Annotated in this window: 44 protein-coding genes, 1 tRNA gene and 1 pseudogene (1 of these 46 running past the window's edge); 18 read left to right on the top strand and 28 right to left on the bottom strand. The window is 44.4% G+C overall.

What is annotated here, in order from left to right:
• The 8 genes from clpX to AC438_RS07630 form a co-directional block, all read right to left on the bottom strand.
• Window positions 1–147, bottom strand: the 5' end (the start) of a protein-coding gene (gene clpX / locus AC438_RS07670; protein ID WP_053980665.1) for an ATP-dependent Clp protease ATP-binding subunit ClpX. Its footprint begins 1,140 nt before the window's first position; the window shows 147 of its 1,287 coding nt (coding positions 1–147); the start codon lies at window positions 145–147; its stop codon lies beyond the left edge, outside the window.
• A gap of 193 nt (window positions 148–340) precedes the next feature.
• Entirely contained in the window at window positions 341–985 is a 645-nt protein-coding gene (gene clpP / locus AC438_RS07665; RefSeq protein WP_053980664.1) for an ATP-dependent Clp endopeptidase proteolytic subunit ClpP, read from the bottom strand.
• Between the two features lie 200 nt (window positions 986–1,185).
• The gene (gene tig, locus AC438_RS07660) at window positions 1,186–2,505 is read right to left on the bottom strand and encodes a trigger factor (RefSeq protein ID WP_053980663.1); all 1,320 of its coding nucleotides are present in this window, start codon (window positions 2,503–2,505) and stop codon (window positions 1,186–1,188) included.
• A gap of 58 nt (window positions 2,506–2,563) precedes the next feature.
• Window positions 2,564–2,648: transfer RNA gene (locus tag AC438_RS07655), tRNA-Leu, on the bottom strand.
• 258 nt (window positions 2,649–2,906) lie between these two features.
• Window positions 2,907–4,085 carry an acetyl-CoA C-acyltransferase FadA gene (gene fadA / locus AC438_RS07645; RefSeq protein ID WP_053980661.1) on the bottom strand — a complete coding sequence of 393 codons (1,179 nt, stop codon included), beginning with the start codon at window positions 4,083–4,085 and terminating at the stop codon, window positions 2,907–2,909.
• A gap of 11 nt (window positions 4,086–4,096) precedes the next feature.
• Window positions 4,097–6,253, bottom strand: a complete 2,157-nt coding sequence (fadB, locus tag AC438_RS07640) for a fatty acid oxidation complex subunit alpha FadB (protein ID WP_053980660.1) — start codon at window positions 6,251–6,253, stop codon at window positions 4,097–4,099.
• 443 nt (window positions 6,254–6,696) lie between these two features.
• On the bottom strand, window positions 6,697–7,275 hold the full coding sequence (locus AC438_RS07635; protein WP_156312450.1) for a helix-turn-helix domain-containing protein: 579 nt from the start codon (window positions 7,273–7,275) through the stop codon (window positions 6,697–6,699).
• Window positions 7,276–7,457: 182 nt separating this feature from the next.
• Window positions 7,458–9,377, bottom strand: coding sequence for a beta-ketoacyl synthase (locus tag AC438_RS07630; protein WP_053980658.1), 1,920 nt, complete (start codon window positions 9,375–9,377; stop codon window positions 7,458–7,460).
• A gap of 153 nt (window positions 9,378–9,530) precedes the next feature.
• Here AC438_RS07630 and AC438_RS07625 point away from each other — a divergent pair, with 153 nt between their 5' ends.
• The 6 genes from AC438_RS07625 to AC438_RS07600 all read left to right on the top strand — a co-directional run bounded on the left by AC438_RS07625 (window position 9,531) and on the right by AC438_RS07600 (window position 16,959).
• Window positions 9,531–10,538 carry a GlxA family transcriptional regulator gene (locus AC438_RS07625; RefSeq protein ID WP_053980657.1) on the top strand — a complete coding sequence of 336 codons (1,008 nt, stop codon included), beginning with the start codon at window positions 9,531–9,533 and terminating at the stop codon, window positions 10,536–10,538.
• A 184-nt stretch (window positions 10,539–10,722) separates the two neighbouring features.
• Window positions 10,723–12,642, top strand: a complete 1,920-nt coding sequence (speA, locus tag AC438_RS07620; protein WP_053980656.1) for a biosynthetic arginine decarboxylase — start codon at window positions 10,723–10,725, stop codon at window positions 12,640–12,642.
• 232 nt (window positions 12,643–12,874) lie between these two features.
• On the top strand, window positions 12,875–14,074 hold the full coding sequence (locus tag AC438_RS07615; protein ID WP_053980655.1) for a saccharopine dehydrogenase family protein: 1,200 nt from the start codon (window positions 12,875–12,877) through the stop codon (window positions 14,072–14,074).
• 75 nt (window positions 14,075–14,149) lie between these two features.
• Entirely contained in the window at window positions 14,150–15,313 is a 1,164-nt protein-coding gene (gene nspC, locus AC438_RS07610; RefSeq protein ID WP_053980654.1) for a carboxynorspermidine decarboxylase, read from the top strand.
• Window positions 15,314–15,400: 87 nt separating this feature from the next.
• The gene (locus tag AC438_RS07605; protein WP_054112943.1) at window positions 15,401–16,054 is read left to right on the top strand and encodes a GGDEF domain-containing protein; all 654 of its coding nucleotides are present in this window, start codon (window positions 15,401–15,403) and stop codon (window positions 16,052–16,054) included.
• Between the two features lie 104 nt (window positions 16,055–16,158).
• A complete protein-coding gene (locus AC438_RS07600) occupies window positions 16,159–16,959 on the top strand; it encodes an alpha/beta fold hydrolase (protein ID WP_053980652.1) in 801 nt (266 codons plus the stop codon).
• Window positions 16,960–17,075: 116 nt separating this feature from the next.
• On the opposite strand, the gene modC is transcribed toward AC438_RS07600, so the two are convergent.
• The 3 genes from modC to modA are packed head-to-tail and all read right to left on the bottom strand — an operon-like array spanning window position 17,076 to window position 19,898.
• Window positions 17,076–18,221 carry a molybdenum ABC transporter ATP-binding protein gene (modC, locus tag AC438_RS07595; RefSeq protein WP_053980651.1) on the bottom strand — a complete coding sequence of 382 codons (1,146 nt, stop codon included), beginning with the start codon at window positions 18,219–18,221 and terminating at the stop codon, window positions 17,076–17,078.
• Window positions 18,222–18,250: 29 nt separating this feature from the next.
• The gene (modB, locus tag AC438_RS07590; protein WP_202904724.1) at window positions 18,251–18,955 is read right to left on the bottom strand and encodes a molybdate ABC transporter permease subunit; all 705 of its coding nucleotides are present in this window, start codon (window positions 18,953–18,955) and stop codon (window positions 18,251–18,253) included.
• Window positions 18,942–19,898, bottom strand: coding sequence for a molybdate ABC transporter substrate-binding protein (gene modA / locus AC438_RS07585; RefSeq protein ID WP_156317030.1), 957 nt, complete (start codon window positions 19,896–19,898; stop codon window positions 18,942–18,944). The genes modB and modA overlap by 14 nt, the downstream gene beginning before the upstream one ends.
• Window positions 19,899–20,270: 372 nt before the next feature.
• On the opposite strand from modA, the gene AC438_RS07580 reads away from it, so the two are divergent.
• Window positions 20,271–21,518: a GAF domain-containing sensor histidine kinase gene (locus AC438_RS07580; RefSeq protein WP_053980649.1), complete on the top strand. Its 1,248-nt coding sequence runs from the start codon at window positions 20,271–20,273 to the stop codon at window positions 21,516–21,518.
• Window positions 21,519–21,528: 10 nt separating this feature from the next.
• On the opposite strand, the gene AC438_RS07575 is transcribed toward AC438_RS07580, so the two are convergent.
• On the bottom strand, window positions 21,529–21,708 hold the full coding sequence (locus tag AC438_RS07575; RefSeq protein ID WP_053980648.1) for a hypothetical protein: 180 nt from the start codon (window positions 21,706–21,708) through the stop codon (window positions 21,529–21,531).
• A 604-nt stretch (window positions 21,709–22,312) separates the two neighbouring features.
• Here AC438_RS07575 and AC438_RS07565 point away from each other — a divergent pair.
• Window positions 22,313–22,603: a hypothetical protein gene (locus AC438_RS07565; protein WP_053980646.1), complete on the top strand. Its 291-nt coding sequence runs from the start codon at window positions 22,313–22,315 to the stop codon at window positions 22,601–22,603.
• Window positions 22,604–22,914: 311 nt separating this feature from the next.
• Here AC438_RS07565 and AC438_RS07560 read toward each other — a convergent pair whose 3' ends face one another.
• From AC438_RS07560 to purU, 4 genes are all read right to left on the bottom strand, one after another.
• Window positions 22,915–24,150, bottom strand: a complete 1,236-nt coding sequence (locus AC438_RS07560) for an MFS transporter (RefSeq protein ID WP_053980645.1) — start codon at window positions 24,148–24,150, stop codon at window positions 22,915–22,917.
• A 286-nt stretch (window positions 24,151–24,436) separates the two neighbouring features.
• A complete protein-coding gene (locus AC438_RS07555; RefSeq protein ID WP_053980644.1) occupies window positions 24,437–24,685 on the bottom strand; it encodes a glutaredoxin family protein in 249 nt (82 codons plus the stop codon).
• A gap of 15 nt (window positions 24,686–24,700) precedes the next feature.
• The gene (locus AC438_RS07550) at window positions 24,701–25,423 is read right to left on the bottom strand and encodes an HAD family hydrolase (RefSeq protein WP_053980643.1); all 723 of its coding nucleotides are present in this window, start codon (window positions 25,421–25,423) and stop codon (window positions 24,701–24,703) included.
• A 191-nt stretch (window positions 25,424–25,614) separates the two neighbouring features.
• Entirely contained in the window at window positions 25,615–26,499 is an 885-nt protein-coding gene (gene purU, locus AC438_RS07545; RefSeq protein WP_053980642.1) for a formyltetrahydrofolate deformylase, read from the bottom strand.
• Between the two features lie 117 nt (window positions 26,500–26,616).
• On the opposite strand from purU, the gene AC438_RS07540 reads away from it, so the two are divergent.
• Window positions 26,617–26,808, top strand: coding sequence for a hypothetical protein (locus tag AC438_RS07540; RefSeq protein ID WP_053980641.1), 192 nt, complete (start codon window positions 26,617–26,619; stop codon window positions 26,806–26,808).
• Between the two features lie 91 nt (window positions 26,809–26,899).
• A complete protein-coding gene (locus AC438_RS07535) occupies window positions 26,900–28,645 on the top strand; it encodes an Ig-like domain-containing protein (RefSeq protein ID WP_053980640.1) in 1,746 nt (581 codons plus the stop codon).
• Between the two features lie 135 nt (window positions 28,646–28,780).
• Here the strand turns inward: AC438_RS07535 and AC438_RS07530 are convergent, their stop codons facing one another.
• Window positions 28,781–29,671, bottom strand: coding sequence for a DMT family transporter (locus tag AC438_RS07530; protein WP_053980639.1), 891 nt, complete (start codon window positions 29,669–29,671; stop codon window positions 28,781–28,783).
• A gap of 345 nt (window positions 29,672–30,016) precedes the next feature.
• Between AC438_RS07530 and AC438_RS07525 the strand changes: the two genes are divergently transcribed.
• The 3 genes from AC438_RS07525 (at window position 30,017) to AC438_RS07515 (ending at window position 34,238) form a co-directional block, all read left to right on the top strand.
• Window positions 30,017–30,685, top strand: a complete 669-nt coding sequence (locus AC438_RS07525) for an alpha/beta hydrolase (RefSeq protein ID WP_053980638.1) — start codon at window positions 30,017–30,019, stop codon at window positions 30,683–30,685.
• 458 nt (window positions 30,686–31,143) lie between these two features.
• Window positions 31,144–32,688 (top strand): RCC1 domain-containing protein, encoded by a 1,545-nt coding sequence (locus AC438_RS07520; protein ID WP_053980637.1) that lies wholly within the window; start codon window positions 31,144–31,146, stop codon window positions 32,686–32,688.
• A 191-nt stretch (window positions 32,689–32,879) separates the two neighbouring features.
• The gene (locus tag AC438_RS07515; protein WP_156317029.1) at window positions 32,880–34,238 is read left to right on the top strand and encodes a di-heme oxidoredictase family protein; all 1,359 of its coding nucleotides are present in this window, start codon (window positions 32,880–32,882) and stop codon (window positions 34,236–34,238) included.
• Between the two features lie 259 nt (window positions 34,239–34,497).
• Here AC438_RS07515 and AC438_RS07510 read toward each other — a convergent pair.
• Window positions 34,498–34,677: pseudogene (locus AC438_RS07510) on the bottom strand (integrase core domain-containing protein); the annotation flags it as partial.
• 811 nt (window positions 34,678–35,488) lie between these two features.
• Here AC438_RS07510 and AC438_RS07505 point away from each other — a divergent pair.
• Complete coding sequence (locus tag AC438_RS07505; RefSeq protein ID WP_162230708.1) at window positions 35,489–35,917, top strand: hypothetical protein; 429 nt, start codon at window positions 35,489–35,491, stop codon at window positions 35,915–35,917.
• Between the two features lie 36 nt (window positions 35,918–35,953).
• Here the strand turns inward: AC438_RS07505 and AC438_RS07500 are convergent, their stop codons facing one another.
• From AC438_RS07500 to AC438_RS07485, 4 genes are all read right to left on the bottom strand, one after another.
• A complete protein-coding gene (locus AC438_RS07500; RefSeq protein ID WP_053980634.1) occupies window positions 35,954–36,178 on the bottom strand; it encodes a hypothetical protein in 225 nt (74 codons plus the stop codon).
• A 6-nt stretch (window positions 36,179–36,184) separates the two neighbouring features.
• On the bottom strand, window positions 36,185–36,442 hold the full coding sequence (locus tag AC438_RS17420; RefSeq protein WP_053980633.1) for an ISAs1 family transposase: 258 nt from the start codon (window positions 36,440–36,442) through the stop codon (window positions 36,185–36,187).
• Window positions 36,443–36,720: 278 nt separating this feature from the next.
• A complete protein-coding gene (locus AC438_RS07490) occupies window positions 36,721–37,182 on the bottom strand; it encodes a hypothetical protein (protein ID WP_053980632.1) in 462 nt (153 codons plus the stop codon).
• 317 nt (window positions 37,183–37,499) lie between these two features.
• Entirely contained in the window at window positions 37,500–38,009 is a 510-nt protein-coding gene (locus AC438_RS07485; protein ID WP_053980697.1) for a hypothetical protein, read from the bottom strand.
• Window positions 38,010–38,210: 201 nt separating this feature from the next.
• On the opposite strand from AC438_RS07485, the gene uvrA reads away from it, so the two are divergent.
• The 4 genes from uvrA (at window position 38,211) to AC438_RS07465 (ending at window position 45,790) form a co-directional block, all read left to right on the top strand.
• Entirely contained in the window at window positions 38,211–41,093 is a 2,883-nt protein-coding gene (gene uvrA / locus AC438_RS07480) for an excinuclease ABC subunit UvrA (RefSeq protein WP_053980631.1), read from the top strand.
• A 101-nt stretch (window positions 41,094–41,194) separates the two neighbouring features.
• Entirely contained in the window at window positions 41,195–41,488 is a 294-nt protein-coding gene (locus AC438_RS07475) for a DUF1244 domain-containing protein (protein ID WP_053980630.1), read from the top strand.
• Window positions 41,489–42,224: 736 nt separating this feature from the next.
• Complete coding sequence (locus AC438_RS07470) at window positions 42,225–44,348, top strand: DUF1588 domain-containing protein (protein ID WP_053980629.1); 2,124 nt, start codon at window positions 42,225–42,227, stop codon at window positions 44,346–44,348.
• 11 nt (window positions 44,349–44,359) lie between these two features.
• The gene (locus AC438_RS07465) at window positions 44,360–45,790 is read left to right on the top strand and encodes a DUF1552 domain-containing protein (protein WP_156312458.1); all 1,431 of its coding nucleotides are present in this window, start codon (window positions 44,360–44,362) and stop codon (window positions 45,788–45,790) included.
• A gap of 176 nt (window positions 45,791–45,966) precedes the next feature.
• Here the strand turns inward: AC438_RS07465 and AC438_RS07460 are convergent, their stop codons facing one another.
• The 6 genes from AC438_RS07460 to AC438_RS17330 all read right to left on the bottom strand — a co-directional run bounded on the left by AC438_RS07460 (window position 45,967) and on the right by AC438_RS17330 (window position 57,023).
• On the bottom strand, window positions 45,967–47,922 hold the full coding sequence (locus AC438_RS07460) for a glycoside hydrolase family 6 protein (RefSeq protein WP_082354023.1): 1,956 nt from the start codon (window positions 47,920–47,922) through the stop codon (window positions 45,967–45,969).
• 616 nt (window positions 47,923–48,538) lie between these two features.
• Window positions 48,539–49,066, bottom strand: coding sequence for a YkgJ family cysteine cluster protein (locus tag AC438_RS07450; protein WP_238376345.1), 528 nt, complete (start codon window positions 49,064–49,066; stop codon window positions 48,539–48,541).
• Window positions 49,067–49,563: 497 nt separating this feature from the next.
• Window positions 49,564–51,612: a flagellar filament capping protein FliD gene (gene fliD, locus AC438_RS07445; RefSeq protein WP_053980625.1), complete on the bottom strand. Its 2,049-nt coding sequence runs from the start codon at window positions 51,610–51,612 to the stop codon at window positions 49,564–49,566.
• A 308-nt stretch (window positions 51,613–51,920) separates the two neighbouring features.
• Window positions 51,921–52,421, bottom strand: coding sequence for a flagellar protein FlaG (locus tag AC438_RS07435; RefSeq protein WP_053980623.1), 501 nt, complete (start codon window positions 52,419–52,421; stop codon window positions 51,921–51,923).
• 92 nt (window positions 52,422–52,513) lie between these two features.
• Window positions 52,514–54,580: a flagellin N-terminal helical domain-containing protein gene (locus tag AC438_RS07430; protein ID WP_053980622.1), complete on the bottom strand. Its 2,067-nt coding sequence runs from the start codon at window positions 54,578–54,580 to the stop codon at window positions 52,514–52,516.
• A gap of 310 nt (window positions 54,581–54,890) precedes the next feature.
• Window positions 54,891–57,023 carry a flagellin N-terminal helical domain-containing protein gene (locus AC438_RS17330; protein WP_053980621.1) on the bottom strand — a complete coding sequence of 711 codons (2,133 nt, stop codon included), beginning with the start codon at window positions 57,021–57,023 and terminating at the stop codon, window positions 54,891–54,893.
• Between the last annotated feature and the right edge of the window lie 648 nt (window positions 57,024–57,671).

Below are 57,671 nucleotides of genomic sequence, written 5' to 3'. Positions count from 1 at the left end.
AATGTCATTACATAAATCAACACACTCATCGCATATAAATACAGAAGGTCCGGCGATTAGCTTTCGCACTTCATGCTGACTTTTTCCACAAAACGAGCAGTAAAGTAATTTACCGCTGTCATCTTGATCTTTAGTGTGGTCGGTCATTAAACCTCTCCGCCATTGTTTCTTTCTAACGGATTCAATCCGTCCTCATTAAGACCCAGCCTTTATTGCTGGGGCACACTCATCATCAGTAAGTGCAAGCGCTATATCTACAAGCTTAGCTGTTACAGTGGGGGCTGCCAAAAGAAATACAATACACTTTTACAACCCTTTTACTCTAAACGGCCAATCTAGATCAGCTCTCAGCCGGCGTGATGCGACTACTAAGAACCTCATCAACTAAACCGAACGCCTTAGACTCTTCGGCACTCATAAAGTTATCGCGCTCTGTGGCTAAAGCAATTTCCTCAACACTTTTACCCGAATGCTCTGCCATCAAACTATTCAATTGCTCACGAATCTTCAAAATTTCTTGCGCTTGAATATGAATATCACTTGCTTGACCTTGGGCGCCACCTGACGGCTGATGAATCATCACACGCGAGTTAGGCAAACAGTAACGCTTACCCTTTTCACCAGCTGATAACAAAAATGCTCCCATACTACAAGCCTGACCAATACACATTGTACTGACATTAGGCTTAATGAACTTCATGGTGTCATAAATAGACAAACCCGCAGTCACCGAACCACCAGGCGAATTAATATATAAATGGATATCTTTATCTGGGTTTTCAGCTTCTAAAAACAACAACTGCGCAACCACAAGGTTGGCCATATGGTCTTCAACCTGCCCCACCAAAAAAATAACTCGTTCTTTAAGTAACCGAGAATATATGTCATACGAGCGCTCACCGCGAGCGGTTTGCTCTACAACCATTGGCACCAAGGCAGCGCTTGGGCTTGCAGGCATAACCCCTTGAATATCAATTTTAGACATAATTTATTATTTTCCTTATTTCAGCAGCTCAATATAATGTGAGCCGAATTGTAAAAAGAAGACTACCGAAGAAGCTTAACCCGAGACTTAAAGATATGCCAGAAAAGAAAGAAACCCCGCTACAGCTTTTACACCATAGCGGGGTTTCTCGTTAAATCAACGCTAATAGGCGCGATTCAAAGTAAGCAACTGTGCAATCTTTAAGCTGCTTCACCTTGCTGCTTACCGATCAACTCTTTGTATGATACTGTTTTTTCAGTTACGTTTGCTGATTCAATAAGTTTTTCAACTACTTGCTCTTCAAGTACAGCGGCTTCAACGCCCGCTAACAATTGCTCATTACCAAAGTAGTAATTCACAACGCTCTGAGGATCTTCGTAAGTTGAAGCTACTTTTTCAACCATCGCTTTAACGCGATCTTTGTCAGCCTTTAGTGCTTCTTTGCTAACAACTTCAGCAACCAACAAGCCCAGATGAGTTCGGCGCTTAGCTTGCTCTTCAAACATAGAGTCTGGGAAGATGGCCTTCAAGTCAATCTTTTCACTTAATTCGCCATACTGTTGAGATGTTTGCTTACGCAGTGCCTCAACTTCGCCAGCGATCAACGCTTTAGGGATTTCTACATCATTAGCCGCCACTAACGCATCAAAAATTTGAGTTTTGACACTGTTTTTAGCCGCTTTATCTTTCTCATTTTCCATGTTTTCTTTAACTTCTTTGCGGAATTGCTCTTCGCCGCCTTCAGTTACACCAAACAACTTGAAAAACTCATCATTGACTTCAGGGAGCTCTTGAATCTCTACCTTTTTAACGGTTACAGCAAACTCAACAGCCGCACCTTTAAGTTCTTCAGCTTGATAGTCATCAGGGAAAGTTAAGCTTAATGTTTTTTCATCGCCAGCCTTAAGGCCCAACAAACCAGACTCAAAGCCTTCGATCATTTGACCTGAACCTAGCACTAGGTTTTGGTTTTCAGCAGTACCACCATCAAAAGCTTCGCCGCCTTTGGTACCTACAAAATCAATGACAACGCGCTGACCATCTTCGGCAGCTGCTTCAGACTCAACCCACTTGGCTTGACTCTTACGCAAGGTTTCAATCATTTCTTCAACGTCGGCCTCAGTGATTTCAGCACTGAGTTTTTCAACTTCGATACCATCAACGCCTTGCAATTCAAACTCAGGGTAAACTTCAATAGTGGCCACAAATTCAACATCTTGGCCAGCCTCTACTTGTTTAGGCTCAATACTTGGCTGGCCAGCAGGGCGTAATTTTTCTTGATTTACCGCTTCAAAATAAGAACGATTAACCACATCACCAAGAACCTCTTGACGAACACCAGCGCCAAAACGCTTCTTAACAACGCTCATAGGCACTTTACCTAAGCGGAAACCATTGATACGCACGGTTTTCGCTGCCTGCTGTAGACGTTTGTTGACTTCTTGATCGACCTGTTCTGCAGGGATACCGACCGTCAAACGACGCTCTAAACCCGACGTAGTCTCAACAGAAACTTGCATGATATGCCTCATAAACCAAAACTGGGGAAATAGGATGAATGCGAGAAAAATTAAACCATGGTGCGGTCGGAGAGACTTGAACTCTCACGCCTTGCGGCACTGGAACCTAAATCCAGCGCGTCTACCAATTTCGCCACGACCGCATGGTTTAAACACTCGTCAATACTTAGATGGGACACAAACCGTTTTTTGGCCTAACTCTTTGATTTATAAAACAAAAAAGAGCTATTTGCGAGCCCGCCTTAGCGAGGGGTGCAAATATTGCCATAGTGATTCCGTCCTTGCAACTTTTTTTTAAAATTTCTTTAAAAAAGTTTTTATTTGTATAAAACACAAACAAAAAGAGCGCATTCACAGCAGTCAATGCGCTCAGGTACTCATTGTAACAAATAAGTAAGGGATTAGTTAAGTCTTTCTATAACCGTACTAATACCCTGACCTAAACCGATACACATGGTCGACAAGCCCAGTGTTGCATCTTTATTTTCCATAACACTCAATAAGGTGCCGGTGATACGTGTGCCCGAGCAACCGAAAGGATGACCCAAGGCAATAGCGCCACCGTAGAGATTAACCTTATCTTCCATTGAATCCAGTAAGTTCAGATCTTTAAGGACAGGCAGCGCTTGCGCCGCAAAGGCTTCATTGAGCTCTACAGCGCCAATATCATCCATTGTTAAGCCTAAGTCTTTTAAGAGCTTTTGGCTGGCAGGCACAGGGCCGTAACCCATAATAGAAGGGTCAACACCTACAACCGATGCACCTAAGACTTTAGCTAAGGGTTTTAAACCTAGGCTTTGGGCGCGCTCGTAAGACATCACTAACATCGATGATGCACCATCAGTAACCTGCGAAGAAGTCCCCGCTGTTACAGTGCCGCCCTTAGGGTTAAAGGCAGGTCTAAGCTTAGCAAGCACTTCTGCGGTGGTATCAGCGCGAATTGTCTCATCTGCCTTAACAAGCATAGGGGCGCCCTGCTCATCAACACCTTCAAAAGGAATAATTTCGCGATCAAAGTCGCCACGCTCAGTTGCAGCTGCCGCTAAGCGATGCGAGCGTGCGCCAAAAGCATCCATTTGCTCACGGGTAATGCCATGCATTAACGACAAGAACTCTGCAGTAATACCCATTGAGCCCGCCGCTTTGGCCACACTCAGGCCCATCAGTGGATTGGGGTCAACAGCAGCATTCATATCGATATGCCCCATATGCTCTACACCACCAACCAAGTACACATCACCGAAGCCTGCACGAATATTGGCCACTGCGGTATGCAGCGCCGACATTGATGAACCACACAAGCGGTTAACTGTTTGTGCTGGCACAGTGTGAGGAAAACCTGCACGCAGCATGCTATTACGCGCTACGTTAAAGCCTTGCTCTTCACGCTGCATAACGCAGCCCCAAATCACATCATCAATTGTGGCGGTATCAACTTGCTCGTTGCGAGCCATCAATGCTTTCATCAATTGCCCGCTCATTTCATCAGCGCGTAAATTTCGAAAACATCCATTTTTTGCACGGCCCATTGGGGTGCGCGCATAGTCAACAATAACAGCATCTCTAGGATTAAGAGCCATGTTTATTTCTCCTAAATCTGTGGGTAAAAGGTAGATTTTTTAGATAATAGCGCCTGCATACTTTGCGGAAGCTCGTACAAAGGGCTCAAACCCTTACAGCTATCGGCCATGGCCGCAAAAGCGTCTATACCTATCTCATCAATCCAACGCAATAAACCACCTCTAAAGGGAGGAAAGCCTAAACCGTAAACTAAAGCCATATCCGCTTCAGCTGCAGAATCAACAATACCTTCATCTAAACAGCGGGCCAATTCGGTCGCCATAGGCACCATTAAGCGCGCAACAATCTCTTCATCGGTAAATTCTTTAGGTTCAGCACAATGAGGCGCCAACAATGCAACTGCCTCAGGATCAGCCTTTTTAACAGGCTTACCTTTTTTATCTTTAGAGTACTGATAAAAGCCTTTGTCATTTTTCTGGCCATAACGCCCAGCTTCAAACAAAATATCGCTACAGGCTTTAAATTGCTTGCTTAGGCGATCAGGAAAGCCTGCAGCCATCACTTCTTCAGCATGTACACCGGTATCGATACCGACAACATCCATTAAGTAAGCAGGGCCCATTGGCCAACCCCAGCGCTCCATAACTTTATCAACTTGCTCAAAGTTAGCACCGTCACGCATCAACATGGCAAAGCCTGCAAAATACGGGAATAAAACACGGTTCACTAAAAACCCTGGGCAGTCGCCAACAACAACAGGCTTTTTACCTAAGGCCTGTGCGTAGGCGACGGTTGCTGCCACGGTGGCTTCACTCGTTTTGGCACCACGAATCACTTCAACTAAGGGCATAGCATGCACAGGGTTAAAAAAGTGCATGCCGCAGAAGTTTTCTGGCTTGGCTAGATCTTCAGCTAATAGGTCAATAGAGATTGTTGAGGTGTTAGAGCACAGAACAGCATCTGGCTTTAAGTGCTTTTCAACTTCGGCCAATACTGCTTTTTTTACTTTCGGATTTTCAACAACCGCCTCAACAACAATATCGATATCGTCAAAGTTACCATAATTGAGCGTAGGCTCAATACGATTAAGCGTAGCAGCCATTTCTGAAGCATCTAAACGACCACGACTCAGTCTTTTGGTCAATAACTTTGCCGCTTCACTCAAGCCCAAATCTAAACCAGCTTGGTTGATATCTTTCATTTTAATAGGGACTTTTTTGAGTGCCGACTGGTAAGCAATACCGCCACCCATAATACCAGCACCCAATACCGCAGCTGTCTTAACATCTAAATCGGCTTTTTTAGCGACAGCTTTGGCTTTTTTGCCAATATACTGATCACTTAAAAATAAACCGGTTAATGCACGAGCAACACTGTTTGAAGCCAGCTTACAAAAAGCGGCTGTTTCAATTTTTAACGCTTCATCGCGACCTAACTTAGCCGCCTCTTGCATCGTTTTAATGGCTTTAACCGGTGCAGGGTAGTTACGCCCTGCTTTACCACCAACAAACGCCTTTGATGACTCAAACGAAAGGAGTGACTCCGTATCGTTGATATCTAAAGGTGAGGTTTTTTGTACCCGTCGTGCTTTGTAGTCAAGCTCACCAGCCATCAGGCGCTCAGCCACCGCAATTGCTGCATCACGCAAGGCTTCTGGTGCCACCACACCATCAACAACACCCGCTTTAAGTGCCGCAGCCGGTCTGTTCTCTGCACCCCCTGCAATCCACTCAACAGCAGTATCAACACCCGCTAAACGCGGCAAACGCACAGTGCCACCCCAACCAGGCAATATGCCTAGCTTGGTTTCAGGCAAACCGATCTTAGCCGCAGTACTCATTACACGGTAATCACAAGCCAAGCACAATTCACAGCCACCGCCTAATGCATAACCATTAATGGCGGCAACACTGGGCAAACCAAAATCTTCTATACGGTTAAATAAATCGCGCGTTCCGGTCACTAAAGCCTCAATAGCCTCTGCACCTTGGTTAAAGGCAGGGCCAAATTCGGTAATATCAGCACCAACAATAAACACAGGCTTACCGCTTGTGACAAGCAAGGCTTTACAAGTGCCATCGCTTTCTATTGCATCGAGTCCTGCTGCTAGCTCCAAAACCGTTTGGTGGTCAAATTTATTGACCGACTCTTTTTTTGCATCAAACTGTAACTCGGCAATACCATTATCGAGCTTGGTAACAGTTATCACTTCCCCTTGAAAAATCATAGCGAACCCTCTTGTTTAGCGTGAGATCCTATCAAATAGAAACCAAAATGTAATATGTAACCCAGCCCCCAAAAACTTATTAGGTTAAAGATTTACATACGAGACAATATCGACTAAGTATGGTTCAGGAACAAAAAGTTGGACAGTGCCATTTTCAGCGCTAATGTGTGGAATTAACGCGCTTGCATATTCTCGGTTAGCCGCTTGTAGCCAATACCATACGCGAAGATAAGGCTTCGCACCCAAGCTCGACGTGAGCTTGGGCGAAATGGCGTCATCTTAATAGCCGTAATTTTAGCGATGCGCAGCTCGATGCGGATCTAACGATCATCAAAACACAATAGTCAGCATATGCCTTTCGCACTTAGCAATGGTAGAAATTCACAGTCTTTATGAATGATATCTCAATAGAGCTAGACGTTACGCCTACGCAAATCGACAAGCTAAACGAGCGATAGCATTAAATTCAGGGCTGTAGGGCCGCCTGATATTAGCTCAATCTCGACGCCAGGCATAACATTTAAGCTATCTCCTTTATTCAAAGAATACTCAATACCCGATGCCACCAACAAACAAAGTCCGTCGTAAACATGGATATTGCAACCACTATCAAGCACTTGGCCGCTCACAGCACTCAAAGACTGCGAAGTCAGCTTTTGGCCCTGAGCAATCTGCAAATGCAACAAAGCAGCATGGCCAGTAAAACGAGAGTATACACATGACCCCACCACGCCTAAATCAATATGGATCGCATCGCCTGCACGTACAACATGACAAGGCAGATAAGGCTCATCAAAGAGCAGCGCCTGCAGTGTAACCCCTAGCGCTTTAGCGACTTTTTGAAGTGTGTGTACCGCTGGACTGCTATGCCCTAGCTCAACCTGTGATAAAGCGCCGTTAGCAATTGCCGCACGGCGAGCCAACTCACGCTGAGACCAACCACGTAACTTGCGCCAGCGGCTAATTTGCTCACCGACGGCAAGTTCTTGAACCCCTGTAATATTGTTAGAGTTATATGGCATAACCTGATGATCGCTTCGCAAGGAATGTTTAGTTAAAAAGGTGGCCCCGCCTGTAACCGCTGCGAATAGCAACTTACTTTACATAAAAACAAACCAGTACCACAACCCTTTCGCGCAACCAGTGGGTTAAATAAGCACTCAATCTTAGCGCGTAACCTTATTACAAAAACCATACGCTAAAACTATGGCGCCAGATCATCAAAGCCGCCGTCGCTATTTAACGCGACAGGATGAGCGAAGCCTGGGATCTGCAGCCCTTCATGGCTCCAACTTAACGCAGTTTCATCTACCAAATGTTCTCCGAAGTTATAAAGAGCCTTTAAATCTCCTTTAAGCGCGTAATCATCATAGTCTTTTGCGGTGGCTTGCACGATTTGGTTGGCATCTTGGTAGGCATTAAAAGCCGCTTTGCCGTGACGCTTTTGCAACCAAGTATGCACTGTATGGGGCGCCACCACAGTAGCGGTTGCATTGTTGCCACCAAAACCTTTCGAATTGAGAAAAGCCACTTGCGCGCCCTTGCAACCGAGCTCGGTATCTTGATTAGAAATCCCCAAACGCTGAGCTAGTACATCGTCAGCAACACTATCAATCGTTTTGATCCCCGGTAGAATACCCTGCGCAAATACTCCCAGTGTATTCGCCATTTGATCACCGCTGGCAGGGCCCAATGAATGCCCAACATAGGACTTAATCGCACCGACAGGCCAGTAGTCAATACCATAATGCTTGGCCACCTCATCAAGAATACGCGACTCAGTGACACGGTTTTGCGGAGTACTCGAGCCGTGCGCTTGCACAAAGCTACTATTGCGTACTACTTCGCTACCCAGTAAATTTTGCGCCAAGCCCACCGCTCGCCCCATCGTTAAATAATTGCCAAGTCCTGGTGCCGATATAGACTTTTTATAGCCGTCAGCATGCACAAACACGCCCGGAACAGCACCGTAAATAGTCGCACCGAGCTCTAGCGCTAAAGCATCATCCATTAGCAAGACATATTGGCCAGATTCGGCAATGGTAAAACCGCAGTTGGCCCCAAAAGGGCGGCTCGCACGACGGTAATCTATCGCGCCATCTGGCAGCAATCCACCCGATAGGCGCGCTATTTCGGCATCTGTCGCTAAAGCGCTCATCGCATGATAGCCATCAATGACCTCGGGTAAGATGGGTGCCTCAGCACTCCCAACCATAACAACGCGTCGGCGACCCGATTTAATATCATCAACTGCTGCGTTTAGGTTGTACAAAAATGTTGCGCATGCACCAACAACACCCGCTGTGGCGCCGACACTACCCAGCACATAAGCATTAATAAAGTCAGCTGGCATAGAGTTAAAGCCCATAGCCAGTTGTTTTGAGGTAACCCTCGCACCTTGACTGCGCGCCTGTAACATACCGCCAAACCCCGTGTCATCGAGCTGACTCATAACACTGGCACTGTAAACGGCAATTTCATCAGGCTTAACACGATGCACAATACTCTGCCAGTCCAACCCTAAACTATTGACTGTATCACTGGCGGCTACAACCGAAAGCTGTAAGCCTCGCGGGTGGTGCAAAGAGCGGTAATGATCGCCAGGGTTAAAGCCTGAAGGCAATTGCCCTGCAGCCTGCACGGGCATCACACTGCCATGCTGTGCATAGGTCGTGATTGACTCGCTAATGGCCAGCGTTACCTCGCGCCCCTCTTGCGCCACGACACGCCAGCCCTGCGGAAGCACCTCTGGCAGATCGCGCTTAGTCATTTTGACAAGGCTTGGCGTATGCTCAGAGCCATCAAGGGTGAGTTTTTTACCTACCAATACCGCATTGACATCAAAATGACTTGGCTCAATCTTGCGCACCAAAGAGCCCGCTTCAACCAACATTTTAAGTCGCGAAAAATCGTGCACAGGATCATACACAACACCATCAATCCAGTAGTAATCCTCATTGCGCCACTGCAGCAACCCCATGATACTCGCCAACGCCGTACAGTTTTGGCGCTGCTGTTGCTGGTTAAGACTAGTAAAAATAGTCCGTTTGTAACTATGGTGAAAAGAGCTGCGGCCAGCGGCATTAAAGCCACCAAAAGCGGTAATAACAGGTAAGCGAGTCATTCAATAGATTCCATTAATCTCGCACCTCAGATGAAGCGCGATAGACACATAACTAATGACCTAAAGTGTAAGCTTGCCGGCTTAAGCCAAGCAGGTCAGAATAGCCAATATACATGCCATAATAGCCAAACTCATTTTACCTTTAGGCTCAGTATGCAACCTGTTATCTTTTTACTTTACCCCAATATGCTGGCCACTAGCGTTACCCTTCCCCTAGAGATGCTCCGTGCCGCTTGGGCTATGCGCAAGGTTGAGCAGCATCATTTACCACCATTGACTATCGAATTTCGTAGCCAAACCAGCGGCACCATCAACACTCACACCGGCCTCCCTTTGCAAAGCAGTTCGCTCGATACTCCCATCCCGCGCGATAGTCTGATATTTTTACCCGCTTTATGGCGTGACCCGATAAAAATATTGAACCAACAACCCGATATTTTAAACTGGCTAAGCACCATTCCCACCGATTGCACGCTAGCGGCAGTCGGGACTAGCGTATGCTTTTTGGCGCAAGCTCAATTACTGCAGCATCAATTTGCCACCACTCACTGGCATTTTTTTGATCGCTTTAGCCGGCGCTACCCTGATGTCAAACTGCAGCGCGATCGCTTTATTACCCAAAGCCACGCTAGCGGTCAGCCTCGCATTTTTTGCACAGCCAGCATTAATGCTCTTGCAGAGCTCACCGCTTTTTTTATTCAGGAGCAATACGGCAGTGCCATTGCGCAAACGGTTGAACGCAATTTTTTTCATGAAATACGCCAGCCCAATACGCAAGCAGGCCTTAGTAATACTCTAACCTCCGACGAACGAGTCGCGCTTGCCGTTGCCAAACTCGATGAGCTACTCACACAACCGGCGAATACACCAAACTACCAGAGTATCGATATCGCCGCTTTAGCGGCATCATTAGGCATTAGCGTGCGCAGCCTCAATAGGCACTTTAAAAACGCCCTTAACCTTTCACCTTTGCAATATGTACAGCGCCATCGAATGACCACGGCAAAAGATATGCTAAAAAGCAGTAACTTAAGCATTGCCGAAATAGCGAACTACACTGGCCTACAAGACCCGCAGCACTTTAGCCGCCTGTTTAAAAAGACTTTTGGCGTACCGCCTAACCAGTACCGCACCACAGTGCGCAGCAAGCTTTTTAGCTAGGCGAATCAAGTATTTTGCACGCCAGCGCCTGGCATCGATTACCCCACTAAAAACAATGTGGTATTAGACGTTAATTGGGTATAGCTATCCCTAAAAAAATCTGCGATAGTTCGCCACTTTTAGCCTGGGTTATTTTAACTACACCTAACTTTTAGCCCATCTACTTTTGAGGTAAGCACAGACATTGAATACAAAATCACACCTTACTTGGTCAACCGATGATGCCGCCGAGCTTTATGCCATTAATGAATGGGGCGCTGGGTACTTTAAAATTGACCACAACGGTGAAGTGGCTGTTACCAGCACAACCGAAAACAATGTGCAAGTACAAGCATCCGTTCTCGATATTGTCCGTCAGGCACGTGAACGCGGCATGGATGCTCCTGTACTCATTCGCTTTGAAGATTTATTAGCGCAACAAATTAAGCGCTTAAATGAAGCCTTTCGCAAAGCCATTAAAGACAGCCATTACCAAGCTGAATACCGTGGCGTATTCCCTGTGAAGGTGAATCAACAATGTCATGTTATCGAAGAGATCGCTCAAGTAGGCGCACCTTACAATCACGGGTTTGAAGCTGGCTCAAAACCCGAGCTCATTATTGCTCTCGCCACACTAGAGAACCGTGAAGCGTGTATTATTTGTAATGGCTATAAAGATGAAGAGTTTATCGACCTAGGTTTGCAAGCGTGCAACATGGGTTATAACGTTTTTTTTGTCATTGAAACGCCTTCAGAGCTACCCATTATACTGAAACGCAGCCGCGCACTTGGCATTAAACCCATGATTGGCGTGCGCGTTAAGTTGGCCTCTATGGTGGGCGGGCACTGGAATGCCACCAGTGGTGACCGCAGTATATTTGGGCTTTCTACGGCACAGGTTATCGAGCTGGTTGACACCTTAAAAGCCGAAGACATGCTCGATTGCTTACAGCTTTTGCATTATCACTTAGGTTCGCAAATCCCCAACATTCGCGATATTCGCACCGGTGTTTTAGAGGCGTGCCAAGTGTACATGGACCTCGTCCGCGAAGGCGCAAACATGGGCTACTTAGACCTTGGCGGCGGCTTGGCGGTTGACTATGACGGCTCTAAATCCAACTACGTACATTCGCGCAACTACTCACTCGATGAATATTGCGCTGATATCGTGGATGTGATTATGAGCACCCTTGATCCATTTAATATTAGCCATCCTATTATTGTGACCGAATCAGGGCGCGCAACCGTTGCCTACTCATCGCTATTAGTTTTTAATGTTTTAGATGTAGCTCACTACGAACCGGGTAAAATTCCGAGTGAGATACCCGCCAGTGAAAACGTCATGGTACACAACTTAAGTGACCTGATTAGCCTGGTCAACGAGCGTAATATTCAAGAGTGTTATAACGATGCGGTTTTTTACCGCGATGAATTGCGTGAAATATTTAAACGCGGACAAATTAACTTGCGCTCGCGCTCACTTGCCGAAAATTTATTTTTAGCTGTCATGCATCGCATCTTAGCCATTGCCGAAGAAATGCCGCGCGGTCTCGATGAAGCCGAAAAACTCAAAGATCAACTCTCTGATATTTTTTACTGCAACTTTAGTTTGTTTCAATCACTGCCTGACATGTGGGCAATTGAGCAAGTATTCCCTGTGATGCCTTTACATCGACTAGATGAAAAACCTATTCGCAATGCCATTATTGCCGATATCACCTGCGATTGCGACGGCAAGATTGATCGCTTTGCCGATCATCGTGGGACACGTAAAACATTGCCATTGCACCAACCTAAAGATGACGAAGAGTATTATATTGGAGCGTTTCTCGTCGGTGCCTACCAAGAAACCCTCGGCGATTTACACAATTTATTTGGCGATACTAATGTGGTCAGCATTCGCTTTAACGACGACGGCAGCTACGACTTTATTCATGAAATTGAAGGCGATAGTATTGCTGATGTTTTAAGCTACGTGGAATACAATCCACAGGAAATGCAAAATCGCTTTCGTCGCACAGCCGAACAGGCCGTACGTGAAGGCCGCATTACACCCGCCGAGCGCCTAAAAATAATGAACGCATTCAGCGACAGCATGCGTGGCTACACCTATTACGAAAAATAACAGTAGCTATTCAGCCAAACTGAAAAAAATCATCTGATAGGGCACTGATGGATTATTTCCTGGGCATTTAAGTGTCGGGAGCGCTTGTATAGCGCCCATGGATGGCTTGAGCGGCCCAGACAATGATTCATCAGTGCCCAATTTCGGTATCTCTGAATAGTTACAAATAACATTCATCTACTTAATTGGCTGTCTATGCAGCCCATAAACCCACACTATTGAGGTTTACATTATGAGCAAGGTTTTAATTATTGGTGCCGGCGGCGTTGGTGGTGTTGTGACCCACAAGTGCGCACAACTACCTGAAGTATTTGGCGAAATTATTTTAGCAAGTCGCACCGAGGCGCGCTGTAAAGCCATTGCGGCACAATTAAAACGCCCTATTCGTACGGCACAAATAGATGCCGATGATGTCCCCGCATTAACCGCATTACTCGAGGCGGAAAAGCCCAGCCTCGTTATTAACGTGGCACTGCCCTATCAGGATTTACACATTATGGATGCCTGTCTCAATGCCGGCATTCACTATATGGATACCGCCAACTATGAGCCACCTGAAGAGGCCAAATTCGAATATAGCTGGCAATGGGCTTACCAAGATAAATTCAAGCAAGCCGGATTGATGGCTTTATTAGGAAGCGGGTTTGATCCGGGTGTGACCAACGTATACACCGCCTACCTCAAAAAACATTATTTTGATGAAATACACGAGCTGGATATTATTGATTGCAATGCTGGCGATCATGGGCAACCGTTTGCTACTAACTTTAACCCTGAAATCAATATTCGCGAAGTCACCGCCAATGGGCGCTACTGGCAAGACGGCCAGTGGGTAGAAACCGCACCATTATCCATCAAAGAGACCTATGACTTCCCTGAAGGCATAGGCACTAAAAACATGTACTTAATGTATCATGAAGAGCTAGAGTCTATCACCAAGCACTTTCCTGAAATTAAGCGCGCCCGCTTTTGGATGACTTTTGGCGATGCCTATTTACAGCATTTAGAAGTATTGCAAAATGTTGGCATGACAGGTATAGAACCCGTTAAGTATAACGGTGTAGAAATTGTACCACTGCAGTTTCTTAAAGCGGTGTTGCCCGATCCGTCAAGCCTAGGCCCGCTAACAAAAGGGCGCACATGCATTGGCTGTGTCGCCAAAGGCATTAAAGATGGCAAGGAACGCATTATGTATATTTATAATATCTGCGACCATGAAGCGTGTTATGCCGAAGTCCAATCACAAGCTATCTCGTACACCACTGGCGTGCCTGCCATGATTGGCGCCAAAATGATGCTCGATGGCCAATGGATGAAAGCTGGGGTGTGGAATATGGAGCAGTTTGATCCTGATCCGTTTATGGAAGATCTCAACCAGTACGGCCTCCCTTGGACCGTTGTGGAGCTCACAAAGACGGGGTTAAGCAACTAACTCCCCTCAGCAAGCCTTTTTAACAAGCCGCTCATTAAAGCGGCTTCTTTTTGTCGACTCTTTTTGGATTACCGCGTGTCTCACTCCCTCGAAAACTTTGATCTTTACAGCGTACCCAGCCCTAGCTATATCATTGATGAGTGTCAGCTAGAAAAAAATTTACAGCTTTTAGCCGATGTGCAACAACGCAGTGGCGCTAAAGTATTACTCGCGTTAAAAGCATTTTCATTTTTTGATGCTGCTCCACTTATTATGAAATACTTAAGCGGTACCTGCGCCAGCGGCCCCTTTGAGGCGCGACTAGGCCGAGAAGAGTACGGCGGTGAAGTACATACCTACGCCGCCGCCTACAGACCGCAAGAAATCGCCGAGGTGCTAGCGCTGTCCAATCATGTCGTGTTCAACTCGTTTAGCCAATGGAAACAACATAAAGCACAAGCTCTAGCAGCACAAAAAAAGCGTCCTGAGCTGTCTTTTGGACTACGCATCAACCCCGAGCACTCTGAAGGCGCAGCCGCTATTTACGATCCGTGCGCTCCTTGTTCGCGCATGGGTATCACTATCGATAAATTTGCAAATGAAGATCTAAGCGGTATTAGCGGCTTACATTTTCATACACTCTGCGAGCAAGATTTCGAGCCACTGGCGCGCACCTTAGACGCGATAGAAGCACGCTTTAGTGAAATATTGCCGCAAGTACAATGGGTAAACTTTGGCGGAGGTCACCATATTACCCGTGAAGACTATCAAGTCGAAGACCTCATCACACGAATCAAAGCATTTAGCCAGCAACATCATGTGCAAGTGTATTTAGAGCCAGGCGAAGCGATTGCGCTCAATGCAGGCATTTTTGTGTGCGAGGTACTCGATACAGTACACAATCAAATGGATTTAGCCATTTTGGATGCATCGGCCACCTGTCATATGCCCGATGTCTTAGAAATGCCTTACCGCCCTCGCATTACCCACGCTGGCGAGCCTAACGCATTAGGCTACACTTACCGCCTAGGTGGGCCCAGCTGCTTATCAGGCGATGTGATTGGTGATTACAGCTTCAGTGAACCACTACAAATAGGCCAGCGATTGATGTTTGAAGATATGGCTATTTACACAATGGTAAAAAATACAACCTTTAATGGTATCCCCTTACCCGCCATTGTCACCACGCACACAAAGACCGGAGAAACACGCATTGTGAAGTCGTTCACCTATAATGATTTTAAAATGCGACTGTCATAAAAATTGTGCACAATAAGAAGTATGCGTATTATTTATACACAATTAAATAAAGCGCCAGCCATTAGTGCATCTGTACAGGATATCCTTATGAGCCAAAACGAGACCGAGCATAGATGCTCAAATGGCGATGAGCAATGCCCTGTTTGGCAAGAGCTTATAACTTTACGTGCACGCGTTAAAAAATTAGAAAATGACGTTCATCGCGATGAATTAACCGGTTTACATAACCGGCGTCATTTCAATTATGCCGTTAATCAAGAGCTTGAGCGCACACGCCGCACAGGCCACCCTACCAGCTTGATTTTACTCGATATTGACCACTTTAAACGTGTCAATGATGACTATGGGCATCCTATTGGTGATCTCGCTATCCAACATGTTGCCAACGCCATTATGCATGACCTAAGAAGGCTCGATATCGCTTGTCGATATGGCGGTGAAGAATATGCCATTATTTTACCCAGTACACCGATGAATACGGCCATTGCTGTTGCTGGACGCTTACGCCAACAAATTGTTGGCGTACCGATTATTTTGCCTCAAGGACGACAATTATCGTTAAGTGCTAGCCTTGGCGTATCGACAGCTAACTTTCAAGATAAAGAAGTCACCGCGCGCGCGCTCGTGATGCAAGCTGACAAAGCCTTATATAAAGCAAAAAACAAAGGCCGTAATTGTGTCGTGGCTCATGTACCTTTTCCGCAAACCTCACTAGACACTTCGTTAGATACCGCAGATTAATGCCACACCTAGTACCCAGAGCGATCATATGGCCGCTAACTCACCTTAACTATCACTTTTTCAAAAAAACAGTACTCATATTAAAAAACTACAGCCTGTCCATTATGGGCTTGACTCTCGTCGCCTGCGCGCCTACGACACATACCACGCCTTACGCAAAAACACCGCCTATACCATCCAGTATTATCAAACTGGGTAACACTCCAACCAATAACAGCCTATCGCGTCAGCATCCGTCTAACTCGAGTGCATGGGTGTTTATTGAGGGAGATGGCACACCCTGGGTACTTGGGCGCTGGCCAGCCCAGCGGCCCATTGTTAAAAAACCTGTTGCCTATCCATTATGGCAAAACACTCAAGCAACCGCACTGTACCTAAAACGCCCATGTTATTTTGATAATACAAGCCTTAAGCCATCGGATTTTTCGAGCGTAAAAACACTACCTAATCACTGTACCGCTAATTGGTGGACCACTGATATTTATAGTCAAGGTGTTATTCGCGCATTAAAAGCAGAGCTAGAAAACGCACTGCAACAACATGCAATATCTCACTATATACTTATAGGTCATAGCGGTGGTGGTACTTTGGCCATGCTACTAGCTAATAACATGTTACATAAACCCCTGTTAATTATCACCTTAGCCGGTAATCTTAAGCCCATTCAATTTAATCACATTCATCAACTTCCCAAAAGTACACTCACACTACCGTTACTCAACATTCCACAGTGGCATTACTTTGCCCATCAAGATGATGTAATCTCTTACAGCGCACAAAACATATGCCATATTCAAACGCATGTGCACTGCTATAACCTAACGGATACACGGCACAGCGATGGCTGGCTAATGCATTGGCCAGCCATCAAGAAAAAAATACAGTATTTTATAGACTCACAGTAAAGTAACTTGCGGTATAACATTTATCAAGAAATATGCAGCTACAACTCAGAAATACTGAGCGGCGGTATTAATGAATTATTAACTGGGGCACTATATCAGCGCTTTCGCGGTATATATCAACCCGTAATCACAACTGATTTAATCAAGACAAAAACTGTCATACCGCATACGAGTGCCAATTCACTGAACGACTTTCTTGTGATGCGAACAATTATAACCTGACCGCCCACATCAACACTCACTAAACAATACGCATCAAGCTCATCAAGCCAAACACAATCAATGACACCTTCAATACAATTTTGAATACTCGATTGCTGCGGAATTTGTCGCGCCAAACTGACATCACTAGCGTTAATTTTTAAGCGTACTGGTGTATTTTTAAAATGGCGCAATGCAGTATTATGCTGAGCAAGCCGCTGAGGTAGTACTGATCGGGGAAAATATAATTGCGCATCACCGAGCGCCACCTTAATTAAGCACCAAGGGTTTTCGTCATCACAAATGATCGCTTCAACATACACACACGCATCACGTCCTAACGTAGCAGCCACTGCCAAATTGCTAAGTACATGCTGCGCCTCACCACTGTATTTAACCTTGCCATTCTCTAAGATTGTTAGTGTCTGGGCCAGCCGCGCGACCTCTTCGAGTGAATGCGTGACATAAATTACGGGGATATTGATCGTAGCGAATAACGATACCATAAAATCAAGCAACTCTTGTTTATGTAATACATCAAGCGCCGACAAGGGCTCATCCAGCAGCAGTAATTTAGGTTTAATAAGAAAAGCCCTTGCCAAGCTCACTCGCTGCGCCTCACCACCCGACAACTGGTGAGGCATATGATGCAGCAGTGGTGCCAATTTTAATAACGCGATCAATGACTCGAATGTGACCAATGATTGCGACACCTTACTGCGCTTAATGGCATAGACTAAATTTTGCTTAACCGTTAAATGAGGTAACAGCGACGGCGTTTGAAAAACATACCCGATAGAGCGTTTGTGGCAATCTAACTGATATTTTTTATGGCCTGTAATCGCTTTAAACCAACACTCACCGTTAACATATATTTCACCAGCGTAATTAGCGTCTCGATCTAGGCCTGCTAAATAACGTAAAATTGTTGTCTTACCTGACCCTGAAGGCCCAAATAATACATTGACCCCCGCAGGTAGTGTCAGCTGGATATCAACATCAAAACTTTTGCGTGGCCATATAAGGCTCGTACTTAAACCCGTATTGGCGGATGCACTCATACAAACTCCCTAACCGGTATCATCATTATTTAGCGACTTCGTCTTTCGATCGTATTAGGGTTAGCACCACGCCATAAGACGCTATACAGCACCAGTAGTACCACAAAAGAAAACAACACCAAGCTACCCGATAAAACATGTGCCGCCTCATAGTTCAGTGCTTCAACATGATCATAAATTTGAATCGATAATACTTTGGTTTGCTGAGGGATATTTCCGCCAATCATCAATACCACACCAAACTCACCCACCGTATGAATAAAACCCAAAACAGCCGCAGCAATAATACCTGGGCGACTCAAAGGTAATACAATCGAAAAAAAACGATCCGTAGGGCTAGCCCCTATTGTCGCTGCAACCTCTAAAGTTGCTTTGGGGATCCCCTTCATCGCTAAATAAATAGGCTGCACCACAAAAGGCAGCGAGTAAATCACAGAAGCAACCACGAGGCCTGTAAAACTAAAGAGTAAACTCGGGATATGCACGGCCGTTAATACGTGACCAAGCCAGCTTGAAGGGCTGAGTAATACCAGAAAATAAAACCCCAAAACCGTTGGGGGTAAAATAGCTGGCATAGCGACCAAAGCAACAATCGGCGCTTTAAACCATGATTGGGTTTGCACCAACCACCATGCTAGCGGCGTACTCACAACAATTAATATCCCAGTCACAGTACTGGCTAACTTAATAGTCAACACAACAGCAGCCCAATCATCAGCACTAAGACTCAACATATTGCACCTTGTCTGCATTTACCCTCCAGTCAGCACTTGAGCGCTCGCCACAACATAACAAGTGAGCCGATTTCTGATTGCACACCATAGGCTCATCGTCTGGTGTAATCATCAGGTAGCCCCAATTGGCACGCAATATTGCCTGCGCCTGGGCACTGAGCAAAAACTGCCGAAATGCATTCGCCACCTCAGCATTCGCCCGCGGTAAAATAACCCCTTGCTGTAAAATAGCCGAATACATTTCCTCTGGAATATCCCACAACCACCAATGCCTCATACCCCGCCAATGCACTGCATTGGTGAGCGGTGTAATAGTTTCACCTTTGATTGACGGTAATAATGAGGCTGCTATGAAGCCTGCATCAACACTGCGATTATTAACATAATGTGCTACTTGACTGATATTTTCTGCATTAATGAATTGCGTTTTTTTTGAGGCTAGCGCTTTGTGTTGTGCATTATGTTGATTCGTATCTGCCGTATCACTCATACGCTCTAAGACTTGCTGCGCAGCTATGCCGTAAGGTGCCACCAAAGGGTTAGCCAAAGCAATGCGCTTAGCAGATGGTGCATTTAACCACTCTAGCCACGCTGATGTTCCCGCCCGAGCTAAAGCCTTTTTACTCACCAGCAAGACTAATTGCCCGCGAGCGTAAGTAAAGGCGCATGTTGCAATACCCTGCTCAATAAGCGCGCGTGGTTTTTGTGTATCTGCCGATAAAAACACATCGAAGGGGGCACCGCGTACTATTTGCGCATGCAACTTGCCCGAAGAACCACTAATAATGGTAATTTGATGGCCTGTTGTACGCTCAAAAGCCGTGGCAAGTTCTTTTAATGGCTCAGCAAAATTAGCCGCGACCGCGACGCGTAGCGCCTGCGCATAAACATTACCTGCCTCCAGAAGTAAGTAAACACTCACACACATCACAAGCTTTATCAAAATAACTAACTCCTTAAGCAATTGATACTCAATACAATCACACAGTGAAAAATTGAACCTATAATAAAGGTAACTATTCCGCCAAGCTGACAAACCTCATCTTATAGGGTGCTGATGGGTTATTACTTGGGTATTTACGTGCCGAGCCCTGCAGGGAAAGCAAGGATTAGACAGTGCGCCTGCATAAATATCTGCAAGATAAGGCTTGGCAGGAGCACAGGCTCGAAAAACGCAACATCGAGAAGCAAGAAGTCGCAAAAAGCTTGAGCAACTCGGCCAATGATTCAGGAGTTGCATAATTTCGATGCCACCGAATAGTTATTAATACAGAAAGAATTATGCACCACACCCAACGAGATACGCAGTAAAACAATGAAATATCCAGCGTTTATTGACGATACAACTTATTTGAGTATGGATGCGTCAGCATCGGAAACCGAGCAACTGCGCGCCATGCTGAATAACTTGACGCGCGTACATCTATTAACCGCCAGCAAATTCGAGAGCTTCGATGATTTAATTCACGAATACATCACCTCTGGAATTGAAGTTTTTGGCCTAGAGACAGGTATTGTCAGTGAAATAACGGGTAACAGCTATCGCGTGTGTGATGTTATTAGCCCGATTACCCTACTCGCAAAAGGCCAAACCTTTGAACTTGAAGACACTTACTGCCGAGAAGTCATTAGACACCGACAGGTGCTAGGGTTTCCCAATGTGGGAGTTTTAGACTACATGAGCTGCCACCCAGTCTACCAAAACCTTCAGCTAGAAGCCTACTTATCGGCTCCTATTTTTGTCGATGAAGAGCTATTTGGCACTCTCAATTTCACCTCTACCGCCATTCGCTCACAAGGTTTCTCCATCCATGAGCGCAACTTAATCGTGCTCATGGCCGATGCCATTGGTGCATTTATTTTATTACGCAATAAAGAAGATCGCTTATTAGCGCTCAATGAAAAGATGAAGCGCTTTGTCGGCTATGTTGCTCATGATCTACGCAACCCCCTAGGCACAATTATTGGCCTAGCCCAGATGGCCTGCAAGCACAACACTTCCACAAAGCGCATACAGGCCATTATTCACAAAATTCTTACCCCAGCCGAAACCGCCTTAGAATTTGTTAATACTATTTTAGAAAACGCGGCACTCAGTACCGGTAAGATAACACTCAACCAAACAACATTTGCAGCGCATACATTACTGAATAACGCCTGCCATGCTGTGGCCTACTTAGCCGAGCAAACAGATACTCGACTAAAATTGGTTGCTAAGCCCAATATTATGGTCATTGGGGATGAGCATAGATTACAGCAAGTACTCATTAATTTACTAACGAATGCCATTAAATATTCTCCCAAGCACTCCAGTGTCATTCTAAGTGCACAACCCTCTACTCTCGATAAAAACAACATTACCCTTTCTATCTGTAATGCGTTCTCGACTCAAACCCAAATGGCACCGACAGACAATCATTTAATATACGGCAGCGTAGGTTTTGGATTGGATATTGCTCAAGAGATTATTCACGCTCATTACAGCGCATTAAGTATCAATCAAGAAGATGGCACATACATTTGCCAGTTTGATTTACGCAGACCTGAACCTGAACCCTCCTAGAAAATGGCCATTAGATAGAGTCATCAAAAATCACACCTACATACAATACAATAATATTCATTAAAAACAGCCTTAGTATCAAAACAGTAATGCCAGCCATGTTTAATGAATGATTAGGTCGCTCAAGCCATCTGCGACGTTGCTCTTCTGGGCCTTGCTCTTCTCGACTTTGTGCTCCATCAAGTCTCACTTTGCCTATCCCCCTATACAGCTGCAAAGCCGGCCCACGTATCCATGCTAAGGCTGGGCGCAATATAAAATGAGATTTGTCGGCTTAACAGAATAGTGCATCATCAATAGCGATGCGAGCAAAAAGTAACACAGTAATATTCAAAGCGGGCAACACCCAAAACATTGATCACCACCATAAAATACTGAATATGAGCATTTCTTTACCCTATCATAGGCGCTTAATCGAGTACTCGATGAACAGTCACACGCGATACACACCACCTATTGAGCATTACCCCTTTATTAGCGACGCACAAATTAAATAGCCGCCAAAAAAGACAACTAGCCGAATCAAAAGGAAATAAAAAACATACTATTAAATATCAATATGGAATATGTAAAGGGATTATGCGCGCTTAAATAGCGATTTCAGCGTCAAATAAATGACACCATCGCGTAATAAAGGCCATAAAACAGCATAAACCCACTTTATAGTCAAAAAAACACAAAAAAATCGCAAAAAAGGCCTACCTAGGTCATATGTTCCTTTTATACTCATTCCAATATTGTTAAAATGACCAACAGTAACATACGTAACACATTTAACAACTGAGAGCCTCGCAATGACTAAATCACTCCTTTTAAAGTCACTACCTGCCTTTTGCTTAGTGGTGGCAAGTGCACCGTTATCTGTACTTGCAAGTGCTGCTAGCGAAGTAGAAATGGAACTCGCGCAAGCACACAACATCGTCCAGTCTTACCGTGAATTACGCGATTCTTGTGCCAATGGTAATTATGATAAGCGCCGCGAATGCGTAAGAGCACTCAGTAGCGCAAGCGAAGAATATCGATCAGCAAAAAACGCCATCGCCAAGCATGAGCAAAAAAATAATACAAAAATTGCCTCTTACTAATCACCACCATTAATACTTAACCCGCTATATATCACATAAGCGGTCAAAGTATTCAACAAACAGCGCACCCCAAGGCGAACAAAACGCCTACCTACACCTCAGCTTTATACACCTCGACTTTATTTTCTAAAAAATCTCATTTTGCACATCACTATGCCCGCCCCCCTGCTTAATAATGAATATTCTTGCAGGATGGGCACCACAATAGCTGGGGCATAATGCATTAAAGTCCTGCACTTCGGCCTGATTAAGTAACCTAAAATGCAATTTAAAAATACCGTAAAAGTAGAATAATCCGATTAAATATCCACTTAACGCTCACTCGCACAGGCTTGCTCTACCGCCCATAACCGCCGGCTAAATAAAAATATTATAAAAACAATCACGCTTGCACTACTTAACACATAAAGTGTTTGCGTCATATTCATGAAATGTAAAATCAAGCCACAAGCCAAGCAACCCAAGGGTGCCGCACTGAGTAATACCATTTGATATAAAGCCACTGTGCGCCCACGCTCATGCTCGCGAACAATTGAATGCAGTACAATGCGACTCATAGATGCCGAATAACCCGCTGTCACTCCCCATAAAAAAATCAAGCCGTAGCTACCCCAAAATGTAGGCTCACGAGTAATCGCATAAGCAATAGCCGCAGTGTACAGCAAACAAAACAGCATACCCTGCCCGGGATACTGCTGGGGTTTACGGTAAGCATTACTCACATAAACCACCACAGCACCTAGGCTAAAGACCCCCTGCATAATGGCATAATGTAAATTATCAAACCCCCAATGCTGAATACCCAATACAGGAAATAATGCTACCGCGAACCCCATATGCATAAAGCCATTAAAAGCGCAAAGCGCCAACAGGTGCCGCAATACACCATTAGCTTTAAATAACATCATCAAATGGCTTGTACTATTTTTTACAGATTGATCACTGACAAGCGTATCGCAGGTTGCGCTATCAGGGAGTGTGTCACGTATCCGTACAGCAGAAGACGGTTCAATGAAGCCCCAATAAACGGCCGCAAGCGCCATTAAAAAACTCTGCAAAATAAGTATTCCTGTCAAACCCACATCATCAATAAAACCAGCAATCATCGCGCCTATTGCTACACCCAAAAATTGAAAGGCGCTGCCTAGTGCTAGTGCTTTTTGTAAGCGATTAGGTAACAGCTCAACACATGCCTTATCTTTAGCCGGCAAAAAAAATGCTGTTATTGCGCTTGTAAAAAGTGCATACAAAACAAAAATCACGATATTAAACCACCATGCAAGCACAACACCCACAAGCAATAAATGACTGACGCACAAGCCTGTAGCCGTCCACTGCGCCAATAACGTCGGCCTTATTGTATCTGCCATGCGACCAGCTATTGGCAATAATGCCACTTGTACCAGCAGCATAGCTGCCACTAAAGAACCCACAGCAATAGGCGATAATGATAAAATATCGATCGCTAGCCAAGTAATCACAACCCACTGCGCACCATGGCTTATATAGGTCAAACCAATCGCGGGGTACAACGTGCTTTTTAACACTTAAATAAAACTCCAATCGTTAATAAAAATATACTTTTAATGCCTTTATCATTTAAAACGACACAATAAAAATCTCTCAACTTGTCACTATATTAGCCAAGCTGATAAGCCTCACCTAATGGGGTACTGGTGAGTCATATTCTGGGCATTTGTGCCGAGCCTTACAAGAAAAGCAAGGGCTAGACAGTAAGAAGCAAACTCTCGAGAAGTACAAAGTCGTAGATCGCTTGAGCGGCCAAGTCGATAATTCATGAGTGCCCAATTTCAGTATCTCTGAATAATGATCTCAACTCAGCCAATGTGTTAAAACCTCTGGGCAAAAAGGCCAATAAAGCAATGCCTGGGTGGTGGTATTTTCTAATACCGGTATATGCTCACCAAAGCGTTCAACCCATTGCTCAGCGTATGCGCCTTCAGTAATATCAATTTCAGTCAATTCAATACTAAAATCGTATTGTAAATGCTGAATAATGACTTTGGCTTTCTCACACAAATGGCACCCTTGCGTACCATATAAATTCCACTGATGCGTCACTCTTAACCTACCTACTCACGCTGATGAATTATGCAAAATAATCGGTAGTAATTCGTCTAAACTCTGGATACACCAGCCCCGCCCCCGATTGTTATTTAACTGTGTGTGCTGTGCAGCACTAACGCCCCCTGTACGATTTAACCACACACTTTTAAAGCCTGCATTCAAAGCACCTATAAAATCTTTTTGATAATGATTTCCGACATACCAACACTCTGTGACAGGTTGTTGTGCCTTATGAGCCGCCAAGATAAATATTTTAGGGTCTGGTTTGGGACAGCCCACTTCTTGCGGAATTGTCATATGCTCAAAAAAAGACTCTATCGCCAACTGCCGTAATTTATGGCGCTGCTGAGGCGGGCCATCAGTAATAATCGCCTGAGAAAAACCCTGATGCTTCAATGCATTTAACACCGGTAATACATCATTAAAAGTGCGCCAATGCTGCTCATACACAGACTGATAACGGTCATACCATTGCTGTGCTCGATATGCATCAAGAACCACCCCCATAAACCGACTTACTCGCTTTTGCTGCTGTTCAGCATAACTCAGTTCACCGCGGTGGTACTGCTCCATATATGTAGAGGTCAGAGTATCCCATAAGGTAACAGCACACGCCGCAGAAGGAAATGACCGATCAAGCAGTAAACAAAAATCTATGATTGCGGCATTTTTAGCCCCCTGATAATCAAAAAGCGTATCGTCTAAATCAAAAAAAATAGTGGGTGATTTCATGGCTCACTCAATTGTTTTTTTCATCTAAAATTTAATATTGTCATGATTATTATTCAACCATAAAAAATCATACTCAATAAATAAAAATCAATTATTGGCTAGCTACTTAGTGCCTCTCTTACAGAAAAATGCTAGATCTAATAGCATGCCATATCACAGTAGCTATCTCATATTCAAAATAGCCACAGGCATTAACCATTAAAAACAACTGTTTTATGGCCATTTAATAAAACGCGCTGCTCGGCATGCCAGCGCACCGCGCGACCCAGGACAACTGCTTCGATATCACGGCCTATTTCAACGAGTTTATCGGGTGTTTGTGCGTGCGATACTCGCTCTACCGCCTGCTCAATAATAGGGCCTTCATCTAAATCGGCTGTTACAAAATGTGCCGTAGCGCCAATAAGCTTTACACCGCGCTCATACGCTTGATGATAAGGTTTAGCACCTTTAAAGCCTGGTAAAAATGAGTGATGAATATTAATCGCCTTACCACTTAATTGTGCGCACATATTATCGCTCAGTATTTGCATATAACGCGCTAAGACTAAAAGCTCACTACCCGTTGCTTTGAATAGCTCAAGTATCTGTAGCTCTTGCTCAGCTTTGGTCTCTTTAGTCACAGGCAAATAATGAAACGGCACACCGTACCACTCACATAAAGGCTGCATCGTTTGATGATTCGATAAAACACCAGTGATCTCCACCGGCAGTGAACCTTGTTTTTGGTTGTTTAGTAAATGATCAAGGCAGTGCCCCCATTGGCTCACAGCAATTAGCACCTTAGGTTTAACTGCTCTATCGTGTAGCGACCAAGCCATTGCGTAACGTTCGGCTACTGCTTTAAAGGCGCTTTTTACAGCTGCAATATCTTTAGGTCCCTCAACCGACTCAAAAACCGTACGCATAAAAAAACACGATGTATGCACATCTTCAAACTGTGACGACTCTCTAATGTTAAAACCCTGCAACGAAAATAAATTAGCGACCGCCGCCACAATACCTGGGCGATCCTTACAGCTGAGCTTAAGAATCAGCGAGCTAGAAGCTGTTGGGCTGGGCAATACGTTAGACATAAGCGGTCTCAAAAACAAAAGGAGTGAACTAAAAGGTATTCCATTCTAAAGAAAAGAACGCCAAGCGTCTAACTCAACGGCGCCACCGACACGCTGCACCAAGGCCAACCCCATGGAATGGCCCGCTACGCAGAGTGTCCAGCAGGCCAGCTGGCAAATAACAATGCAGTGCCAGCTTTAGTGACCGCACCTCGAACACAAGATCAAGCCAGAAGTATTTCATATATGACGCAAATCACAGTGCGGTACATCGAATACTCAAGTGCCGCACTAACATTCCACATTGAAGGCTTGACGCTAGACTTTTGAATACCCTTAAGCTAGCTTCGCCAGTCAGCGCTAGTATTAGCATGATTGCTACTTTTGACCCGATCACCTGATTTTACTGTGGGAGTACATTATGAATCAGCGAGCACCTTACAGCCTTAAAGCACACCTTAAGCCCTACATAAAACCCTCTGTATTCGCTTTACTGGTTATGAGCTTACACGCTTGTGTTGCCAATAATGGCGGTGATAAAGTCAGCACGTCATCATCAAACAATACTGCATCCTCTTCTGTGGTTGCATCTTCAAGCAGTGCGCCAATTATCATTAATGAACCACCCACAATCAGTGTGTCGGCGGTATCTTCTCTTAAAATTAATCGCGCTGGTGTTATCAGTACTAACAATCGCGCCATTGTTGCCACCGTCGCAGACGCTGACAGCAATATCAAAAAGGTAGAGCTTTCTATTAATAATACACCAGTGGGCGCAGCCCTTACTGCACCACCTTATGAGTGGTCTGAAACGGTTTTTGCCGGCTTACCTAACGGTGAGCATACTATCAAGGTGACTGTCTTTGATATCGACACCAATGTCTCGGCCCAAACAACTGTCTCACTAACGGCCAATCAATTACCCACTATTAGCTTCAACAATTTAACTCACCAGCAAAGCTTCGATATAGGTTCAAGTGTCGATATACGCATAAATGCCGACGACCCTGACGGAAGTATTGCCTCAGTCGAACTCTTTCTAAATAACAACAGCTTAGGCGAAAAGGATCAACCGCCGTACGCTTGGCTAGCAAGTGATTTAATGGAGCTGGCATCAATAGATGACGCTGGCGACTATCACGTTAAAGTCAAGGCCATTGATAATGACAATGACCACGTCATAAAAAACATTAGCTTCACCATTAATGCACCCACTAAGGCCTTACAATTAGGTGAAGTTTTTAGTCCCGATGTATTTGCTCCAGGCCCCCATGGCGGCTGCTATATAAAAACAGATCAAACAGCGCAATGCTGGGGTAGCGCCTACGTGCTTCCGCGCGACTGCTCACCGCACGGTGAGGGTGTCTGTACAGGCCGTGGTATTGCACCCAACAATTTAGGCAAGGTAACAGCGCTATCGGGCGTTCATACTGGTGCGTGTGCAGTGCTGGATACACCACGTAACAATGGCAGTAACTTACGCTGCTGGGGCCCTGAAGTCTCACTCAAAACGCCCACTTGGAACGATACAATAACTGTTTCTGGTGGTGACCGCCATGCCTGTGCCCTGCGTCTCAACGGCGACGTAGCGTGCTGGGGCACAACGCACATAGATGAAAAAAATAACTATAGCGCCGATTGGGCCGGTAAATTCCCACAACCACCCGCCAACCTCAAAGCAAAAGCTATTGCATCGAGTGATAACTTAGCCTGCGCTATCAAAGAAGATGACACCTTTATATGCTGGAATGGGCCTTACTCCACAGACCCAGTACCAACAATGCCTGACAATTTAAAAGTGAAGGACATTGCCGTAGGCGGCGAACGCCGGACTCGTGATCATGTTTGTGTCATTAAAATGAATAATGCCCTTAAATGTTGGGGCGACGCCAACAACTCGGCCATCAAAAATTATACTGCAGGCCTTAAAGTTAAAAGTATCGGTGCAGGCGATCAAATCACTTGCGCTGTAGGTATTGATGGCACAGCACAGTGCTGGGGCCTAGATATGGACGGCGTGACAATTCCGGGCAATAACTTTGCCGAAGTTGGTGTTAATAAAGACAGGGCCTTTTTTGTCAAAGAGGATGGTTCAATAACACGCGCTGGCAAGGCATACAAAGCAGAGAAAGAACTACCTGCCAACGCCAAAGTTTACGGTTACTAAGTATTCACGTTAAAAATATAAGCCCGCACGTCAAATCTAACATTAGGCAGTAAAGGTAAAAAGCCTACTCCAAAAGAGTAGGCTTTTTTTATAGCTATCTTATTTTTTTGATGAGTTATCAATTGCGCTCAAAGGTCAGGTCGATGGCTTGGCTACAGTTCGCCGGAAAGGAATAAGCTTTAACGTTAATGCCGTACCTAAGAGCGTCACAATCATTCCTGCGACCAGCCTTAAACTCAATGATTCGTCCAATAAAAAAATCCCCCAACTAATTGCAAAAATCGGTACCAACAAGGTGACATTTGACACCATAAAGGCGCTAGATTCTTTCATGATTTTAAAGTAAATAATAAAGGCGATGCCGGTCGATGCAACCGCTAGTAATAACGCACTCGCCCAAGCTTGACCACTAGGGTTACTTGCAGGCCAAAAGGCCATACCAGGAATAATAAGCATGCCAGTAGAGGCTAACATACTGCCCACAGTAATTTCAGTGGCACTAAGGTGCCCTAAAGCATGCTTGGTATAATTACCTGCAAAACCATAAGAAGTCGCAGCCAACAAACCTGCGGCAACAGCCCAACCAGTCCCTTGACTGCCAAAGCTCATTTTGTCAGCCGATAAAATAGCGACGCCGATAATCGCAATAACTAAGCCTGCACCCTGACTGGGTTTAATCGTCGAGGCAAAAAATAATGCTGCAATCAGTGCTGTGAAAACGGGTGTCGTCGAGTTAATCAGTGATGTAAAGCCAGATTCCAAAGATAAAGCGGCATAAGATAGCGCAACAAAGGGAATAACGTGGTTAGTCAGGCCCAATATAAGCAAAGGCTTAGCATTATGAGCAATACAACCGAGCAATTTTTGACTAACAAAAAAGGGGAGTAAAGCCAGTACACCCACGCCCATGCGAATAAAAATCAAGCTGACAGGGCCAAACTCTGGCGCACCGACTCTCATAAACAAAAAAGATGCACCCCATAAGGCTGACAATACAAGTAATAAACTAAAGGATTTGGGTGACATTAAAGGGTATCCAAATGAGGGAGAAGGGTCATAGTTTACCCGCAATAGCTGGCTCTACGCACTCTAGATAATGTGCGCACAGAATAAAGGAGAAATAAGAAAATCGCTATTTGATATTCAGTGTGCGCTTGAGGGCGATCCGACGCAATGAGCGTTATCGTTGAAGCTAAAGCCTTCCGATCAACTAAAAAGGCATCTAGCCATGTACTCCATTCTATTACTCCCCCCTTAACGATGCGCCCAGAATTATTAGACACCAAAAGACAGACACAACCTAATCATATTCTCAGTTGAGCTTGTGCCAAATTGCCTTACACTAATGTTTTCACTCATCTAGGCTTATTTATGTTTGATCTCCCACCAATAGAAATTGAAACTGCCGTTAACCCTAGCGCTGCTGTTATTTGGCTGCATGGATTGGGCGCCAATGGTAATGATTTTGTACCCATAGTACCTGAATTAAATCTGCCTAATGCGTTAGCCGTACGCTTTGTATTCCCTAATGCGCCGCATTTACCAGTGACGATTAATGGCCATTACTTTATGCCGGCATGGTATGACATTCTGTCGATGGATAATGGAGGGCGACAGATTAACGAGCAACAATTACAGCGCTCAGCAGATTATATTACAAGCCTTATCGAGCGTGAAATTACACGAGGTATTCCTAGCGAGCGCATTGTTTTAGCGGGTTTTTCGCAAGGCGGTGCTGTGGTTTATCATGTTGCAGCGCACTACCCAAAACCTTTGGCCGCTGTACTAGGGTTATCGACTTACTTCCCTACTGCAGCTTCGGTCACTTTTGAGACTGTCAATAAGGCATTACCCATCGAGATTCACCACGGCAGCCAAGATGCCGTAGTACTAGAAAGTTTAGGGTTAGCGGCCAAACAAACTTTTGAAGATAATGGCTACACAGTAGGCTACCGTCGCTACCCTATGGAACATACAGTGAGTCCCGAGCAAATACAGGATATTGGCCGCTTTTTGACTAAAGTTTTAACCCAGCATTAAAACTTTACACCTAAAACTTGACCCCCTGCCTTAACCGTGTTGCCGCGCGCGATAACCCTGCGTGGTGATACCGGTTGAATAGATATCTGCAGAGTATGCCCCGTAGCTCAAAGCACAGCGCCTAGCGCTCACTCTCGATACAACGCTGCATTGTTACCCTTTGCAATCCAATACTCGCAAATAATTCGCTCGGGAGTATTTAGGGCTTTTAAACCATTCAAAGATACCGAAATGCAAGCTCATGAATCATTGGCTGCGCCGCTCAAGCCAGCGCCTGAACGGTGTGTGCCGGCAAAGGCTAAAGGAATTCATGATTTTTCAGCTCATCAATAATTTTACTTAAGCCATCACTTGATTGACAAACCAATTAAATACAACTGATTATTGTTTTTATTTCTATTTGCGTATGATTATCATTAAGGTTAATATGCGCCAACATTTTACGCGGTGCTTAACTTATGCAAACGATCAACACTTTTTATTACGGGCTTGTTTTTACAAGTGCTTTACTTTTGTATGGCTGCGGTTCTGGCTCTAGTAACAAGCCCGATACCACTGAGACTACTGAATTTCCAGAAAGCGCTATTGATAACGTTGCACCTAGGCTTACGCAGTTATCGCCTGACAATAATGCCAGCGTGCATTCACGACTTGTCACTGTTCGGGGCCGAGTAAGCGATGATAATGCACTCACCTCTGTTGTTATTTCTTATAACGATGAGCGTATTATTGCCAGCCTAGAGGGTGATCGCTTTAGTGCCGTGATTGAGGCCACCGCAGGAGCTAATACTTATTCCGTAATTGCTACAGATGAGGCCAATAACGAAGCGATCGCTAGCGAAACCTTTTATTTTGGTGCCCGCGCCAGTGCTGGCGGTGCGCATTCTGGGGTGATAAAAAATGCAAACATTTACACTTGGGGCCGCAATAATAAAGGGCAATCTGGCTTGGGATTTATCTCGAGTATTAATGATGATGCCGCCAACGCAGAAGGCGCGCATCCTATTATGCCTACATTAGTCCCTGTGCCTACAGCCAACGGTGAATCCGTTAAAATGGTATCACTGGCGTTTAACCAAAATGCATCCAGCGCTTTAGATACGCAAGGTAATGTATGGAGCTGGGGCAACGGCAGTGACGGTCAATTGGGCCTTGGTGCAGCTGGCGATAACGTTATCGATGAAGCCGGCCATACAACACCACAAAAAATTCACGCCATAAGCGATGTTATAGCCATAAGTCGAGGCAGTGCGCATTGCTTACTATTAAAAACGGACGGCACTGTGTTTGCCTTTGGCCGCAACCAAGAAGGCCAGCTTGGTGATGGCTCTCATAACACTCACGATAGCCCTGTTAAGGTGAGCGGCTTAACCAATATTGTTCAAGTATCAGCCTCTGCAAGCTCGTATGCAATTGATGGCGATGGCAACTTGTGGGCATGGGGTAGCAATCGCTACGGCCAACTTGGCAATGGTCTAGTCGACGATAATGCTCACCCAATACCCACTCAAATTCTGATTAATGAACCTGTAGTCAGTGTTGCTAGCGGTAAGGGGCATGCTCTAGCTTTAACAGCCTCAGGGGCGGTATATGGCTGGGGTTTAAATGCAAGCCACCAAGTGGGACCCCATACATGGGGCGAAAATATACTAATGCCTCAATTACTACCTTGGTTTGATGACGTAACCGCAATTTGGGCCAAAGGTAATCAAAGCTTTATACAGCGTGAAGACGGCAATATTTACCCTTGGGGGCAAAACATGCTTGGCACACTCGGCATTGAGAAAGATGGCGATATTGCGCAACCCGACAGTCCGATTACCGGTTTAGATAATGTTATTGATTTAGGTAATGGGGCCTTGCACACCTTGGCTATGCGTAGCGATGGTGAGTTTTTTACTTGGGGCTGGAGTTTTGAGGGGTCTTTAGGTGGCGGTGAAAGTACAGCCAACTTATGGAGCTACCGGGTTCCTTTATTGGTGTCTTTTTCTGAATCCCCGTAGCGCTGAATCAATATTGATTCAACCACTATTGAATACCGAACCCCATGGACTCATTACCCGTTAGTCAGTAACTCAATACATCCTTATGTGACAAAGCACTTTTTATATTTAGTGCTTTAAAGCTCTGTAAATTCATGCTTGTATGAGTGCTGAATTCGGAGGTTTTTAATTTTTATCCGATTCTATTTTTTATGCCTACAATATATTCGCAAACATATTTTGTTTTTTTATTCATAATGTACGGTTTATTATCGGCTTGCGGTGCAGGTGGTAACGCGTCAAATGTTGATAAAACAATAACACTTGACGATTTTATATGGCCACCTGTTGCAGGTAATGCAACGGCGCCTTTTAATTCAGCATTTCCTTTTTTACAATTTATTCCAACACTCGATTTAACACAATTAAAAACAGCCTCACAGGGGCGCGAATTTTTTATCGGTCGCTGGACTGCAGCGCCAGGGCCAAGGACACTATTTGACGGCTTAGGACCACTAAGTATCGCCTCTGCCTGTGCTGATTGTCATTTATCAGCGGGCCGTGCAGCCAGCTTGCAAGCAAATGGCCAGATCGGTGTAGGGCTGCTATTTAGGCTAGGTGATACACAAGGTAACCTCGACCCTTATTATGGCGGGCAATTACAAACAGCCGCTACAATAGGGCTGAGTGAAGGTCAAGTAAGCTGGTCATTTAATGACAGTGACCAACCGATTTTTACCCTACTCACCCATGGGCCTGCCTTAGCCCAAGGTATTCATTTAGGGCCCCGCTTATCCCCTCAATTAGTGGGTATTGGATTATTAGATTTAGTGCCTCCAGAAGAAATTTTAAACCTAGAGGATCCCGACGACCAAAATGCTGATGGCATTTCAGGACGCGCACATTGGCTAGAAGTTGAGGGGCAATTGATGCTTGGGCGCTTTGGCTGGAAGGCGATGCAGCCCACCTTAAGACACCAAAGTGCCGGTGCCATGCAGCAAGATATGGGGCTTACCACAAGCATTAACCCCACCGAGCCCTGTACCATGCAACAAACAGTGTGTGCCGAACAGCCCAATGGTGGTACCCCCGAAGTATCAGATAATACGTTAGCGGCTGTTAATGACTTTTTAACCTTACTGGCTGTGCCAGAGCGCCGAGTACAAAACGCTCAACAGTTTAATCAAGGCGCAGATATATTTGAAAGCATCGGTTGCGCACACTGCCACCAGCCCACGCTAACAACAGGGCAATCAAAAAAGTATCCGTTGCTGTCACATCAATTGATATACGCTTACACCGATTTATTACTACACGATTTAGGTGAGGCGCTTAGCGATAATGTACGAGAAGGTGATGCTGATCCCAGCGAGTGGCGTACACCGCCTTTATGGGGTTTGGGCTTGGTTGAAGCTGTACCCGGCTCTCGCTTTTTACACGATGGCCGAGCCCAAACTCTTGAGCAAGCCATTTTATGGCACGGTGGCGAAGCTTTACAAAGTCAGCAAAAATTCAAGGCACTAACAGCAGCGCAACAGCACATCTTATTGGCCTTTTTACGCGCCATTTAATACCACCAAATAAAGAACACGCACACCCAACCTAGCCTCTGCCCAATATGGGCTTGGGCGGCTAGATTGGTTTTTATTCGTAAGCCAGCTGCAATCCAAGTTTTTAAGGCTTTAAAGTTTACTATCGTGCTATAACACCCAAAACGATTCACACATAAAAATCCTAATAGAATAATTATTATAAAAATAAAGTTCACAGACTATTGTCTGTTCTGGTCAATAATTCCGGACACATTTCTCTGCCACTTTTTGAATAAAAGGAGTGAAGTCGATCATTGTTGTAATCTTTCATATACAGAGCAACGCCTTTGCTCATGGTTTTACGATTATGCATCGGCACTTTAAAAATCCAGTCACACTGTAAACTGCCAAAGAAACGCTCAACGACAGCATTATCCCAGCAGGCAACAACATCGCCCATTGATGCGCGAATACCATAACCCTACGTTATTTGCTTTGGATTATTTATGCCTTTTATTACATTAATGCCTTGTTAGCGATTATTTTGGCATGGTGATACAATAGTCGATAAAGCTTAGTGTCGCTTTCTTTTTGTCATGCCTGCCTAAGAAGATTGGCAGTATGCGTTAAATACGCATGTACGGATCTTCGCTGGAGGGGAGTGAACTACGCGAGCTATATCTTTACGGCGATCTCGCTTTAAGCCGGGTGTCATCAAGAATGGCGCGGCGACGTCAATGAATTTACTAATGCTGCGGAAGGCAGGACGTCTTGAAGTGTGCAAATTTTGCCTGAGCATATACCCTAGCGCAATAATTAACTCGTGTTGATAATCAGAATTAATAGTGCCATAATTCCGCGTATTTTAGTACTTTCAGATATTCGTGGCGGATTGTTAAAGTAGGTGTTTTTAGGATGAACGCCCTTGTGTTTTTGCTCGCTAATCTTAGCCAAGTATTTATGCGCCGCTTATGCAGGCGTTAGCTATACAATGATCAATATAAGGAATAGCGATCATGTCACAAGATCTAGCCAAAGAAATTTTTAATATCAAACAGACGCAAAAATGGCTAATAATTTATTGCATCACAATGACAATTATTACCATTGCTGGATTTTCTTTTGGTAAATTTACTGTTAAAAATTAAAAATTTGATGAAATTGATGTTCAACGAATAAACTTTAAAGAACCTGATGGAACTATTCGCCTTACAATCTCTAATCGGACTTTGTTTCCTGGAGCATTTATTAAAAATAAAGAGGTTGAACACCCGAGACCGATGGCTGGCATGCTTTTTTTTAACGATGAAGGAACTGAGAGCGGGGGGTTAATATTTAATGGAGCGTTAAATAATGAAGGAGTAGTATCTAGCGGAGTTAGTTTGACATTTGATAGATATCAGCAAGATCAGCAAATGCAGCTGCTTGGAGTTGATGCTGGAGGCGAGCATTTTGCTGGCTTAACCTTTAGTGATGTAGCTGATGGTATTGAACGACCTGTATTTTCGGATAAAGACAGTCAGCTTGCTAAAGAGGGAAATTACGCAATAACTAAACGTGTATTCCTTGGAAAAACAGCGACTAAAAACTCATTACTTAAGTTGATGGATGCACAAGGTAAATCTAGAATTGAATTTAAAGTAACACCAGAAGGCGATTCTACGATAACTTTTTTTGATGAAAATGGTAAACCGTTAAAAACTATTACAGCAAACTAAACATCGGAATCTTTCAAGCTCGCTGTCATAAAAAAGTTAATCAGTTGTCAATTTTTCAGGCTTCAGCGCTACGCTTTTAATAAAATCCCAGTTGCGTGTATCGCGAGACCAGCGAGTAGAGTTTTGTGCTTTAGCCGCTTCGTAGAGTTCCTTGCGCTGTATTAATATCTCACAGTCTTCGCCCTTGTGGCGCTGACTGGGTGTCACATATTGAATGCCACTATGCTGATGCTCTTCATTGTACCAACAGGGTAATCCCACTTAAATTTAAATCCGCTGAGAAAGAATTGATAGCAGTGAATCATCATCCCATCCTGCTGCTTTTCTCAACCCTTTTAAACTCACTTTTCGAGACCATTGAGATTGAGCAGCCCGCAATTTATTCATCGCAACATGTTTAATCATCGCCATATTCTCGGCAGCATTTTTCGTGCGGATGCGACTGTCATCTTCACGAAATACGACATCCAAAACCCAGTGAAGACTATTTTCAATAGCCCAACAGAGAAATTCAGGACACCCCAAACCCTAAAGGAGCCCATAAGGTGCTTACTGCATAGACCCTTTGCCGCAGGGAAGCGGCAATGGAGCCTATAGGGATATATCCACGGCGTGTCGACGCAGTGAGTGCCTTATGGGCGATTTACTTCAAAGCCCTAAAGTGCTGGCTCTGCACATAACTGGCTTTTTAAGCGGGGACTGATCCGCCAACCTTATCTAACGTTAAATCATAAAACACTGAATAAGAAAACATGACGCAACCGGACTTTAAACGAGTGCCTGTCCCAGAAAAACGTCGCCCATTATGTTAAGCTCTGAAAAAAACCTTCAAAGCGACCACTCACATACACAGAGTCTCTTCTGGTTTCCGTCAAACAAAAATTATATCCGACATCGCATACGAAATACTCAAAACCAAACCAATCAAAACTCAAAATATTGGCCAAGAAAACACCGCTAACTTTAACTAAAATTTTGTCAGGGTATGTATTTATATAGATATAAAAATCTGTACTTTTAAAGCATGTAGAAAATTGAAATTCATACTTATCAAAAAAAGACCAAAATCTATCACTATCGATTTCGGAAGCATCAAAACCCTCATAAACCAACATCAAAGAGAGATCAACGAAAAATTCTTCATGAATTTTTTTGTAACACTTACTCTTCTCATCTAAAGTCATAACGTCTTCAAAAGCAATTTCCTCAAAGTACTTTAAGAATGAAAAATAAGTGCCCCTAGAATCAATCTTGTCATTAATCATCCCAAATCCTCAAGAATAGACTACTAATCACTACCAGAAGATGGACCTGTAAACCCTTTTCCAGTTCGAGTAGCAGGGATTTCACTATCTATAAGTATATGGCCCTTAAGGCTATTAGGGTTGCTTTCCCTCAGGCCATTACTATAAACCTACATGCGGTTCATGGGGGCCTTGAACAGGCGTGAAAGCACCTGTTTTCTTACTACACTTTGCCTGCTCCGCTTTATTTATGGGGTCTTGCCGAGCGAATTTCTGCGTCAACACCGTACCTTTATGTAAGGGACGAGGAGAAAACACAAAAAGCCACTTACCCCGGACTATTTGCTATCTTCACGCCCTCTCACCGTCTTAGTCCGCAAAATGGCATAAACTATACCGCCAACAACGCCCGTTGCTATGCAAAAAAGATGTAACTGCTCGCTACTAAGCCAGCCCAAATACGCATTGTGTAAATGCAGGGGCGCCCAGGGTTGTACATCGCTATGCATCACCGCATCGAGCAGCACATGGCTAAAGGTGCCAATAACAGCCGACATTAGCGCGACAGGCCAAGTGATGGATACCTTCCAGTCTTGATTAAGACCAAAACAATGCAGCCCCACCAGCGCCAAATACTTACCCGTGGTAGCCGCCAAAATAGCCAATAGCGTTGCACCTACAAAAGTATGCGAAAAGCCATGCAAATGACCCTCACCACTGAGCATAACCAGTAACGGCTGAATATCCATCACTATTTGCGCCCAACCAAAAACCATTAAACTAAAACTGCCCTGCAACAAAGCTTTAATAAAAATACCTGGGCCCATATGGAAGGGGGTAAACGGCATAGCCATCTCCTTAGGTGCTAATAAAAGCATCAGCTTAACAAACATAAGCCCGCCACCAAAACACTGGTTATTCACCCATTATTTTGTTAAAGCCAAGCTATTTACACCAATATACTCAGGCCCCCATCAAGACAAGAGGGCGCCAAGTTCGTATACTCCACCCTTACTCTTTTTTTACCAGCCAAATAACCGTAGGTCATTGTGGATAAAATCATTGTTCAGGGTGCTCGCACCCACAATCTTAAAAATATCGATATCGAACTCCCGCGCGACAAGCTCATTGTGATTACGGGTTTATCTGGCTCGGGCAAGTCATCGCTAGCCTTTGATACCCTGTATGCCGAGGGGCAGCGACGCTATGTAGAGTCCTTATCGACCTATGCTCGCCAGTTTTTATCGATGATGGAAAAGCCCGATGTTGACCATATTGAAGGCTTAAGCCCTGCTATTTCTATCGAGCAAAAATCAACCAGTCACAACCCGCGCTCAACGGTGGGAACAATTACCGAAATATACGACTACTTACGCCTGCTTTTTGCGCGGGTTGGTGAGCCACGCTGCCCTATTCATGATGTGCCTTTGGCCGCGCAAACCGTGTCACAAATGGTCGATACCGTACTCACCCTGCCAGAGGGCACCAAGCTAATGTTACTAGCGCCGGTAGTACGCGAACGCAAAGGCGAGCACGTGCATGTGGTGCAAGGGCTGATACGTGACGGTTTTGTAAGAGCGCGTATTGATGGCCAAGTGGTAGATTTAGATGACGCCCCTAAGCTCGATAAGCGCATTAAGCACACCATTGAGGTGGTGGTTGATCGCTTTAAAGTACGTGACGATCTAAAACAGCGCCTTGCCGAGAGCTTCGAGACAGCTCTACGCCTTGCCGATAACATTGCCACTATTGCCTATATGGATGCCGAACAAGGCGACACCGAGCAAGATCAGGTATTTTCGGCTAAGCATGCCTGCCCGCACTGTGACTACTCAATTGTTGAACTAGAACCACGGCTATTCTCTTTTAACAACCCCGCCGGCGCCTGTCCCACCTGTGATGGCCTAGGTGTAAAACAGTTTTTTTCCGAATCACGTATTGTTGTTGACGCAAGCGCCTCGCTGGCCGATGGCGCTGTAAAAAGTTGGGACAAGCGCAATCTGTATTATTTTCACATGTTAATCTCATTGGCGGAGCATTATGCCTTTGATGTCGAAACCCCTTGGCAGAACCTCACAGCCAAACAAAAAAAGGCCGTACTTTATGGCTCGGGTAAAGAAGTTATCCAATTTAATTATGTCAATGAGCGCGGCGATGTTCACAAGCGCAACCATACCTTTGAAGGAGTTATACCCAATTTAGAGCGCCGCTTACGCGATACCGAATCTAATTCAGTGCGCGAAGAGCTGAGTAAATTTTTATCGACCCAAACCTGTCCCGAATGCGATGGTGCCCGCTTACGCAAAGAAGCGCGCAACGTTTTTATTGACAATCGTCAAATAGATCACATCACCGATTTACCCGTGGGTGAGGCCCATGCGTATTTTTGCCAGTTAAAATTTAAAGGCGCGCAAGCCAAAGTGGCCGATAAAATTCTTAAGGAATTGCGTGAGCGCTTTCAATTTTTGGTGGATGTTGGTTTAAATTATTTAACCCTAAATCGCAGTGCCGATACGCTATCGGGCGGTGAGGCGCAGCGCATTCGCTTAGCCAGCCAAATTGGTGCGGGGCTGGTAGGCGTTATGTACATTTTAGATGAGCCCTCTATTGGCTTACATCAACGCGATAACGACAGGCTCTTAAAAACCCTTAGCCACCTACGCGACTTAGGTAATACCGTGATTGTGGTCGAGCATGATGAAGATGCCATTCGCCTAGCCGACTATGTGGTTGATGTGGGCCCTGGCGCTGGTGTACATGGCGGTGAAATTATTGCCAAAGGCACCATAGAGCAAATTAAACGCAGTCGTAAATCGCTAACCGGCGCGTATTTGTCAGGCAGGAAATCGATTGCCATACCCACCGTACGTACGCCCGTAAAAGACGATCAATTTTTAGTACTCGAAGGGGCCACGGGCCATAACCTTAAAGATATTACCGCCAACATTCCCGTCGGTCTAATGACCTGTATCACCGGTGTTTCGGGCTCGGGGAAATCCACTCTCATTAACGGCACGCTATACCCGCTAGCGGCTACCGCACTTAACAATGCAACAACCTTAACCGCCCGCCCACATAAAGCGGTGCATGGGCTCGATTATTTTGATAAATGTGTCGATATCGATCAAAGCCCTATTGGCCGCACACCGCGTTCTAACCCTGCCACTTACACCGGTATATTTACCCCTGTGCGTGAGTTATTTGCTGGCACACAAGAGGCCCGCGCACGCGGCTACAAAGCCGGACGCTTTAGCTTTAACGTAAAGGGTGGCCGCTGTGAAGCCTGCCAAGGCGATGGCATGGTAAAAGTCGAAATGCACTTTTTACCCGATGTGTATGTAGAGTGCGACCAATGTAAAGGCCAGCGCTATAATCGCGAAACATTAAGCGTTAAATACAAAGGTAAAAATATTCACGAAGTACTCGGCATGACAATAGAAGACGCCGTAGAATTTTTTGATGCCATTCCTTCTATCTCTAAAAAAGTACAAACCTTAATGGATGTAGGCTTAGGCTACATTTGCCTAGGGCAGTCGGCCACAACGCTTTCGGGCGGTGAAGCTCAGCGGGTCAAGCTCGCCAAAGAGCTCTCTAAACGCGATACCGGTAAAACACTGTACATTTTAGATGAGCCCACAACCGGCTTGCACTTCCATGATATACAGCAGCTCTTAAATGTCTTGCATCGCCTACGCGACCACGGCAATACCGTTGTTGTGATTGAGCATAACTTAGATGTGGTTAAAACAGCGGATTGGGTGATTGATATAGGCCCAGAAGGCGGCAGTGGTGGTGGCCAAATAATTGCTGCGGGTACACCTGAAGATATCTGCACAGTAAAAGCCTCGCATACCGGGCGCTTTTTAAAACCCATGCTCACCCCCAAAGAAAAACCCAAAGCTAAACCAAAAGCCGCAGCAAAAACAAAATAATACAGGCGCTTAATGGGCGTATCTTTATTATCGCTCCATTACACACGCTTAATGAACAGCCAGCCGCATTTAACCCTGCGGCTCTTAACACCGAGGCGAATATGACACCCGAGCAAAAAACACAAATAGAAGCAGCGACTTTTCAACGTTTACTGCAACACCTAGACGACAATAAGGACGTGCAAAACATTGAACTTATGAACCTTGCCAACTTTTGCCGTAACTGCTTAGCCAAATGGTATAGCGCAGCCGCCACCGAGCAAGGCCTAGACGTTGATTATGAAGCAAGCCGCGAAGTGGTTTACAAAATGCCTTACAGTCAATGGAAAGACAAACACCAAAAACCCGCAACCCCCGAGCAACTCGAGGCCTTTAACAAACGCCAAAAGTCATAATGGTAGCCACTCACACACTAAAAAAGGTCGTTAATTAGCGGCCTTTTTTTATGCCTATCTGATACTAAAAAATATATCTCTGATAATCGCCTGACTCATTAACATTCACGACTTTATGACCCGATTTTTTACGGTATTCAATTTCATTACATTGAGAGGTTTTTTGATTTTTTAATAAGATACCCATTTTAAAACATTTTATTACTAGGTAAAAATAACACCTAAAAATGTTTCTTATTTTTGCATGAGTACCACTAAAAAAGGTTTTCTATTTATGCCGCAATAACCTTAAAACTTCAAGAGCAATAATTATGTCAAAACGACAATAACTTTTTTGATAATAATTACTCCGCAATTTAGGCGCGTCAACACAGCACCTAAATACTCGATAGTCACCCTCAAAGACACTGCCACCAATATAATTTGTATAGGCATAAAAATAGCGCTACCCATCATTTTTTTTGGCAACAAAGCAAAGTACTAAAAAGTGTTTTATTTATGCACATATATAAAACAGAATTTTTATTTTTTAATATTATATATAGCCTAAAAAATGAGCCTAACATCAAAAATTTAATATTTAAATCATTGTGATTTGAGAGAAAATACTCAAAAAATAAAATCACATATAAAACAAATGTAAGAGTAAGTATTATTTATAAAGCCCTGACCTATTTTTATTTCAATGTAAATCACCCACATCAATTTGTGCTTATCCTGCTTTTGGGAAAAAATAATGCGAATACTTAACGATATGCTCTTCCGCACGGCTATATTCACCGCCGGTATCACTCTCGCGGGGTGTGTAGCCACCCCAGACCCAACGCCAGAGACCTCAAGTAGCGCTGATGGCAGCTCAAGTATCACTCGCTCCAGCCGCTCCTCTGTCGGTGTTTCTTCTAGTCGTTCGAGCCTAATACCTGTCAGTAGCTCAAGTATCATTAGTCAAAGCAGCGTAAATTCAATACCTTCTTCGAGTGCAAGTAGCCATTCTGATGATGCAACTGATACAGATGATGAAGAGGATAGCAGTGCACTAATTAAAGGTGAGCGCCTCTATTCTGAGCAGTGCTCGTTTTGCCACTACGACGGCGAAGACGCCTACCGCCAAGCCATTGCAGCAGGCGAAGCCAGTACTGACTCAAAGTCTTTGATTGACCTCACGCGTTGCGCCGGCCTCGATTGCAGCACACAAGCAACACTAGCAGCTTATATTTTAACGGATATGCCTAAAGGTAACCCAGCAGGCTGCGCGAATGATTGCTCACAAGAAATAGCCAAATATATTTTATCAGGCTACGAAAGTGTGAAAAGTAATGAAACGCCGCTTTCGCCTTTACGCCGATTAACCCACGAGCAATATATCAATTCCACCAAAAAACTGCTTAACTTTGGCCCTCTACTCGATACGCCTATTGGCAGTGATGGCTTGCCCGGCGCACCTAAAGTAGATGCCGAAAGTAAATTGCCCGGCGAAACCGAACTCGAAGGCTTAATTAATATTGCTGATACACAAAAAGTTAATGCGCAACTGGCTAGTGGGTATTTTGAAAATGCCGATACACTGGCTAAAATGTTTGTAGAAGATTTAAATTCAGATGCAGCCTATAAAAGTGCTTTAGGCTGCGCTAACAATCTTGATGAAGCCACATGTGCAAGCAACTTTAGAAAAACATTTTTAGAAAGCGTTTTAAGAAGACCCGTTAGTGCGGCAGAATTAGCTGAGTTTAAAAAGGTTGAAGACGACGTTAAAGGCCTTTATCCCGACGAAAACAAAAATGAAAAACGCAAGTTAGCCTTAAGGGGTTTTTTAATTGCCGCTTTGGTTTCCCCTGAATATATCCACCTCATTGAGCGCGGACAAACGGATTTCAATGGCGGTTTAAAATTACGCCAGATCGAAGTGGCTAACCGCTTAGCTTACCTACTCAGTAATTCACCACCGGACCAGCCATTATTAGAGGCAGCAGCGAACAACAGCTTATATTCCGCTTCGGTGCGAGCCGAACACTTTAACCGCTTAATTAATAAAGATGGCGGTAAAGATAATATTCAAGCCATACTAACGCGCTGGTTAGGTATTGACCTTAGCGGTAACCAAAAACAGCTCTTAAAAGCCCTTGCTCCAGATACCGCAAAAAGCTATGTACACCAGCAAACGTACAAAGATAATGCCATGGCTGCATTAGATGCATTTTTGAAAAACTGGCTAGCAAACAATGAACCCTTTGAGAGCTTTTATTCTGGCTCAGTAAGAACGCGAGCCGTACGGGGTAAAACGATTACAGCACCTTTAGGTATTTTTGGCTTACAGGCCTTTATTGGTAGTCATACCACTGATACCCCATCGCCAATTACTCGTGGTGTGTTTGTCGCGCAGCACTTACTGTGTGGCGAGCTTCCCCCGCCACCTGCCGTAGCCGCGCCTAACCCAGACGATCGCCCGCCAGGCCAAACCGTTAAAGAATGGCTTCAAGCTGCACATGCGGGCCCAGGCTGTGTTGGCTGTCACGATACTATTGATAACTATGGATTCCCATTCCTCCGTATGGATCGATACGCGGTATACGATAACAGAAGCAATATTGATGATAGTGCATCACTTGTGACCATTGGTGACCTATCGGGCGAAGTGAACGGACTTGAAGATTTTGCCAAAAAAGTCAGTGAAAGCAAACAAGCACAAACCTGCATGGCCAATCTTATGTTTAGGCATGTATATGGCCGCTATGAACATAAAACCGACAAACCCAAAATGGATACCATTGTTGATCAATGGCGCTCAGGCTCTAATGGCTTGTTCGATTTATTAGAAGCTTTAGTCAAGTCTGATGACTTTATCACCTTGGTCCATCAATAGGAGTACATGCTGTGAATAGAAATAGACGCTGTTTTATTAAACAATCTTCTGCCTTAATGGCCACCTCTACGGCAGGCTTAATGGGCTTACAAAAAAGTGCGCATGCAGCAACCGGTAAAGCTCCGGTACGCTTCATTACTGTTATGAACGCCCTAGGCATTATGGATGCGGCGCGTGATGAGCACTTAGTAAAAACCCCCACCGACGAAGTGCAAGCACTACAAGCATCAGACTTTCGAACAGCCATTGACCCCTTCATGAACTTCCGTGACAACATGATTGTGATGCAAGGTCTTAATAACGCCTCGGCCATTAGCCAAGGCACAGGCTCACACGCTGGCGGAGCAGCTCATGTCTTAACCGGTGGCAATATTCGCTCAGGCAATACCGGTACATTGGTCACTACAACAGGCCCATCACTGGATGTGCATATCGCCAATCTGATTGCCAGCCAAGCCGGCACGCCCTATCGCCATCTCAATTTTAATACCGGTGGCCTAGGCGGTGAAGGCGGCATGAGCTTTTGCTATGACAATAACGGTGTACAGGTCCCGAGATTGGTTGGCCCGCAAAAAATCTACCAGCGGTTGTTTGCCTCACCTGTCGACGACGGCGGCCCCAAAGATAAATTTAGCTTAGAAGCCAAAATTGCTGTATTAGAGAGCGTCGGTAAAAACATTACCCAACTCAAACAAAATCTACCGGGTATGAGCGCTAAGGAGTCACTGAACTTTTACCAAAGTAGTATTGAGCAATTGGCCGGCCAATTTAATAGCCAGGCTAACTTTATGCCTAGCGCCAGCTGCGAAAACCCCGGCGCACCGAAGCTCGACTTTGATAGACTCCACTTAACTCCTGATCAAATACAGGTGGAGCTCGATAAGCAACTTGATCGCGATGTTGACGCTACTTTAAATATGGCCTTCCAAGCACTGAACTGTAACTTTTCACGTGTTTTGACCATGGACTTTGGTGGTGTGCAACCTAAAATAACCTACCCTTGGCTAGCGGACGATTTACAAAAATACGGTAGTAGTGCGGGTATGGGACGCAGTGAGTCGCACGGTATTTCGCATCAGGGCAGCGATGCGGCAGCCATTTATATGTGTGTATTAAGAAATTATTATGCTAAAAAATATGCGCAACTGTGCCAACGCTTAGCTGATACACCCGATAGCGACGGCTCTTCGATGCTGGATAATACCGTGTTCTTGTGGATCTCAGAAGTCTCGCGCGGTGCCGACCACGGCATGGACAATTACCCTGTCACTGTATTAGCGGGTAAAAACACAGGCTTTAAGCAAGGCGGTCTGAATTGTAAATTTGATGGGCGCTCGCTCAACGACCTTTACACCACCATATTAAAAGCCAGCAATTTACCGCATACCTCTTTTGGCTCTAAATCCTCAAATACTGGCACTATAGACGCCTTACTGGCTTAAATACCAAGGGTTTAAGTCTCGATAGCATAACTAAGAGGTAATACCAAAAAGGGCCGTTAATTAACGGCCCTTTTTGGTTATTGATTATTGATTATTGATTATTGATTAGCATATCTCACCTCACAAACACCCGCACTAATAATTACGCTAGTACGGGTGTTTGTTAATGCGATAGCTTAATCGTAATCACTTTGCCCTAAGGGTGGGTGAGCATTGTTGATTAGCATAATAAACTGCTTATGAAACCACGCACCAGCATGTGGTGCCATATTGGGTACAACATCCACAGTAACCCCTTCACGTGCCTGACCGGGAATACACATAGTATCGAGTGATTTACCAGCATACACGCCATCGGTGGCCGACTCATATACTTTGCGGTCAATGGCATCTAATGCTGCCACTTCGCTAGCCGACAGCTTAGTATGATCGAAAGATATGCCATCTGACTCACCCGGCGGCTTCATCCAAAAGAAGGCATCCAAGTAGGGGCGGCTCACATCGGGGTTAGCTTTGGGCACTTCACCCACACCGGCATTATTCACGTTACACCAGTGACCACGATGAGCACGTACATCAATGCGCTTATTAGCATCAGTTCCTTTGGTACCCGAACCTAACTCTGGACGATTATCGCTACCCCAGCCGTTGCGTGCAGTATCAATAATAAAACCAAACTTATTAGCATCAAATGAAGCCGTACCAAAAGCCGGATCAGAGGTCGTGAAATATTTTTGTAGCATATCAATATAGCTCACTTCATCAACAGCCGGGTTCCACTGATAAAACCCTTGCAAAGCAGCACGATCAGCTACAGCATTAGAAATTAATGGCTCTTCTACAGGTGTATAGCCCGATGTGTTCGAGGCAAAACCACGAATCATATCTAAACCTAAACCATCCAAAGCACCATCGGCACCATCAACCAATTGCTTAAAGTATTTTACGCCGCGCTTCATGTTACTCACATTATCGGTATCACTGTCCCAGCCCAACCAGCCCGCATGACCAATATCAAGATAGGTATAAACATTTGGAATTTTTGCAAACTCAGCGATCGCTAAACGTAAACTGGCGGCATAGAGGCCTAAATGAGGAGTATCGCCAGTACCTTCACCCGCCACGGCAGCGCCCGAGCCTGTGTGGCTCAAAATACGATCACAGTAACCACCATTAGGTAATGAGGCAGGTGTAGGGTTGAGTGTGCCATTGGCGGGCTCGCCATTAGCCCCCTCATTGGTATTGGTAATCATATTCGGGAACGAATCGGGCTCTAGCATTGCCACAATGCGCAAATTGGCATATTCAGGCTTTTTACTAAATATGGCAGCTATTTCACCAATATAGTCATCGCGGTAGCGCTCATAACCATCGCCATTTTGTGCCGCGCCATCAGCGGGCTTACCTACTTCAATTAATTGGCCATTAGAGGCAAAAGCCGCGCAGTCGCGATCAGGTAAGTTGTAGATAATCACCACAACCGTCATGGGGGCCGCTTGGCCCGCGTTTTGCGCGGCGTAATAACGCTGCTGCTCAACTGCTGCGTCTAAGTGCTGCTCTAGTGAGCGGCGACCAGCTGCAACATCACCGCCAATAGTGGCAATCGAATCCATCCATACGGCGCTCGGCTGGCGTTGGACATATTTAATTTTATTCACTAAATTATCATCGCCTTGCGCTTTGATAATGTCCAATGATGAATCCATCATGGTTTTCACATCAGGGCTTAAATAAAAATAAGCATCTTCAAAAGGATTACCAGCAGTTTGTAGGGCGGCGCCAGCCTGCCCAACCACTTTTTGGTCTAATGGAATATTACCGTCGTAATTGTCATCAGAAATCACATCTATCGCGCCCGGGTCAAACCCCGTACTACTCGACGCTTCTGGCAGACTAGAAGACCCAAGCATACTGGATGCCTCAGAAGCAATACTCGATACCGTACCCATTGACGAGGCCGACAAGGAAGTACTAGTGGTTGTACTAGTTGATAGACTAGACACCGAGGATTGCGACATGCTTTGTGATGATGTGGTTTTCCCCACACAAGCAGACATAACAGCTGTCGAACCCATTAAGAGTAAGGCTTTAGAAACACTTACCCCCCAATATTGCAGTTTTTTATTAAGCATGGTTTTTTACCATAAAAGTGATCAATTGATCTCGTTATTATTAGCGAGGCGATAACACCCCAGTGCGGCACCACAACGATAGAACCCTTAAAAATCTTAAAGGAAAAAGTGAAAGTGCGAAGAGCCATAGATGTTATACAACTCTTAAGTGGCATACTCTATCACTTAAGCGCTTAACAGGTCCAAAGGTAGTCTAGTAAAAAAACAAAAACGTTAAGTAAATTTAATCTGTGCCACTCAAAAAATGTGACCTTTTAGTCACAAATGCAATGCATACTCTATTTGAATAACATTTATGCATGGCGTACTCACACTTCTGAGAATATGAACGGTTCATTATTTAAGCGTGTCGTATAGTCTTTTTAAAGCATGCATAGAATCACCAAAGCGATGAAAGCAGGTTGCAAGGCTGAAGGTGCGCGGGTTTTAACAAGCAGAATGTAACAATATAAAAATTAAGAGCGCGGGCTTTCCTTATACCATTAACAGGCAATAAAAAGCCGCAGACATCAGGAAAAAAAATTAAAGCACGGAATAAAAAGGCATAAAAAATATAACTTAACATGAAAATAAAATATATTTATACCATAGCCATTAGTCATAAATAATAATTTTATTATGCTTTAGCGTAAGCTGGACGGCTGTCTTTCATTAAGGAGTCTAACTGAATTTGCGCCTTTTTAGGTGCCTCAAGATCAACAAGCTCAATCATCTCGCATTCATCGCGAACCATTTCTATAATATGCGTAGGATAGTGTCGACAGTCTTCGGGTCTATCATGGTAAATACTACAGGTATATTTTTGTGACTCCGCCTCTAGTACCAAAAAGGGACAGCGCTGTAATTGCTCGCCCGTTTTGGGGTCCATCCATATTTTTCCATTTTGCACATATTGCATAATATCAGGATTAAACAACGCCCACATTTCAATGTCATTAGCAGTCGCAGCTAGGGCACCTTGACCATATTTAAGACAACATTTTCCACACTGATTGCACGCTTTCAATTGCTTTATCTCATAATTATATTGGCATTTAGGCCTGTGATAGCCAACCAAATGATTACGATTATACGCTGCATTTGATAATAAAATGACAATAAAATGATAATAAATAGAGCCAATCAATAAAAATAATAATGTCACTATTTAGAGGTAACAAAATTGTATGCTAATGCATCATTGACTGGGGTATTCAAGCCATTTGCAACTCTGTCATTTTCGGCCCTATACTCCTGCAAAGTCCAATCTTGCCTATATCTATATAGATGTAGGGCAGTGCAGGTGCATGGAAGGTGAAGATACATACCCATTCTGCTGAAACTAAGTACTATATAGCACGCTATATAGTACTATTGGGTGAGATTTGTCAGCTTGACTGTATAGCAGCCAAAATAGTGAGCCTTGAATTTTCGGCAAAAAGCACCTAGAAACTCAAACACATAATACCAATAAAATACCGTAATAGAGCCTAAATAAGATGTGATAAGCCCGATAATAAAAATTGAGCGCGGCGGCATTAGCTTGGTTTACGACATGAACTTGGCCCAATCATATCAAGCTAAGTATCAGCGCGGTCAATTGAAATTCGTCAGATTGACGCTCAGGCCAAATTGATTTCAATCATAATAACTAAACTAGAGCTAGTTATTGGACGAGGTAAAAGGTAGTGATTTAAAAAGATTATCTAAAAAGCTACCCGAGCTATTTAGTCCATTTAAGATGTTTTCCATCGCAATAAACTGCTGCATTAATCGATCTTCATAGGTCACCATTCGTCGATCTAAGCGCTCTTGTTCACTATCGAGCGTATCAATGTCACGACCTAAATTATCTTCTCGCTGATCAATTAAGCCATTCGATTGTAAGAAGGTGCCGATAAGCTCTTCTAGCTGACCGCCAACCCCACGCGAAAAGTTAATGGTACTACTACTAGCAGACTCGCTTACCACCAAACTTAAACCTTCGGCTGGCTCTCCGAGTTTTGGCAATAACACTTGCCCTAAGCCAAATGCTGCTACACCATTAATTGAGCCGGATACATCTTTACCTGCGGTGCCGTTGCCTGTTGTAATCATGAGGTCGGTGGCTAAATCACCGGTTACCGAGTCTACATTGACATTAGAGGCTGCACCGTATTTCGATGATGTCATCACAAATTTATCATCGATATAAGAGACCGAGACCGCTGCATTCGATGCTTTCAATTTTTCGTCGCTGTTAATAGCACTTTGTATTGCAGAGGCTAGCTCTTCTGTACTGTTATAGACCACATCTGTTGGTATAGTAATAAAATCAGATGCAACACCGTTGAGGGTAATATTGAAGCCGTAAGTTTTACCTGTAGTATCTAAATTGACACCCCCTGTATCACCACCAGTAAAAGCGCCTTTTTTAGGTGCTTGATTAATAATCACGTCAAACTCCCCTGCTTGGGTTTGTTTACCAAAACTATTAATGGTAATACCAGCATCTGACGACTGTGAATGTGGCGCCAATAATTGCTGTACTGCAGCTAAATTATCATCAAAGGCAGCATTAAATTCATCATCTTCAATACTCAGCGTACCGTCGAGCTCTGTGCGTATACCTAAGTTGGTTAAAGCTGCAAAGGTTGAGCTTTCCGAAAGCCCAGTCACACTACTCGCAAACATGCCGCGCATTTGCGATACAACAGATTTAGCCAAAGAGTCATTGGCTAGCGATCCATATTGATCGTTTTCGGTATCAAAACCAATCACAGGCTCTAACTCTTCAAGTAAGGCATTATAAGCATCAACAAAATCGCGTGTTTTTTGCTTCGCAAAATCCACATCATCAGACACCGTAACCGTAATAATCTCACCAGGCGATTCCTTTAAGAGGTCCAGCGTTAAACCCTCAACGACATCGTTAACGCTGTTACTGCTGCGTGTTACCGGTAAACCGTTAACAATTAAAGCTGCATCGGTGCCCGCTTGCTGCTGAGTAAGGCGTGTCGGTGTTATTGCCGGATCAGATAACAGCTCACTCGTGTAGGCAAATCGAGACAACCCATTATCATCGCCATTAGTCGGTACTGCTCCTGCTTCGGCAGTGGTTATTTGTAATTGATTGTTGCCCCCAGACTCTGCTGTCATTAATAAAACATAACCACTACCGTTATTAATAATCGATGCGGTAACACCCATGTCAGCATCATTAATCGCATCGCGCATGCCTTTTAAACTATTGTTACTTGAATCAATGGTGATATCGACAGAGGTTGCATCGGCATCTTGAGTAAAGCTCGCTCCTGCCCATTGTCCAAAATTAAACGTTAGTACACCTTCCCCCACGGCTTCATCTTCGCTGCCGAACTCTACCGATGCGAGTGATTGTGATTGCGCTAACGAGGTAACCTCAAATTTATAAGTGCCTGCTTTAATATCAGTACCTAACTCAGTAGGCACTAGCGCATCACTTTCAGTAAACGAAGCACCTTTACTAAATAGCCCTTCGCGCTCAGTTAAGGCTTTAATAGATGTTTGGAATGTTGCAAGGGCACTTTTTATTTTACCAAAGTCTGAAATTTGAGTTTCACGTAGTTCTGTTTTGGTGTCTATTCGCGCCTGCGGTGCCGAGCGCTCGATCTCGGTAAGCTGCGTAACCAATGCACGCGAATCAATTCCCGAACCTGCACCTAAAGACTGAATAATATTATTATCAATCATACAAACCTACCTGAAGCCTTCACTTCATTTGTATTACATAATTTATCTTTTAATAAGCCATAATTATTGCTATTCATTGCATTGCTATAGCTCAGCCTATAGAAATATAATGCACCTTTAGTATTGCCACAGCTAACGCCATTTTTTAATAAAATTCCATTAAAAAATAATCTCTTATAAAACGATAGCTTTTTAATACTCACAACGCAAAGCGGCGGTACTCATTATTGAGCCCGCTAATACATCTTAGCTATTGTTATTGCTATTGAGCGCTATTAATTATTTCGCATATAGCATTAACGTATTACCTAGCCAGTCGCATTAACTAAGGAGACTTCGCCAAACTCTTTCATTTTTCGTGCCAACTCCAAAAAACTTTCATTTGGGATTTGACGAATAATATCACCGCTACTCGACTCAACAACCTTAACAACCGTTCGCTCAGACTCTTGATCAATACTAAAGTGCAAATCACGCTGTACGGTCTGCACAAAATTATTAGCCGTTTCTACGGCTAACTCTAATGCTTTAGCACCCTGTTCATCGCTTGGCTGCCCTTCAACTTTCCCTGTAGTGTTATCAACAGCACCGTCAATAACACTGACCTGTGGCATGCCCGTAGTGGCTGCAGACTGCATCTCGACCCCGCTAGCAGCCGAAGCTATTTGGGTTGACGGCAATATTTTGCCGTCATGTGTCGCATTAACACTTGTATTTGCCGCCAGAACAGTACTCATATTGGTGCTTTTGGCTAAATGCTGCATAGGTACAGCCGGGGTTATGGGCGTGGTGGTATTTATAGTATTCATACAGTTACCTCTCAACACGTACTAAAGCCGATGAGTTTCCTCATCGGCGACCAACGATCCCTGTTGTTAGGGCGTTAAAACCCTTCCTGCTGTTATTGCAGTAACGACAACACTTGCTGAGGACGAGAATTTGCCTGAGCCAGCATAGCCTGTGATGCTTGTTGCAATACTTGTGATCGACTTAATGCAGCGGTTTCTGCGGCGAAGTCGGCATCCATAATTCGCGAACGTGCCGCTGATGTATTTTCAGATACATTGGATAAGTTAGAAATTGTAAAATCAAGCCGGTTGCTCACCGCACCTAAGTCAGAACGAATGTTGTTCACCGTTTCTAAGGCGTTATCAATCACACTTACGGCCTTTTGAGCATTGGCCGCAGTATCAATACTGATAGAAGATAATGACGTGCCAAACGAGCCTTCACCTAAACTATTGGATTCTTTTAAGCCTAAGCGCGCTGGATCGGCTCCATCTTTAAGCTCTACACTAATAGGGTTGCCATTTTCACTCACCAGCTTTAAGCCTGCCTCAGCGGTAAAGCCTATAGTACTAGTAATAGTGGCTGTTGATTCAACAAAAGCGCCGGCTGAATTAATCGTCGCCTTAGTTGCCTCAGTAACACCTGTTGCACTGCCAATAAACGAAACTGCATTAGCGCTGCCTGCCGCTAAGTTAATTGCCCCTTGATCAGATTCTAATATGATATTAGTGCCTTGTAACCTAGCCGAAACACCGGTGACATCACTATTATCATTTAATGCATTGACGACATCTTCTGTTGAGGCGCTATCGACAAGACCTAAATCAACTGTTACACCATTAATTTCAAGTTGATCGGTACCAGCTGCACCAATCCCTGATGAAATAAAGCCACTCATATCGATACTCACCGTTGAATAAGCCTTTGCCGTTACACCGGTTTGATCAGAGACATCATTAATATTATCAATTTTACCTTGCAAACTATCGGTATTTTTATTGTCAATGACGGTGCCATTGATGGTTAGCTCGCCAGCCTCTAGTGATTCATTCGCGCCATTAGAGTTTGCAACTAGGCCAACCCCTTCGATCACGCCACCAGAGTCCATTTCACGGAAGCCTAAATTATCTAAGTCGCCCAGTGTGCCTGTCGCGCCTCGCTCTACGGTAATATCATCTCCACTATCAGAAGTGAGAATAATCTTAGCCTGTGCAGCCAGCCCACTACCCGCTGCCGCTGCCGCTGTCGCATCAAGTGCCAATGTTTTAGCGCCTTCAGCCGACATACTTAATTTTCCATCATCACCAATAGTCGCGCTAACGCGACCGCCAAAACCCTCATTAATCGCACTGGCAAATTCTTCTAGGCTATCCGTATTAGAAATTTGAATAGATAAATCAGTACCATCATTATTAGTTAAAGTTACCGTTGATGCTGATGTACCAATAACGCCGGTGCCCACACTAGAGCTCGTAAGCTCTACCGCCGTCTCGGCAGTCACACCGTTAATATTGTCGTTGATTTTAGTGACTAAATCCTCAACAGTAGAGCCCGCCGAAATAGCGCCAATCGCTTGACCATTAATTAAGACATCCTGCTCCGAAAAGGATAGCGTTGAGAAATTAGCTGCTATCTCATCACTGACCACATCAGCACTAAGCGAGCCCATACCTAAAGTATCAGAGTCAACCGCAGCGACTTCAAAGCTTACCGTTTGGTTCGCTTGTGCACCCACTTGCAAATCAATTTTACCGGTACTGCCATCAAGAATATTTTGACCGTTAAAGGAGGTGGTCTCAGCAATACGATCTAATTCAGAAACCATTTGCTGAACTTCAGCATCGAGTGTGGCGCGGTCATTGTCGCCGTAAATACCGTTAGCCGACTGAATAGACAGTTCTCGCATACGCTGTAAAATATTGGTTGTTTCTGATAGCGCGCCTTCAGCGGTTTGAATCAATGAAATGCCATCGTTGGCGTTTCGGACGGCTTGGTCAAGACCGCGAATTTGAGAAGTTTGACGATTTGAAATAGCCAAGCCCGCAGCATCATCTGCAGCAGAGTTAATTCTACTACCAGAAGACAAGCGCTCCATGGCTGTGTCAACGCCCATGCCGGCTTTATTCAACTGGCGCTGTGCGTTCAAAGATGAAACGTTGGTATTGATATAAAGTGGCATGGTAGCCTCCTCACAGAGAGTCTCAAGTGCAGATATTTGCACTCAGTAAAATGGAAATTGCTTGTAGTAAGCGTTCCTAATTCACTTTTCGGCTAGCACAACAAAAACTTTAATGTTTTTATACAATTAAATACAAACAAAAACAGCGATAGAGTTTAGTATCGCTGTTTACATGATTTAATTATGAGTCAGTGTTTTTTATACTTTTATGTTCAATTAACAAGACCTTTATAGGGTATTCGTTTTTTACTAGTTTTTATATTTTTTAATCATTTTTTTATCACTTCAAATCAGTGACTAATCCGCCTAGCTATCCTTGCAATAACTGTAGTACCTGCTGCGATGCGGCATTAGCTTGGCCTAACATCGCTTGGGAGGCTTGTTGAAGGACTTGTGCGCGACTTAGTGCTGCGGTTTCTGCTGCAAAGTCAGCATCCATAATGCGTGATTTAGCAGCAGAAGTGTTTTCGGATACCACCAGCAAATTATTAATCGTAAAATCGAGTCGGTTATTGACTGCACCTAACTGCGAGCGCACATCATTAATAGAGTCCAGTGCATTGTCCACTACACCGATAGCCTTTTGCGCCCCAGCAATCGTATCGACGCTCACACTCGCAATCGCGCTACCAAAACGCCCACCGGCGGTTGAGTTTGCCTCGATGAGCCCCAGTGATTGAGGATCGACATTACCGCCAAGCTCTAAACTAATGGGTTGGTCATTGGTGGCGACTAATTTTATGCCCGCCTCAACTTTTAATGCTAGAGCCGAGCTTGCTGCCACCGAAGAAGAAAGCAAAGTGCCAGTGCTTTGCGTAATATAAGATTGGAAAGTAGCACCCGCTAATGCCGTTCCACTATCTACAATGCTGTTTGTTGATGGGCTGGTAATATTAATTGAGCCTTGATCTGACTCCAGCATAATACGTGTACCCGACAAACTTGCCGTGACACCGGTTAAATCGGTATTGGCATTAAAACCCGCCACAATATCAGAGGCCGTTGCATTAGCAGTCAAACCTAAGTCAATCGTCACACCGTTTATGGTAATGTTATCGGCAGTGGCTGAGGCCACGGTTAAATCGGCCGTACTAATATCTATCGATAACGAGGCAAAGGCATGAGCCACAACACCTGTCTCATCGCTTTGTTCATTAATAGCATTGACTTTACCCTGCAAGCTATCGGTATTGTTATTATCAATAATGACACCGTTAATCGTTAAATCGCCAACACTCCACGACTGTGCAGCACCGGCAGAGCCTAAACCAGCACCTTTTACAATACCCGCTTCGTCACTTTCTCTAAAACCAAGATCTTGTAGGTTCTCGAGTGTACCGGTGGCCCCGCGTGAAACTGTAATAGGATCACCATGCTCCGAAGTTAATACAATTTGTCCGTAAGCAGCATCTAATTGACCAGTCACACCATTGAAGGTATCAAAGCCGGTTGCGCGTTCAATGATTTCAGCCGCAGCGTCTGATGAACCTGTCGCGTCAATACCTGCTACTTCTATTGTTGAGCCACTATTATTAGTAATGACCAAACGGCCGTTGTCATCTAGGTCGGCACTCACCGCACCGCCAGTGACACTGTTGATCTTTTCAACCAGCTCGGTCATGTTTTCGGTATCAGTAATATTAAATACATTATTTCCACTGCCGTCAGCCGCGGCTAATGTAATACGCAATTTATTCCCATTTTCAAGCACACCATCGCCATTGCCACCACCTTCTAGCGAGGTATAACCAGAGGCTTCAACACCTAATACATTTTCATTAATACCATCAATTAGATCTTGAAAGGTATCGCTGGACCCATCGAAAGCACCAATCGATTGGCCATTAATGCTCACATCTGATTCGTTTAAGCTCAGCGCACTCAGCGTTGATGTGACTTCGGAGCCTAACATATCAACACTCACCGAGCCCATCCCTAACGTTTTGGCATCCATCGCTTGAATATTAAATTCAATCGTTTGATTGGCTTGTGAGCCGACTTGCAATTCAACACTTCCCAAGCTGCCATCTAATAATGTTTGCCCATTAAAAGTAGTTGAGGTCGCGATACGATCTAGCTCACTAATTAATTGCTGCACTTCGGCATCGAGCGTTTTGCGGTTAGACTCATCGTAAATACCGTTCGCCGATTGAATCGCCAATTCGCGCATACGCTGCAAAATATTGGTCGTTTCATCCAGCGCTCCTTCAGCCGTTTGAATCAAAGAAATACCATCATTGGCATTTCTGACCGCTTGATTCAAGCCTCTTACTTGCGAAGTCATACGATTTGAAATGGCCAAGCCTGCAGCATCATCGGCAGCAGTATTAATACGCTTACCCGAAGACAATCTTTCCATGGCTGTTGACAACTCATTACCCGAGTTAAGTAATTGGCGTTGTGCATTTAATGAAGCAATGTTGGTATTAATAACTAGAGGCATAACCCATCTCCTGTATTCACTAAACCACTCAACAGCTCACAACAGTGTGTACACTACTGAATGGAGTCAAAATAGTTTTGACGCTGACATCGAATAAATTGCAACGCTTATGCCAACACTGTGTTTCGTTAAAAATACATTTATTTAACGCGTAATTTAAGGGTTTTAAGCGAATTGATCACCTCATAGATCAGTAAAAAGGCAAAAGCGGCAATAAGTTACACCGCCAATGACTATCTTTTGCCGCTTGCCTTTCGCTACGTTCAAAAAAACCATCAATAAATCTTCCATAAAAAAACCAACAAAATCTTCGACATAAGACAAAATAAAGGTAACTATTCCGCCAATCTGAAAAAATCATCTGATAAGGTATTGATAGATTATTTCCTGGAATTTAAGTACCAAGGGCACTTATATAGCGCCCATCGATGGCTTAAGCTACCGAGACAATGATTCATCAGTGCCCAGTTTCGGTATCTCTGAATAGTGACAAAATAAAAACATATAGAACTATATAGCTCTGTAAATATAAATAGGCAGTAAAAGCAGAAATAAATCTAAGATTATCATTTAAATATGAGGTGCTTAGTGTAAAAATTAAGCGTTAAAAATTATATTTCTAGTATGCATATTCAACATTAAAATAGG

Source organism: Marinagarivorans algicola (assembly GCF_001292705.1).
In the GTDB taxonomy this organism is placed as follows: domain Bacteria; phylum Pseudomonadota; class Gammaproteobacteria; order Pseudomonadales; family Cellvibrionaceae; genus Marinagarivorans; species Marinagarivorans algicola.
Note: the sequence above shows the minus strand (reverse complement) of the source record. Positions and strands in the feature narration are given on the sequence as shown.

Excerpts from the sequence above, each read along its gene's own strand:
- clpP (WP_053980664.1), bottom strand. The coding sequence starts at position 985 with ATGTCTAAAATTGATATTCAAGGGGTTATGCCTGCAAGCCCAAGCGCT.
- tig (WP_053980663.1), bottom strand. The coding sequence starts at position 2,505 with ATGCAAGTTTCTGTTGAGACTACGTCGGGTTTAGAGCGTCGTTTGACG.
- fadA (WP_053980661.1), bottom strand. The coding sequence starts at position 4,085 with ATGGCTCTTAATCCTAGAGATGCTGTTATTGTTGACTATGCGCGCACC.
- fadB (WP_053980660.1), bottom strand. The coding sequence starts at position 6,253 with ATGATTTTTCAAGGGGAAGTGATAACTGTTACCAAGCTCGATAATGGT.
- AC438_RS07635 (WP_156312450.1), bottom strand. The coding sequence starts at position 7,275 with ATGCCATATAACTCTAACAATATTACAGGGGTTCAAGAACTTGCCGTC.
- AC438_RS07630 (WP_053980658.1), bottom strand. The coding sequence starts at position 9,377 with ATGACTCGCTTACCTGTTATTACCGCTTTTGGTGGCTTTAATGCCGCT.
- AC438_RS07625 (WP_053980657.1), top strand. The coding sequence starts at position 9,531 with ATGCAACCTGTTATCTTTTTACTTTACCCCAATATGCTGGCCACTAGC.
- AC438_RS07615 (WP_053980655.1), top strand. The coding sequence starts at position 12,875 with ATGAGCAAGGTTTTAATTATTGGTGCCGGCGGCGTTGGTGGTGTTGTG.
- AC438_RS07605 (WP_054112943.1), top strand. The coding sequence starts at position 15,401 with ATGAGCCAAAACGAGACCGAGCATAGATGCTCAAATGGCGATGAGCAA.
- AC438_RS07600 (WP_053980652.1), top strand. The coding sequence starts at position 16,159 with ATGGGCTTGACTCTCGTCGCCTGCGCGCCTACGACACATACCACGCCT.
- modC (WP_053980651.1), bottom strand. The coding sequence starts at position 18,221 with ATGAGTGCATCCGCCAATACGGGTTTAAGTACGAGCCTTATATGGCCA.
- modB (WP_202904724.1), bottom strand. The coding sequence starts at position 18,955 with ATGTTGAGTCTTAGTGCTGATGATTGGGCTGCTGTTGTGTTGACTATT.
- AC438_RS07580 (WP_053980649.1), top strand. The coding sequence starts at position 20,271 with ATGAAATATCCAGCGTTTATTGACGATACAACTTATTTGAGTATGGAT.
- AC438_RS07565 (WP_053980646.1), top strand. The coding sequence starts at position 22,313 with ATGACTAAATCACTCCTTTTAAAGTCACTACCTGCCTTTTGCTTAGTG.
- AC438_RS07550 (WP_053980643.1), bottom strand. The coding sequence starts at position 25,423 with ATGAAATCACCCACTATTTTTTTTGATTTAGACGATACGCTTTTTGAT.
- purU (WP_053980642.1), bottom strand. The coding sequence starts at position 26,499 with ATGTCTAACGTATTGCCCAGCCCAACAGCTTCTAGCTCGCTGATTCTT.
- AC438_RS07540 (WP_053980641.1), top strand. The coding sequence starts at position 26,617 with ATGGCCCGCTACGCAGAGTGTCCAGCAGGCCAGCTGGCAAATAACAAT.
- AC438_RS07535 (WP_053980640.1), top strand. The coding sequence starts at position 26,900 with ATGAATCAGCGAGCACCTTACAGCCTTAAAGCACACCTTAAGCCCTAC.
- AC438_RS07530 (WP_053980639.1), bottom strand. The coding sequence starts at position 29,671 with ATGTCACCCAAATCCTTTAGTTTATTACTTGTATTGTCAGCCTTATGG.
- AC438_RS07525 (WP_053980638.1), top strand. The coding sequence starts at position 30,017 with ATGTTTGATCTCCCACCAATAGAAATTGAAACTGCCGTTAACCCTAGC.
- AC438_RS07520 (WP_053980637.1), top strand. The coding sequence starts at position 31,144 with ATGCAAACGATCAACACTTTTTATTACGGGCTTGTTTTTACAAGTGCT.
- AC438_RS07515 (WP_156317029.1), top strand. The coding sequence starts at position 32,880 with ATGCCTACAATATATTCGCAAACATATTTTGTTTTTTTATTCATAATG.
- AC438_RS07505 (WP_162230708.1), top strand. The coding sequence starts at position 35,489 with ATGCTTTTTTTTAACGATGAAGGAACTGAGAGCGGGGGGTTAATATTT.
- AC438_RS07490 (WP_053980632.1), bottom strand. The coding sequence starts at position 37,182 with ATGATTAATGACAAGATTGATTCTAGGGGCACTTATTTTTCATTCTTA.
- AC438_RS07485 (WP_053980697.1), bottom strand. The coding sequence starts at position 38,009 with ATGCCGTTTACCCCCTTCCATATGGGCCCAGGTATTTTTATTAAAGCT.
- AC438_RS07475 (WP_053980630.1), top strand. The coding sequence starts at position 41,195 with ATGACACCCGAGCAAAAAACACAAATAGAAGCAGCGACTTTTCAACGT.
- AC438_RS07470 (WP_053980629.1), top strand. The coding sequence starts at position 42,225 with ATGCGAATACTTAACGATATGCTCTTCCGCACGGCTATATTCACCGCC.
- AC438_RS07460 (WP_082354023.1), bottom strand. The coding sequence starts at position 47,922 with ATGCTTAATAAAAAACTGCAATATTGGGGGGTAAGTGTTTCTAAAGCC.
- fliD (WP_053980625.1), bottom strand. The coding sequence starts at position 51,612 with ATGATTGATAATAATATTATTCAGTCTTTAGGTGCAGGTTCGGGAATT.
- AC438_RS07435 (WP_053980623.1), bottom strand. The coding sequence starts at position 52,421 with ATGAATACTATAAATACCACCACGCCCATAACCCCGGCTGTACCTATG.
- AC438_RS07430 (WP_053980622.1), bottom strand. The coding sequence starts at position 54,580 with ATGCCACTTTATATCAATACCAACGTTTCATCTTTGAACGCACAGCGC.
- AC438_RS17330 (WP_053980621.1), bottom strand. The coding sequence starts at position 57,023 with ATGCCTCTAGTTATTAATACCAACATTGCTTCATTAAATGCACAACGC.